Here is a 57,671-nt window from a genome sequence, read left to right as displayed (position 1 = left end):
TGGCACAATACATGAACTATTATCGCGCGCCTAATCCTATGAATGAAGAACGGCAGCAAGAACGCATTACATTATGGCAGGAGCGCAGAGCATTAGGACGTGGACCCTATCCCGGTGATCCGAGGGGATGGGAAGCCAAGAACTATGGGGCACCAGAACTGACACCGTTGGGACGGAAATTATTAGGGCTTGATTTGTGGGATTAATACGTCTTAATCATCGCCCAACTTGTGGCTAATTTCCCTTGTGGGTCCACACCGAGTGCTGCTTGCAATCCGTTGTCCATGATTGCCTCAATTTGGTCTTTAGTCAAATCTACGCTGAAGATAGCAACTTCATCGAACAGACCGAACATAAATTGGTGGTGCGCCAGAAAGTCCCCCATATTAACCTCTTGTGCCTCATCATTCGTATCCATCGCTTGATCGTTGCCTTCCTTGGACTGAAGTTTACCATCAACATAAAGATCGTGGTCTTTCACGGCATCCGAGCCTTTCGGAAAGACGACCGCCATGTGATGCCACTCTTTATCACAAACGTTGTCTGCGCCGAAATTTTGTCCGCCAGCGACTTCAATCCTCAAATTGCATTCGGCACCTCTCAGATGCGCTCGGACGTAATATTTTTCTCCAGTAAGATTTGGGCCCCATTTCACCCATGAATGCTCTCTTGTATCCCCGGCTTTAAACCAGAAGACCACCGTTCTGGGATCTGTGCCGCCGACTCCAGCGTATCCGGGAACAACCAGATTGTCGTCCTTGCCATCGTAATCCAGACACGTCCCAAACACACCTTTGACGTATCCTGCCCCAGATATATCGCCATCTCTACCATTCTCAGAAATATCTTTGGCAACGTTGCCTTTGCCTTCGTCGAAGAGATAGGCGACCTCAACAGTTTTCAAATCAATCGGCGCAGAACGGCTGATATTTGTCCATAACAACCCAAAAACGATAAAAATCAACCAAACGAACAAAAATCTACTTTGATTTTCAACTCTCATCTCTATTTTTCTCCTTGGTCGAAAACACTGCAAGATATCCAGTCCAAGATCCTATATTTCCAATGGGAGGACTCGGGCCTAAGGATGTGGGTCTAAGATTTTTAATGATATGCATTGTAGCAAAATCAATCAAAATAGGCAATTAAAAAGATAGGACAGAAATAGGAAATGTCCGCATTATAAAGGAGCGTTCTAATACGGATTTTTCTCAAAAGTGTAGATCCCGTGCTTATAGACAAGCAGGAGTTCACCGCGTATATCAAGTACCATGTTATATTTCGAGAACCCTTGACAGATACCGCGGACCGCGATGGCGTTGCGAAGCGTAATCGCGACTGCATCCCCGACAGCGACCCGCATATCCACCAACCGGCGTTCTGCTATTTTCTTCACGGCTTTCAACCCTAAATCTTTGACACCTTCGTGGATTTGCAGATACGGTGAAAAGCGTCTGGCGTTTTCCACCGAGAATACCAGCAGGACTTCCAATTTGGGCAGTGGCGACGCGCCAGCGAGCAAAAGATTGTACTGGGTAACTTTTCGTACTCGCTCATCGCGAATACCGTCATACGTTATCAATCTCACAAGCGACTGATCGGTTTGAAAGGTTCGCGTCAAAAGGTATTGTTCTGAATACGGGTTATGGATGCTCTGTTTTTCTGCCATGGATGTGAGTTGTTGTTGTGTTTTCATCGTTTTTGTGTCTTCTTAAAATAAAACAAAATCCTTGCAAGGTATTAACCTAATTTGTCATCTCAATATTATTGAAAGTCTGAATGTAATAATCATAGCAAGGTAGACGAAATAATTGAAGAGAAAATAACATTGTTTACGGAAAGCTCGTCTGAAAAACGCACGGGTGGAAAAATTTTTCAAAAAAAATTTGACAAAAGGAAAAACGTATGATATAATTAACAGTGTTAAGTTAAATAACTTTGTAAATAAAAGGTGAAGTAATGGGCATAAAAGAACGGAGAGTAAGGGAAAAAGAACAGTTGCAACAACAAATTCTTTCTGCGGCGCGAGAGTTGTTTGTCAATGAAGGCTATGAGAACGTCTCCATGCGAAAGATTGCCAACAAGATCGAATATTCACCAACGACGATCTATCTCTATTTTACGGACAAAGCAGATCTTTTAGATTCCGTTTGCAAGGAGACACTCCTGAACCTGCTAAACACGCTTGAGCAGCTAAAAAGTAATATAAGCGATCCGGTCGAGACGCTGAGAAAAAGTGGGCGAGCATACGTCGAGTTCGGTCTGAAATATCCACAAGATTATAAACTCACGTTTGTTATCCGTCCGCAGTTCCAGAAGGGGTTAGGTCTGGAAGAGGGATCGGTTGGCGAAAAAGTGTTTGATTATTTGCGTGAAATGGTTTCTGAATGCATTCGGCAGCAGGTATTTCGCCAAGTAGATGTCGAGACTACCGGTCAGGTCATGTGGTCAGCGGTTCACGGTGTCACACTGCTCCTAATTGATTTTCCCGATTTTCCTTGGACAGAGAAAGATAAATTAATTGACACGGTAATTCACACAACAATTGAGGGTTTAAAGGCATAGATTCAAAACTATTTGGTGAAAGCCAAATATATTTTTTCGTCTATAACTTAACACTGTAAACTTATTTATCTATGTTAACATACGGAAAACCCGAAAGGAGACTAAAATGAAAAAGCGAAACCTATCCAACAAACGCTTTCTTTCCGCAAAGCCAGGCTCAGTAGCCGGACGCATAGGGCAGTTCCGACGAAACCTGTTCTCTATACTGGTTTTTGGTGTCCTTCTATCCGGATACGCAGGTCTGCTTGGCGAAGCGGTCGAACAGACGATGCCTGCTACCGCGGAATTCACTTTCGAGCAGTATGAAGTCAAAATCGGTACTGCGAAACGCAAGACGGTTTTGACGGGATTCCTGCTTGATGGTGATTTCGCTGAACTTGCTGTCCTGCACATCGACGAGAACGACAACCAGCATTTGCGCATCTACGCGTTCGGCGACAACACTTGGGTACCGAAAGTCGACACAACGCTGCGTTCTGAAGTGTTGTTTGTTGATGTTGCAAACGTTGGTGGACGCGATCGTTTAATCACCTACAAGCAGGGTCGGTTGAACTGGTTTGATCCCGACTCGGCAACGGAACGCCCATTGGTGGTGGTTGCTTCCAACTTCAAGCCGCCTCGCAGCGGCGAAATCCCGCATGTGGACATCACTCGGGACGTGAATGGAGATGCTCGTGATGACTTGGTGGTGCCGGACTCTGATGGCTTCTGGGTGTTCATTCAGATGAGCGACGGTACGTTCGCCGAGAAGGTGAAGATTGGTCCATCCACCGAAATGGCGAGGATCCGCGGTGCAGATGGATATCGATACGACCCTTGGTCTCAGAGCCGTGTTCACGAAATTGACTACGACAGAAATGGTCGTACTGACTTGGCGTTCTGGAACGAGGACCACTTCAAGGTTCATCTCCAAAACGAGCGAGGCCTGTTTACCTCAAGGACCAAGACCTTCACGATCGATGTGGCATTCGACTCGGACCGGCTCTCCTTACTCGCCGCCGGAGATATGACAGGGAGGGTGCTGCACTCGTTGGCAGACCTGAACGGCGACGGTGTCGCCGACTTGGTGATTTTCAAACTTTCGGGCAAGAATATCTCCAACAAGCACTCCAGTTACGAAGTACATTTCGGCGCGCCAGCACCAAATGGCGGCATTGTGTTCGGACAAGATGTTAACATCGCGTTCGAGTCGGACGAAAGAATCCAGCTTGGGATGGACCGGCAGGACTTCAATGGCGATGGCAAGGTCGATCTGATGATCACAACCATTGATCTTGAGCACCTCCATGGTAGTCTCTGGAAGAGCATCAAGGGGTTCATGGGTGATGATGTCGGGCTGGGTCTCGAATTCTACCAAATGGAAGGAGACCGTTATCCCGACAGACCCAACACCACCCGCGGAATCGCGTTGGATGGTGTGCCGAGCCATCGCGAACCGGGGTGGGTGCCACTGGACATCGTGCTTCGCGGAGCGACGCACGAGAGCCGAAACACTGAAAAGAAGTACCCGCGCGCGTTCAACACGACTTTACGCATCGGGGATGTGACCGGCGACGGTCACTCAGACCTGCTCCTCGCGGATCACCCGCGGATCATGGTCGTCTTTGTCGGTGTGCCGGGACCGGAAATATTCGCTCAGCAGCCTCAGAGAGTGGCGATCGCTGCTCCCAACGATGAGGAGTACACCTGGTTGGTTGACCTCAACAAGGACGGGGTGCAGGATATCCTCATGCATCACCCATTCACGTTACGAGATGCTCACGGTGCCCCGAGAAAGCCTCCCGGAACTGAGCCGCATCGAGTGAGGATACTGATCGCCCAATAAATCTATTGCTTATTTTTTTGCTTGTATGTTAACACTGTTCATTTATTTATCTATGTTAATGTAATGAAAATTGGAAAGGAGGATAAACATGGAAAAGCGAAACGCATCCCGCAAACGCTGGATTTCCGCAGCTGAGTGCACACGACATTCTCGACGAAGTCTGCTCTCTATACTGGCTTTTAGTGTCTTTCTATCGGGATGCTCAGGTCTGTTTGGCAAAGGTGCTGCTCCGATACAGCACACTGCCACGGAATTTACTTTCGGGCAGCACGAGGTTGTCACCGGCACAGCGAAACACCAGACGGTTTTGACAGGGTTTTTTCTTGGTGGAGATTTCGCTGAACTTGCTGTGGTAAATATAGATAAAAATAAGAACCGACACTTGCACATTTACGCGTTCAGTGAGGGCACTTGGGTATCCGAACTTGACGCGCCGCTGCGTTCTAAAGTGTTGTTCGTTGATGTCGCAAACATCGGTGGGCGCGATCGCTTAATCACCTACGAGCAGGGTCGTCTGAACTGGTTTGATCCGGATTCGGCGGTGGAACGTGTATTGGTCAAAGTCACTACGAACTACAACGCGACGGGTGAAAGTGGGATCCCCTATGTTGACATCAGTCGAGACGTAAATCGTGACGGTCTTGACGACTTAGTAGTTCCAGACATTGATGGCTTCTGGATAGCCACGCAATTGCGCGATGGTTCATTCACTAACCCGATAAAACTCGGACCGCCCGACCCCTTTCTCGACGAGACTGCCTTGGACGATACTCGCAGTTACCGCGAGGTAGGGATAACGCCCTTAACTGTCCATTGGTATCTGAGTCGTATCCACCAGATAGACTACGACCAAGATGGACGCGGCGATCTCGTGTTCTGGAACGCGGATCATTTTGACGTTTACCGTCAGGATGCTCGCGGGATGTTTTCCTCGGCGGCGAAAACCTTCGCTGTTGACATCCCATTTGACACTGACGGTGCCTATTCGATCGCTTTTGATTTCAAGGACGAGAATATGTTCTCGCTCATGTTCGGCTTCAGAGAGAACACGAAGCGGCGGGTGCTGCACACGTTCCAAGATCTGAACGGCGACAATATTGCTGATTTGGTGATCCACGCGTTAGAAGGACGAAGTCTTGCGAAACAGCGTAGCCTGTACGAAGTGCATTTCGGCACGTCAACACCGGATGGAACGGTGTTCGCGCGGGATGTCAGTACGACAATTCGACCGCGAGGGACCGCTGGCGGGTTGCAGCCGTGGGGCTATTCGTCGCAGTGGTTCCAAGATTTTGATGGAGATGGTAAGACCGACATTCTTTTCAAGGACGTAAAGACTGGGCTTATTGGGATGAGCCGGGCGATGCTCGGCAAGTCGATTGCAATAGATCTCGAATTCTATCGCATCGGAGGCGATAGGCACTCCCACAAACCCGCTACTATTCGTAAAATCAGGCCGAACTTAGATCTCTTCGAGACAGATAAGGTCTTCTTTCCAGTCCTACTGCTTGGCGATGTGAACGGTGACGGACGCTCAGATTTATTGGTTGGAAAGAACTGGAAAGAGTTGCACGTCTTTCTCGGTGTACCGGGACCAGAACTGTTAGCACGGACACCTCAAAAGGTGGCAGTTGCTATGCCTAACAACGAACAAAACGCTCGACTGGTGGACCTCAATAAGGACAACAAGCAGGACCTCCTTATATATTATCCGTCCACTACTGATCCGCATCGGGTGGCACTGCTGATCGCTCAATGAACAAAATGGGTAGTTTATTTTTTCTAAAACTCGGTTTCCAGAACGGGGGCCAATTTATTCAAGGAGAAGACAATGAAACGCTTGACTTTTTATCTCACCAGTATCTTTTTCGGAATAACTTTAAGTTTCTCAGCGCAAGCACAAGGAACGGATCTCACGAAAAATTTCGGTATCGGACTCCAAGGCGCGACTCCGACATTTGGTGGAATTAGTTTCCGCTATACCGGACTGGCACCGGTATATCTTCAGACCGTTGGACGTTTTATCCTCAGTGATCAAGATAGCGATCACATGTTAGGTGCGGGCATTTCGTATGCCATCTTCGAGCATCAAAGCAGGTGGAACATATCTCGACTCTATTTCACCTTAGAGGGTGCGTGGCAGTACGAAAAAAGGAAGGATCTCCTCACGACGAGGTTAGGCGGTGGAATCGCCTTTGGCGGGGAGCTTGTATTTTCACTTGGTGGGATACCGCTCGGCTTGAACGTGGAAGTCGGTCAGGGGTTTGGTACGGAGGAAACCGACTCTGGATCCAAAGGTCTAGCTGGTGTCTACGTGGGGACGGGTATACATGCCTATTTCTAATGTAAACTTGATGTGAGGGCTTGCAAGATGGAAGGTTGGAAGATTGGAAGGTGGAAAGACCTTTTCCATCCTTCCAATCTTCCAGCCGCGGTTAAACGCTTCCACGCTTGCTTTCCTTTGTTTCCCGCGTGATCCTATTCAACCCGATCTACGCGCTTGCTGCGCCGAGACTTGTGTTTCCCATTCCTCCCAAGTCGGCTTGTGCCCTTCAGTGAGCACAACAAGTGGCACTCTACCACCTGTCAGTGCTTTGTCTTTCACGAATTCGGCAGCTTCACGCTGCTCGACAGTCAAATCAGCGCGATCGGGTGTGGGAAAGTAGCGGAAGTCGATACTCCATCGGGATTTCTGTGTTGTGTTCACTTTGCTGGTATGGACGCAAAGATTCGACATGAACAAGGCACCACCGGGTTCAAGCGGGATAGGCACGGGTGTACCACGCGCCTCGACATCTTCCTCCATTCGGACGTTTGAATCCGTGCCACGCGCACCGTCTAATAAACCCCAACGGTGACTGCCGGGAATAACCCAGCAACATCCATTTTCAACTGTCGCTTCGACCAGCGGTACCCACACCGTAACCATGTGGAGACCTGCGGTGTGTTTTTCCTTCTTTCCGATGGTTGATTGGTCGAGATATTGACTGTCTTGATGCCACGGAAACGAGGTAATCACGCTTCTGGGAAGTTTTGTCCGTAACGCTGGCGTACCGATATTCGAGACTTCAGAACCCAAGAGAAGGCGGAGCACATTGAGAACACCGGGGAGGTTGTAGAGGTCATAAAATTCGCGTCCGAACATACCAAAAGACCAGTTGCGAGGCAGGATATCTAACTCTTCACAGATCGCGGCATAGCGTCGTTCAAACGATTCGTCCTCGTAGCGCGACGATAGTTTACCTTCCGTATACAATTCATCGCTATAGGCATCAACTTTTGCCTTGATGAAGTCACGGATGGGATCTAAATCTCGGTTATCAATAATGTCTTTGACCACCACATACCCGTCACGCTCATAAGCGGTTTTGATTTCTTGGTCTGTCATTGGCTAATCTCCTTCCGTCGTTGTTGCACAATCTCAATATACATGTTATCATGAATGCTTAGCAGATGCAATATCTATTGAATTTCTCAACCGATAGACAAAGGAGAATAGGCGTGAAAATTACCGATGTGAAAGCGATGACGCTAAAGGGCTACAAACAGTGGAACTACGTCCAGATTGAAACCGACGCGGGATTGACAGGGATAGGTGAGGCACATCCTGGATCAGGAATCGCTGAGATTGTTCTGCAATTCAAGAACAGACTCGTCGGCGCAGATCCGAGAAACATAGAACCGCTCTACCACCGACTGATTGGTGCGGCGAGCAACCGATATGCAATGGGTCTATCGGCGATCGGCGGGATAGAGACTGCCCTGTGGGATCTGCTCGGCAAAAGTCTGGGTGTACCGGTCTATCAGCTGTTGGGTGGAAAATATCGGGATCGGATTCGACTTTATGCTGACGTTGGACATGGACGCGGAAACACACCAGAAGGTTGGGCACAGCGCGCTAAAGAAGGCGTTGCTGATGGCTACCAAGCAATTAAGTTTGACATTGACAACTCCGCAAACGAACTTAAACAGGATGCAGTCAACCGAGAACTGAGCACAGCAGAATTACAGAAAATGACAGCGTTGGTTGCCGCCGCACGCGAGGCAGTTGGCGATGGCATTGATATTAGCATCGACTGTCATAGTCTATTCAGTGTCCACTCGGCGATGAAACTCGCTGAACGTTTAGAGCCGTTTGATTTGATGTTCTTGGAAGACCCCGTGCCGAACGATAATGTCGAAGCGATGGCGAAGGTAAGTTCTGCAACGTCTGTCCCTATCTGTACGGGTGAATTCCTGTTTCGTCGAGACGGTTTCAGAGAACTGATCCAGACACAATCCTGTGATATGCTCCATGTTGATGTATCTGGCACAGGGGGGATACTTGAGGCGAAAAAGATTGCGGATCTGGCAGACTTGTATTATATGCCGTTTGCGGCGCATAATATCACATCGCCCATCGGGATGACAGCGACAGCACACGTTTGCGCTGCGGTGCGAAACTTCATCGTGATGGAACTTCCATATCACGCCGATCAGGTGGATTGGCGTTGGGATCTCGCAATCTCTGAGGAGCCGCTCATGCAAGATAACGCATTCGTGGTGCCGGAGCAGCCCGGATTGGGTGTCGAAATCAACGCAGATGTCGCGCGGGAACACTTGATGCCTGGATCCGACCACTTCGGTATATCTTAGTCTTTTGCTTTTATGGTTAACCCCTTGCTTTCCTCAGACTTGAGATAGGCATTCGGATCGTAAGACAGGGCGCCAGTTGGAAGCCATTTCCACAGTGCCCCGAGGTCTTGTTGTATTTGATTGATATAAAACTGTGGCAATTCTGTCGTTTCTTGTTCAAAGTAAGCTCGGAACTTGGTATCACTCTCAAATTGCTGAAGCATTTCTCTATTCATCTTCATTTTACCAACTCTCGCTTCCAGGCCTCTTATAACATTCGTCCACCGTGGAATCGGTTCCTTATTTACTCTGCAACGATTTGCAATCGATTTCCATGAGAATGCATGATTGTTTAAATCAATCATGTATGTGTAGAATTCGGTCCATGCGTAATTATTGGGTTTTACGTTCGTGCATAAATTGTTCATGAAATGAAATGGAATGGGTATGACACGATTGGCACGTTGGTAGTCGAGATTAAGGGATGCGGCTCTTCCATAAGCGGTAACGATATTGTAGGCTGGATATACGCCCGGTGTCATATCGACAAATCGTTTCGTCAATTCAAAAGGCTCTGCGCCTTGGTCGGTATCAAGTCCGAATACAAAGTTGGCTTGAACATAAGGGATATATCTCAAGATGGTGTTGACTTCATGAGAGATCTTTCGGACTTTCTCCATGCCTATCATTGACCCAGTTTTTGATTTGTTTCCGAGATCGAACCACGACTCAATACCGGGTAGGATTGCCTTAAATCCGTTCTTCTTGAGGCGTTTGAGATGGGGCTCGGATAAAAGCGACAAACTGCTTTCGGCGATGAAACGGATGCTATTTGGCGGTACCGCTTCTTCAATCGCGCCCATGTAGTCGTCGAATCGAACGCCGAAATTCGGGTCATGCCATGCGACTATAGGATGTTTGAGTTGATGCAAGAGAAAACGGAGATCGTCCTTGAGGACATTAAAATCGAGCGGTTGATACGGAATATTCGCGTCTATACAGAATGCACAAGTATACGGGCATCCAAGACTTCCTAACATCGAAACGCTTTTGAAAAGCCACGCTTTTTGCAATATCGGCTCAATAAAGGACCAACGCTCACGGACGCTCGGGAGTACCATCGGTTGTTGTTTCGCTGAGATGTAGGTGCCGATGGGGCGATATTTTGAACAATCAGATAGGACTTCTCGGATGACGGCTTTATCAGTAAAACCGAGGACGTAATCGAAATATTGCTGGGCATCCTCCGGATAGCATCGCGCGTGTGGACCCCCTAATACAGTGATAACACCTTGCGAGCGAAGGTGGTTGCTTAGAGCATAGGCAAGTTGAGCGCCGAGTGTGAAAGTCCCTATAATTGCAAGATCCAGATCGTCTGGCAAATCTTCAATCAAATCTTCACAACCGGTATAGCACATGAATGTAACATCATGCCCTTCTTCTCTACACCAGACCCCTATTGCTTGAGGCATGATACTTGCGAAGTTTGGATACATAACACGTCCGTATAAAGAACGACGGCTGTTGTTAGCGGCCAGGTCGATAATCGCAATTTTTTTTCGATTCATAGAATCTCCTCTGGAAAACCGTGAAGATTTTCGATAGATTGCTTCCGAAAAAATAGACATTAATAACGATTTGATTGTAAGTTTAGTTGGTTTATAATAAAATTACAAGAAATACTGTCTTGGAAACCGATGTTGGGTGGAAGTATCAAGATCGGATTCGACTTTATGCCGATGTTGGACATGGACGTGGAAACACGCCAGAGGGTTGGGCACAGCGCGCTAAAGGAGGCGTTGCTGATGGCTACCAAGCAATTAAGTTCGACACCGACAACTCCGCAAACGAACTTAAACAGGATGCAGTCAACTGGGAACTGAACACAGCAGAATTACAGAAAATGACAGCGTTGGTTGCCGCCGCACGCGAGGCAGTCGGCGATGGTATTGATATTAGCATCGACTGTCATAGCCTATTCAGTGTCCACTCGGCGATGAAACTTGCTGAGCGTTTAGAGCCGTTTGATTTGATGTTCTTGGAAGACCTCGTGCCGAACGATAATGTCGAAGCGATGGCGAAGGTAAATTCTGCTACATTTATCCCAATCTGTACGGGTGAGTTCCTATTTCGTCGAGACGATTTCAGAGAACTGATCCAGACGCAAACCTGTGATATGCTCCACGTTGATGTATCTGGAACGGGTGGAATACTGGAGGGGAAGAAAATTGCGGATTTGGCTGGTCTGTATTACATGCCGTTTGCGGTGCATAACATCACATCGCCCATCGGGATGACTGCAACGGCGCATGTCTGTGCTGCTGTGCGAAATTTCATTGTGATGGAACTTCCATATCATGCGGATCAGGTGGATTGGCGGTGGGATCTCGCAATTTCTAAGGAACCGCTCATGCAAGATAACGCATTTGTGGTTCCAGAGCAGCCTGGATTGGGTGTCGAAATTAATGCAGAAGTCGCGCAAGAACACCCAATGCCTGGATCCGACCACTTTGGTATATCTTAGATCCTTTGTGTCTATTTTTTAATTTTGAGAGTTCCCCACAGCGTTGACGACTTCCCTTTAGGAGAAATAGCTAAGGGTTTTGGGGACCAATTTGGAGTCAGTGCCAATTGTAAGTCCTCAGCAATGGCAAAACCGCCATTACCGTCAGCGTTGATCACGTATATACCGTAAAGACCGTCACGCTTTGATGAATAGGCGATCCGTTGACCGTCCGGCGACCACGTCGGATGTGTATCCTCGGATCTGCTATCCGTTAGATTCGTCTCCGCTTTGCCGTCCACATTTATTATGTAGATGTCCCAGATTTTGTTGCGCCAAGACGCAAAAGCGATCTGTGTGCCATCAGGAGACCACGCTGGATCTGTGTCCTGAAATCGTGAGGTAGTAACCCGTCTTATGTTCGTACCATCAGTGTTCATCACAAAGATGTCCGATCCAAAAACACGAGTGGATTCAAATGTAATCTGTTTTCCATCTGGAGACCACGCCGGATAGATATCCGCGCCTGGATGATCGGTGAGTCGTGTTAGGTTTGTACCGTCGGCGTTCATCGCATAAACTTCTGGATTCCCATCCCGAAATGATGAAAAAGCAATTCGTTTCCCATCCGGAGACCACGCGGGGCCACCGTCGTCAGATAGATGTTGGGTGAGGTTAATCGGTTCTTTTCCGTATGCTCCAGAAAAGAAACTAAGTTCGCTTTAAAACACAATTTGGTATTAACGGCTTTTCACACGAATCCCTTCAAATGTTCCTATAGGTAGATATCTTGACAGGACTTTCCGAACAGTTGCTTCTGAGAGTTGCTGTGGCGTAATTAAAACACATTTATTTCGTGAACTCGTCCAATCTCTCTCGAAATTCTTGTAACTTACACGACGCTCACCAAAATTAGCAAGGTGTTGAAGTGACACCTCTCCAGATCGGTCATCGTAACGAGACATCGGCAAAATTTCCGGTCTCCGTCCTTGCAATTGAACCATTACAATAGGTGCCCAACCTTTCGCGACAAATGCCTTTAGGACATCAAACGAACAGTTGGAGACAATAGCAACATGTTGTGCTTTCCCGCGCGTCGTCAAGTAGAAATCGTCAAGTCCACCTCTACTAATGTCCGGAATCTCTTTAAAAACATTCCTGACGTAAGGCAACTCGCGTAAATTGACAGCAGCAGCTTTTGGCAAACTACTATCGGTGTTCCTTGAATCTGTTGGCATCGCCTTCGCAGCAGTAGTAGCTGCCATTTCAGGGACGTAGTACTGTGTTTTGGACGGCGAACCGCAATTAATTGTCAAAACCACGAAAACCAACAATACAATACAGACAGGCACAGTTGAATATGAAAAACCCGCAATCAAGGGACGGCGAACATTTTTTGAAGAAAACTTATTGCGTTGCATAATTTTATCCCCCTTTTAAAATTAATGACACAATTTTTGGGGGATGACGTGCATAATTCTTAAAAAAAACGAAAAATGCAGGTCGCATTTGGGGTTTTTGCAAACGCTAAAATCCAATGCGAAGAAAGTGTTTCTTCAAGTACGCCGCAAAACTGAATATTCGTATGATTTTAATTGAATAAAAAACGAAAATCAACCGGGTAATGCGCCTTGATAATTTACACCGGTAAATATCCCGATCACCATCCAAAACCCGACGATGCCGAATTCACCGATGATCAATCCCATGAAGAGTGGTCGGAACCGCCGATAGTATCCGATGCCGCCTGATTTTAGTGCCAGATACTTCAAAAACCAGCCGACACACATACAAGACCAAAGAAAATAGGATGAATAGACCGCACCCATCACATATCCAATTGGGTGAAGTTGCCACCACATAAATTGACGCTGCATAATCAGCAGAAAGCCGGTGATGCCAGCACCCAAGAGCATGCTATATGCCTCGCCCAATTTTGGATCTTTCGGATACTGAATCAGGGAAACCATATGATTGAAGTATCTTGGCGATCCGACGAATGGACCCCTTTGCAGATTCAGACCACCTTTTTCATAAATCAAGGGTAACGATGCAGCGTAAGAAACACCGATAGCGACAACAATAGCAAGTACCATCGCTCCGAGAATGCTTCTTCGATTTAATCGAAGTGGGTCTGCCGCTTTGAATCCGTGTAGAACGCTCGGCATTAAAATACCGCCCCAGTCGCGCATCATTACCCGCTGAAACCCTAAGAGTGCCAAACTGTTTGCGTTAATGATTCTTGAGCCAGCAATAATCTCGAAGTATTCCACGGGGTACATCGGTGCTTGGATCAATAACATTCCGCCGTTGACCACCATCCATGTCAGCGCAGTAGAAGCAATCAAGAACAGTGCTATAATACTGCAAGCGACCCAAAGCGACATGCCAGCATAGACACAGAGACCCGCAAGTAGTAGAAAACTAAGAATTGTTCCGAGAACTGCCCATCTATAGGGTAACACCTCGTCTGAATCGTCAATCGTTGTGGCGGCGGCGGACTCCAGAAATGTACGTTTCAAAAGGTCTTTTATATGAGATCGGCTGTTAAGCAAGAAGGCGAGAACCATGACGACATAGGCAGCCATTGTCTGGCCTCTCGCGGAGATCCACGGACTAATAGGAATCGCAAAAGCGTTAATGATGATGTACTGTAACTTGAAGAATAGAAAGAAGAACCAGCAGCTAAACGATACCTCCATAGCGAGAAAATAGGTTATACCGATAACGGAAAAATAGAGGAAGAACCGAAATTGGGGCCACCACCCCATCACAATCCACGGACGTTCTGTGAAAGGGGTATATAGGTCATACCGGTTCGGAATAGACGGGAGTGCGGGAACATACTCATGCAATCCGTTGAGTAGATGAAATGCGGCAGCGATCGCAAACCCGACCCATACAAGTGGGTTCCTGAAAAAGCCATCCAGAGGACGATGCGTTGAGGCTTGTTGAACCATTTCTACGGGCACCGTAACGAGCGGAAATATGAATCGTTCGCGTTCAATCCACTGTTTCCGTATCACAATTGATACACAGATAATCAGGCAGTAGAGTAAGAGGATGAAAACTGTCCAGACGATGAGCGGTTTTATCCAGAGTACCCAAGGAACAGACGACTCCCCTTCATAGAAATCGGTAACGGCGTGCATATCCCACACAATTAACCATTCCGGAAAGTGCGGGTGAAGCGTTTCCGCCCATTCGTTTTCAGGTGTAGCAAAATAGACGGGTGCCGCCAAATACGGTAGTAAGTACCCGATCATCCCTTTCGACGGAATCGCTGAAGCTACGCCCATCATCACCCATACGACCATCAACTCCGCCGGACTTAGCACCGCCCGAGGAAATGCTTTTTTTATAATGGGGTTGACGACTAAGGTGAGAAAAATGAGCGTAAATACTGCCCCCAAAGGAAAGTGGTTTCCAGAAATATCGGTCCCTTGGAGATAGTAGTCATTATAAGGGGTAATTGCCGTTTGGACGATGACGAGTACCAAACCGATCAGAATCGCTCTCACGCTCATCTACTTTCTCACCTTCTTATGGATAAAACACTAATGCTTTGTGCATCCAAGTCTTGTGGTACGGGGGTGCGAGTTGGAACTCGCTCCTACAGGAAGAAACGTTGCTGTGAGTAACAAGGTTCACTATTTAAAAAATTTACTCACAATTTGAAAGTAGATAAAGCATTAGTGTGAAGCGACCCGGGGTATCATTTGAGGATGTGCATAGACGGTCGCATCGAAACTCTTTTGCATCAGTTCCCACTTGACAGTTTGGTAATCGGCATGGTCGGAAAGGTCGTTGTGTTCCCACGGGTCATTATCAAGGTCGTAGAGTTCACAAACTCCTTTCTGATGGTAGACGACGAGTTTCCAGCGTCGATCTCGATACATCGTGGCATGGGTCTGATCGGGCATTGAGATTGCATCGAAAAATTCGCAACGAACCGCCTCTCGATGATCATCAGCAGGGACATCACCACGCAAGAGTGGCGCGAGCGATTTACCTTGTACGTAGTAAGGGATGTCTGCACCCAGCACATCGTACAGTGTCGGGACAATATCAAGCAGTTCCACGAGTGCATCACTCTGAGCATCCTGCAAGAAATGATTTTGCCAAGAAATAATGAGTGGCACCCGCACCGATCCTTCGTAAAAACGACATCCTTTGTATACCAACCCGTGGTCACCGAGTGCCTCTCCGTGGTCGGACGTGAAGATGATGATAGTATCTTCACGGAGTCCTTCGGCATCAAGATAGTCAAGGATGCGTCCGAATTCGTGGTCGAGTTGTTCAATCATGGCATAATAAGACGCTTGCATCCGCTTGTCGTCCCACTCTGAAGGTGGTTTCGCCTGAGATTGGAAATCAATGCCTGCCTCTGTCAATTTCGACTGAAAGGCGATGTCGCTTTCCTGAAAGTGGGGACCTGGTAGTGTTTCTGGATCGTATCGCCGGTAATACTCCCAAGGGGCATCAAAGGGTGGGTGTGGATCAAACGGATTGAGGCTAAGCAGCCACGGCTGATTTTCTCGACGATTTTTCTCGATAAATTCGATCGTTTTTTCGGTACACCAATAGGTCTGGTGGAGATGCGGGGGAACGTTATCGAGATCGGAAGTCGGTGCATTCACGCGTCCTGTCCTGTTTGGATACTTTTGCGCTATTGCCTTCCCCGCAATTAACGCTTCAGGATCAACACCTTGTCCACGTTGCCAATCTGCGTATTCGTGCCCCAATGCATTCGGCTTTCCGTGGTCGTGGCTATATTGGAAGTAGCGATAACCATCGTTGACGCGGTTTTCTTGTGCTTCATAAGCACTTGCGAGATGGAGCTTACCAATCAACCCGCAGTCGTAGCCATCCCGTGCGAGGGCATGGGTAATCAACCGGTCTTCATAATATTCGGGGAAAACTGGGTTGCCATTGCCGGTAACGCTCACGGCTGACGGATACATACCGGTCATGAAACTTGCGCGGGAAGGAGTGCAAATAGGAGATTGACAATAAGCGTGGGTGAATGTGACCGATTGACCCATAAATTCGTCGAGTCTCGGTGTATTAATATGTGGGTTTCCTAACGCTCCGATGGTGTCGAAACGTTGTTGGTCTGTACAATACCATAGGATATTTGGACGTTTTGACATTTTTACTCCTTTAATGAATCAAGGGCAATGTGCGTGGCATTCATTGAGATTGGACGGGGCATCAAAAATCGAGAATCAAGTTGTTCGTGTTGAAACTATAGGAATCTTGAAGCTGCTTGAGGCGTGAAACTCAACACATCACTGTCCGCTACCACGCGTACGCTTCTGGGGCTTCACCACCCGGGCCGGTCCAAATCTCATCGAGTCTTGCGAGTACTTCATTGTCCAATTCCAATTCCAAGACAGATAAGTTATCCGCAAGCTGTTCGACCGTCCGCGGTCCGATGATCGGTGCTGTGATGTCTGAATTACTGAGGACCCATGCCAAGGCGACGTTAGCCGGGGGTTGCCCTATTGATGCGCAGAGTTCCTCATACGCTTCCAGCTGCGATCGGTGCCTCTCAATCGTTTGTCTAAGTGATTCCCTGCCTCGCCGTCCAGTGGTTGGGTCGTCGAGTACACCGCAGAGCAATCCACCGCCCATCGGACTATATGGAATGACTCCCAAACCGAGTTCGCGACAACATGGGAGCACCTCAAGCTCAATTGTCCGACTCCGGAGATTATACACGCTCTGTTCTGAGACAAGCCCAAGAAAATTGCGCTGGGCAGCAATACCCTGTGCGCGAGCAATGTCCCACGCAGCGAAGTTACTACTACCAACGTACAGGATTTTACCTTCACGTACCAATTGCTCCACCCCTTGCCAAATCTCATCCCACGGTGTGCGGCGATCAACATGATGCATCTGGTAGATATCTATGTGATCGGTCTGCAGACGGCGTAGACTGTCTTCGCAGGCTCGACGGATATGATACGCCGACAGACGACCATCATTCGGACCCTCACCCGTCTTGCCATACAGTTTGGTCGCCAGAACAATCTGATCGCGCCGACTTTTATCCGCTGCCAACCAATTTCCAACAATTGTTTCCGTTAAACCTTCGTTATAGATGTTAGCGGTATCGAAAAAGTTAATTCCCGCTTGCAGAGCCCGACTCATCACGGAAAGTGCGTCCTTTTCGGACGCGTGTCTGCCGAAATTGACGGTGCCGAGACAGAGACGACTCACCCGTAGCCCAATTCGGCCGAGGTAGGTATATTCCATAGCGATTTCTCCTATGACTAGCTGTATGGATGTTGGTAACCTTGAAATCTGGCAGCGAAGCACTTCTATCAACTATTCTATCAAATCTCGGCTTTTTGATTAACAAAAATCTGGTGGTTAGTTATCAGTTGTCAGTGATCAGCCATCAGCAGTCAAGAATTTCTGCTTGTCACGCTGACAAAGATGTGGTATATTTGTTTCACAATTTACAGCGAAGAGAGGCAGCCCATGCGAATTGCAGTCGGTTGTATCGGACACGAAACCAATACATTTTCACCTGTCGCGACACCCCTTGATAACTTTAAAAATGGGAGTTACCACCGCGGGGACGAGATTATCACCGCATTCCGAGGGACCCGAACAATTACCGGTGGTTTCCTCGATGTTGCTGAACAACTCAGTTTACAACCTGTCCCGCTGCTGTGGACGTTTGCGACACCGTCCGGCATAGTAGAGCATACTGCTTATCAGACACTCAAGATGGAGTTCTTAGAGCTTTTGCAGAACGCCGGAGAACTTGACGGGGTGCTCCTCGACTTACACGGTGCGATGGTAACAGATGAACTTGAGGATGCAGAAGGGGACTTGATTCAGGCGGTACGTGAGATCGTAGGCGCAACGCGGATCGTCACGACGCTCGACCTACACGCGAATATTACCCCCAAAATGGTAGATTACTCCGACGTTATCATCGGATTCGATACCTATCCGCACGTAGATTGCTACGAACGCGGGTTTGAAGCCGGACAACTGCTCTTTGGTATAAATGAGGGCAAGATTCAACCGACGATGGCATATCGCCAACTTCCACTACTCACCGCGCCCCCGGCGCAATGCACAATGAAAGCACCGATGACAGAAGTCATCAAGGCACTCCACGCGCTTGAAACCCAGCGAGGCGTTGTGACAGCCACACTTTCCATGGGCTTCCCGTTCGCTGATATAACGGATGCAGGCATTTCAATACTCGTTACCACCAACGGCGATATGGCACTCGCGGAGGTTTGTGCTGATCAGTTTGCGTCCGATATCTGGGAGATGCGCGAACAATTCACGTTTAATCTACATACTGTTGAAGCCGCAATTGAAATCGCCAATCAGGCAGATGGCAAGCCGATTGTACTCGCCGATGGCGCGGATAACCCCGGTGGTGGCGGTCCCTGTGACGGTACGACGATTCTGCAGAAGTTTATAGAAACAGACGTTCAAGATGCCGTGATCGCGGTGATCGCAGATCCTGAATCGGTTGCCCAGGCAGTTGAGGCAGGTGTCGGAAACCGTGTCCAACTGAATGTTGGTGGGAAAACGGACACACAACACGGGGCACCTGTTGCGCTTACAGGATATGTCAAAGTGCTTTCTGACGGCAAATTTGTTCTCAAGGGGCCGATGGGACGTGGCACCACCGGGAACATGGGTAGGACAGCTGTCATTCAAGTTGGCGGTGTTGAGGTTATCTTGACCGAGAGGCGGATTCAACCTTACGATGCCGAGGTGCTTCGGAGTGTTGGAATTGAACCGCGGACACGTAAACTTATCGCCCTCAAATCTGCTGTGCATTTCCGAGCGGATTACACACCGATCGCACATCAGATTTTGGAAGTGGATACCCCTGGTGTTCATAGCCCAAATCTCTTCAACTACGATTACCAGAAGTTAAGGAGGCCGGTCTATCCACTGGATTCAAATGTCTCTTATGGTAAATCCGAGTCAACTTAAAAGGATAGAAATGTGGTAGAAAAACGCGTCACTGGGAACTATGAAATGAATCTGGTGTTGACCGGGGAATCGGGCACTAAGGAGAGTAAAGTCTTTTTCTCTGGAGACACGGCATTAGGGAAGAGGGCGTACCTTGCGATCTCTGTGGATGGATTTAAGGTTGTTCGAGAAACCCGTACGAACACGCGAATCTGGAAGACATATAATAACCTTGGAATGCCACCGTGGAGTGTCAGGGTTCTGAAGAAGGGAAATTTTTTCAGGTTCTGGGTCAACGGGATAACTGGTTGGATTCGGGGGCCGTTGGGTGAATGGGAAAACGTTTACGAACCGATGGATAACTGTCTCTGCGTTGAAACGCCAGCAGGTATTAATCTTCAATCATGGACAGTGACAATTCTTCCGTGGCTCCAAGAGATTACCAAACCGATCATATCCCGTGGTCCAAAAGGTTCCTTTTATGAAAAACAGGTTATCCCGGGCGTGATTATTGAATACGAAGGCTTGTACTACATGTATGTTATGGCAGGAATGGTTGGTGATGAGGAAGGGTCTTCAAGAAGAACGATCGGCGTGGCTATGAGTCCAGACCTAAAGCGGTGGAAGGGGCATCTTGAACCCCTTATCTCCTATCTTGATACGCCATACGACAATCTGTATGTCAGCGGTGCTGTCGTCACAGATGAGGGACGCGTCGCGATTATGTTCTCTGCACAGAAGTTTCCAGAATGGCAGGGATTCATGTTAACTATAGCGGACCATCCGATGGGTCCATTTTTTCAGTATACGGACAACCCTGTCTACAAACATCCGACGCATGCGCACGAGTTTGATCTTATTCGCGCTGAGGGGCTATCGCATCGTTATCTCCTTTTCTACGCTGGATTTACGCCGGAGCCTCAGCGGGGACCCGCAGGAGACCGAGGATATTTACTCTATAGCGACGATCTGATAAACTGGCACCCCGATGAACGGAATCCTGTCTTCGCGCCTGAAACGCTGGACAACTGGGACGCTGTTCATGTTCGACCGAGATCCCTGAATCGGATCGGTGAAATGTGGTATTTGTGGTATGAAGGTTGTAATACTTGGAAGCCTGAAGGTAACCTATCACATCACGGTTGGTGGGATACGGTGGGACTTGCTCGCTCGAAAGATCTCGTTAATTGGGAATACTATCCGAGAAATCCGGCTTTACCCGGTCTCGGCATCAATGCAGACCAATTTGATAGCAATTGGGTCGGTTGGCCTCGTATGTACATTAAAGATGGTGTTGGCTACGTCTTTTATACGGGAAACGCCCAAGTCGGTTTGCGGACGATTCCGATAGATCGTCTCACTAACTGGGCGACAGAGGGTGGAGAAACAGTTGATCTAAGGGGAGATCATACATCGCAGAAGCTTTATAATTAAACGTGAGTTTGAAAATAAGATTGAAATTCCCGTAGGTTGGGTTGAGCGGTAAAGACCAAGAACTCACACGTTGATACAGAAGTAGCCGATTTTCAACCGCCCATTTTTGTAGATACAAATAGCGAAACCCAACACCCCAAACGCTCTGGGTGCGAGAATGCGTTGGGTTTCTCTCGGTTTGTGGCGGTTTCAGGTTTCTTGATGAACTCAAAAGTCATCTGCTCTATGCAATTTTTAGTAGGTCTGCGTTCAACCCAACCTACAAAATTCAAAATCTGTTATCAAACTCACGTTTGTAATTAACGGAAATACTGCGTTAATCGGGCTGTTCGTTATTTATCACAGTCCTTTTTCTGCGTGATGATTGTTAACGCTTTATGGACTGTCCTCGGACGCGGGTTCTTTTGCTGGACGGATGTTCCATTTTTCAAAGGCAGTCTTGAAGGATTTCGCCTTCTCTCCAAAGTACAGATATTCGATGCTGCTCACGGGTACTGATACTTCTCCGTAGACCGATGAACGTCCTATCAGTTTACCATCTTTAGCTTCAAGCGGCTCGAAAATCAGCATTGAACCGTCGGTCAATGTGACGCGAACCTCAGTTTGAGTGGTTGATACCTGATGGAAACCATCACCACTGACATCAACGACCCGTGCCACACGATCTATCGGGACGGAAAACTTCCGCAATCTTGAATCAAACTGAATTGTTTGCCCTTGAAAGTCTAAGAATTTTCCACGTTTCATATCGCCTGTCTTCGCGACTAATATATGATTCGGTGGGTTATCTCGGTTGAAGCGCGGGACGGTTAAGGCGCGTTTCAATTTCAGAACCGACTTATCCTTTTCGGGGTTGGACGGTGTGGCCATGAGTCCGATCCACGCATCGCTTTCCATCCATTCTCGTCCGGGATTCACTTCTTTTACTTTTACTGTCCGTACCAGTTGTCCTTCGTCCAGTTTCTTCGCGTCGTCGGCATTTATTCTAAATACTAGTCGTTTTCCATCTTTATCCTGCCTAACCAGTTGCATTTTAACCACCCCATTTTCCTTATACTTAACCCTCAAGGAATCAAAGTCGGTTTCAGGTTGTGTTCTATCAATGCCCGGCGCGCGTGTTCTATTGGAGAACTCAAGTGCTTTCATATTTGCCGAATTTAAGTGCTGCGCCCTGATAAACGGCGATTGAAAATTGATGGACTTTCCATCATAAGCGGTGATCTGACACGGAAAGATCTCTCCGGTCTGCAGATGTAAGGTGTGAGGGAACTGAGCAGTGTCAAGATGTCGGGATACTTTTGATGTAGGTTGTAAAAACCGTCTGATATGTACTGCTCGGTTGTTTGCTAACCGCACGGGTTTCAATGCCCCCAGAGGCTCCCATTGTATGGACAATATACCCCGGTTTTCACGAAATAAAACGCGTCCGCGTAGATTTCCGGTGGCATGAAACAACATGTCCGTATTTTGAACCGTCCCGTTGGTTTTGCGATTTATATCAAAATGAAGTCGTGATGCACCCGCGAGCGAACAAGTTACTGGATCGTCAGCGAAAGCCGTCTGGAGGATCACACGCTCTGAGTTCACTTGTGTAACCTTGCCGTGCAAAACAACCTCATCAGGATATTTTATGTAGGGACTGGGTAACCCAGTCGCTACGTCCAATGCTGTTGATGGAGTCCCCGGTTGAACGACATGACTGATCTGCTGTAGATCAATATCTTGCTGGGTTCCATCTGTATCAAGCACGTAGGTGCTGTCTTTCTGGACAAATAGTTCGCCTTGAACGACTTTTCCATTCATCATATAGACGCGTGGTTTAGAAAAATCTACTTGTTGTGCTGTTGGCTCGGCAGTCGATTGAGGGTACACCTTTAACACTCGCACCGTCAGACCTTTGCCCCGATTCTGAATATAGAGACCTGATTCTTTGACCGTCGGCTTGACTCCTTCTAACCTTAGCAGCAAATTGCCATTGAAATCAAACACCCTTAGCACACCAGCCCCTTCGTCATAAGTCAGTCGCAAATGGAGATCGTGTTGTTCTGGCTGAATTGTTAACACAGGTTGAAACAGTGTGCCTTGAACAGCCACGAGTTTGTTGCTCCAGACTTCCAACCGTAGTGCCTGATATAGGTCCTTGCCGAATGCGAAAACAAATCTCGGAGGATGTCCGGTAAATGCCAATTCTAAGTCAATCTCAAAGTGTTTGGGCCACTTGAACGCGTGGAAGAGTTTTGCTTTATTTCGACTTGTCTGTGGATGACCTTCATTATCCCGATGCCAGTCATAGCTTGGCTCATGGAAAACCAGAGGTATAAGATCATCTATATCTTTCTTAGACTTGAATGATTTCCAATTTGTTAGTTGGGAACCGTCAAAAAGAAGGTTAGAGTAGTTTCGATGTTCAAGGCTACGAACTGCCGTACGCTTTACTCGAAATTGACCGTGCCGCTTGCTGGAGAAGAGAAAGGTGTTGTCATCGGAACCGATGAGGTCTGCTATCCAGACATCGTCGGATAGAGTGCTGACGCGAAAGGTCTCCGTTGCGGGGTTAGACGTTTTCGGGAAAACCACTGAATTCAATACATTGATATCAACCACCAGATCGTCCAAAAAGTATGGTGATGCCCAACGGATTGTTCCTGAACTGCTTTCCTGTAGTTGACCGGGAAGGCTTCCGCCATTTTTCCAGCGTAACAGCGTCTTTGTTTCTTCAGCCTGTACCGTTGGAAACCATAACACTATTACAACTAAAACCGCGAGCAGTATTTTGTTTACGTTTCGCCCCATTGTCATTCTCCTAAAAATTGTCACCGGTCTTTGATTCTTGGGGTTTGGCTTGGTGAAGGCTTGTCTTCGTACTCTGGTTCTTTCGCGGGACGGACGACCCATTCTTCATACGCAGATTTGAACGATTTTGCTTTTTCGCCGAAGTGGAGATACTGGATGCTCTCTATAGGCACCGATACTTTGCCGTAGATTGATGAGCGTCCCAATAGTTTACCCTCTTTGACTTCGAGCGGTTCAAAGATTAAAATTGGGTTGTCAGTCAGCGTAACACGTATCTCAGGGGAATAGTTTTGGCCAGGAAATCGCGCCTTAGCAAAAGTATTTGTAGACGAGTTCTTGGTCAAAGTTGTCGGTTTTCGGTTTTCAGTTAAAGAAGGATTTGATGAACCGACAACCTCTTGTGACTGACTACCGATTGCTGACAACTGAGGACTATTCACGCTGACATCAACGACCCGTGCGACACGGTCTATCGGAACGGAGAATTTCCGCAGCTTTGAATCAAATTGGATTTTTTGTCCGTTGATGCCTAAGAGTTCGCCTCGCTTTAAATCACCGTTACTCGCGACAAGAATGTGATTGGGTGGATTATCACGGTTGAAGCGCGGAATGGTTAACGCCCGTTCCAATTTCGCATCAAGTTTCCGACTTCTTGTTTCAAGCGGATCAAAGATGAGTTCAACGCCACGCTTAAGAGCGACGGCATCGTTTACAGCAAAGTCCCCTTCGACCTTCACCCACTTCGGTTGTTCCTCTTTTTTGTCCGAAAGTATGATGATTTCAACTTTACCGTCTTTAGCTCTACGCGTTACAGCATTCAAGATTCGACCATCTTCGAGTATAACGCGATGTTTACCTTTCCCACCTGTGATAGTAATAGGATTTCGATTTTCTGTTCTTGATTGTGTTTTTTTACCAGAGAACTCAATACCTTTCACGTGTTCCGAATCGATGTGCTGGGCACTGATAAACGGCGATTGAAAACCGATGCTCGTTTCATCATAAGATAAAACTTGACATGGAATGACTTCTCCATTCTTCAGGTGCAACAGATGCGGAAACTGTGCTATATCAAAAGGTTTCCGCTTTGATACACGTTGCAAAGCCCGTTCTACACGGATGCCTCGGACGTTCGCCAACCGCACGGACTCAGATGCGCCTGCAGGCTGCCATCGAAGGTTGGCAACATCTTTGCTGTCGAATAGCATATGACCTCGGAGGCTCCCCGACTCATAAAACAGTTTATCGTAATCTTCAGTGGGTGTTTGCGTTTTGGGTGTTGGCTCAAATTTAAGCAGTGAAGCACCTGCAAGTGAGCATGTTATTAGCTCGTCCACGAATGCGGTCTGTAGTTGCACGCTATCGGAATTCAATTGTGTGATCTGCCCACGCAGAACAGTTCCGTCAATATATGTCAACATCGTAGATTGATCGGTTGGCTTCAACGTGATACCGGGTTGAACGACGCGATCAATCTGCTGCAAATCAATATCCCGTCGCGTTCCATCTGTATCAAGAACGTAACTTCGGTTTTTCTCAACAAATAGTTTGCCCGGAACGATCTCTCCACTCATCATGTAGACACGGGGTTTAGAAGCATCGATTTGCCGGTTTGTAATCTCAGTAGGTTGCCGATAGACCCTCAACCGCCGCACGGTTAGATCCTGCCCTCGGTTATAAATGTAGATTCCAGATGCCTCGAGGGTCGGTTTGACACCATCTAATTTCAACAGCACATTGCCATTCAAATCAAGCACCTTCAAGACCCCGCTGTTTTCATCACCCGTATTTTCATGATAGGCGATCCGTAAACGGAAGTTTCGGCGATCAGGCTGAATCGTCAACACAGGCTCAAACAGTGTGCCTTGAACGACGACGAGTTCGTTGACCCAGGTTTCCAACCGTACTGTCTCGTACAGGTTTTTGCCGAGTGCGAAAACAAAGCTCGGGGGCCGCGCGGTAGATGCTAACTCCAGATCAATCTCAAAACGCTTGGGCCAGTCGAACGCGTAGAAGATGTTTGCCTTGGCGGTGTTTGTCTGCGGACGACCACCGCGATCCGCATGCCAACTCGGTTGAACCTCTTGTGAGAGTAGAACTGCTCCATCGTCTTTATCTTGCTCACGGAGTTTCCAGGCTGAGAGTTGGGAGCCGTCAAAGAGAAGGTTGGAATGCTCTCGACTCTCAAGCGTATAAATCATCTCTCGATTCACCCGAAACTCGCCGTGCCGTTTGCTGGAAAAGAGGAGCGTGTTATCATCCGAACTGATGAGGTTAGCCATCCAGATATCACCGGATACCGTGCCGACGCGAAAAGTCTCTGTTACTGGCACCGATTGTTTCGGAAAAACGATTGCGTCCAATACATTGATCTTGACAATCATATCATCGGAAAAGTGGGGTGATGACCAGTGGATTTCCCCCGACTTGCTTTCCAATAGTTGACCAGGAAGGCTATCCCCGTTTTTCCAATGCAATACGGTTTCTGTTTCTTCAGCCTGTGTCAAAGGAAGCCACAATATTGATAGTGCTGCTATTGCGACAAGTGTCTTTTTTCGATGCCACTGCATTGTTTTTCTCCATTTTCATCAGTTGTCAGTTCTCAGTACGGTTTTCTACGAAAACCTTTCAGTTGTCAGTTAAAGAGGTTTGTTGTTGCTTGGGTGTTTCCCATGATTTAATCACAACGGTCTTGTAACTGGCAACTGGTAACTATTCTTCTGATCGCTATCTACCTCTCGTAAATTGGCAATAGGCGATAATTCAGTGCCAAAGTGAGAACAGCCATTCCGGTCGCGTAGGCACTCCCGTAGCTACTCGTGAAGCTGCCATCTTCTTGCTGCATCCCTTGAAGCCGCTCAATGATCCGTTGATTCCAAGCTTGCCATGCCTTGAAGTCGCTTTGGAAGAGTGCCTGCGCCATATAGTAGAGATTGTAGAAGGTGTACCGACTGCGTACACTTTGATCCATTCTGCGCTTGATAAACTCGGAGGCGGATTTGTATTCTGGGGTATCCTTCCTTTTTCCGATTGCGTAAACGAGTGTTCCAATGGCTGTCCGAGTGAGTCCGTCGCCATGACTGCTCATGGGTTGGTAAGAGACACCGCCACCTCGCATGGTGCAAGTTTGAAAAAAAGTTAATGCCTTATCAACAGCTTCGTTAGGGACCTCAATTCCAGCGTTTCGTGCGCCGAGTATGCCCATCAACACGGTGCCAGCGACGGTTGTGTCGGCATCTTGGGATCCTGGTGAATACCGCCAAGCACCCCACGGATTTTTTTCTTGCGCGGTTAACGCACACCGTACTGCAAGTTCCAGAGCCTCGCCGATGGTACGTCGCCGATTGGCGGGTGTATCACTCCCTTTCCAGAGGAGTTCTTCATTTACTGCACCATACGCCTCGGAGAGTGCTAACATCGCAAAACCGTGGTGGTACATTGATCCATGCCCGTACCCTGTCATGTACCCGGTTTTCGGATTCTGATTTATGATCATATTGCGCAAGGCTTTACGGATATGCGTGGCATAAGGTCCGTAATCCGGATCCTCGCCACTCGCCATAAATGCCATGACACAAATCCCGGTGATTCCTGCCCCATTCTGTCCGCCTGGCCAGCTGCCGTCTTCGAGTTGCGTGTTAGCAAGATACCGCAAGCTCCGGTCGTTGATGCTTCTAACCGCTGGTGGTACCCCTGTACCGTAGCGGATCGTGGGATCTTGCGCGTGGGTTTCCAATATGCTGAGCAACATCAGGAAACTGGAAAACCCGATAATGAATCTGTGTTTTTTCTTCATCTTTTCTGATTCTCCTTACGATTATTCTTTCTCTACTGGTGGACCGAACAGTTGTCCAAATTCGCGCCGCTGCCAAGAACTCAGTATCTTGAGGTCTGTTTGTTGAGAAAATTGCATGAATAGTGCCATGACTGCTTCCTCATTTGAGGAGGGGAGCGTCACTTGTGCTGCTACAGTTTCTAAGTGGTTCCGCTGTGTTTCGTCCAAGAGGAGCTGGTTATCTATAAGTGCTACCAACCTATCGCGTAGCACCTGTTGCCGCAAGTTGTCTCTTTCGGTTTGGTGGGCGCGATATAGTTTAAAGGCATCTTCGGAGAGTACATCCTTGATGGCTTGTTGATAGAGTGGGTGATCTGTAATATCAACCCCTTCCCTTAAGGTTTTGAGTTTCTCTGCAGCTTCTTTGGGAGTGATTTCGCCAGCCTGCTTGGGTTTCGCATCGGTTTCCGGTTTTGTTGCTTCAGGCGTTTTGCCATGAATTTCGAGGTATTGTTGAACGATCCCTTTGGCGGCTACTCGTAGATGTCGAGAGGCACGCTCATCGAGTGGTTGTAACAGTTCAGTATGTGCTGCCAACTTGGCTTCCATGAGCTGCCGCATCTGCTCTATACGCTCTTGAGATTCTGGTGTGTTACCTTTATCGGCGGTCTGTTTATTGAGCTGCTCAAGTATCGCGTCAGCCTCTTTTTCTTGCACTTTGCCAGCATCGACCGCACCCTTTATTACAACTTCGGGTATGGGTGCGGCAATTTCGTGTAGTTCCTCCAAATCTGCGCTAACGAGTCCATGCCAAATTTTGGATTGTGTCTGGCTCAATATCTCGTCCAGAGAGAGTTTTAACTTATAGTGCACCAGATGGGCTGCGTTCAGTGAATTAAGCATTATGATCATTGAGTTTGGGAAGGTATCACTGTCCTTCGTGTCAAGTAGTAATTGTTCAATTTTTTGGCGTTGATCGGTCGTTAGGGAGAGTTCTCGGTCAAGCATCACGACTATTTGACGTGCGATTGCTTGTTGGTATAGCTGCCATCTATTTTGGTTGAGTTTCAGATACTCCTGAAGTTGCGTCTCGGTCAGGTGTTTAGCAAATATTGCCTTGGTGTGTGGATGTGACAAAAAGAATTCAAGTAGTGCTATGTTGCCCCCTTCCAATGCCTTCGCGAAGGCACGCAGACTCTCGTTCTGCGTTAGCACAATCTTATTTGAATTGTAAATTGACTGACGAAGTGATTTGGTAGCTGCCTCATTGAGATTGTAACGCTTACCGATACTTTCACCGACGCGCGCAAGTAAAGATTCGATTTGCTTGTCAAGGTTAGGATCCAAATTTACGCCTTGCGTTTTAGAGGACAACCCAATATTGCCCTTTTCAGTCATTTTGAGCGGGACAAAATGATCTCCACCGTTAACGATTGTAACGGGTTTTCCGCGGCGGTCATTGTATCCTTCCTTGTGGATACTGATGGTATAGCGTCCTGCGGGGATACCTGCTTTTTTATAATCGCCGTTGGCATCTGTTTTTGTTGTATGCTCTGTGCCGTCTTGGGCGACAATTTTGACCTCAACACCTTCAATCGGATTTTGTTCTGGGGTTGTGTCGGTAATCATGCCACGAATAGTACCACCATTTATAGCGTTGTCCTGGGCAAGGGCAATGCCAGTAAACATTCCGACCCAAGCAGTAACTATTAACACAAAACTAAAACGAGTCATCTATTTGCTCCTTTTCATAGTCATCTCCGCCACATCATTGGACCGAACACGCGTTTAAATTCGTCCTGCTGCCAATGTGTCAGGATCTCAAAGTTTACTGTCTGTGGGAAAAGTTGGAAAAACATGAACTCCGCGGATTTCTTTTCCTTAAGTGGACTGGGTACCAATTGCGATGCTGCTGTTTCTAACGTTTCCCGCTGTGTGTCGTCCAAAAGCAGCTGCGTGTCTATGCACGCCACTATCACATCACGCAGCACCTGTTGATGCCAAACTTCTCTTTCCGCTTGGGACGCGCTATACTGCGCGAACGCCTCTTCAGAAAGTACATCTTTAATAGCTCGTTGATACATCGGATGATCCGTAATGTCAACGTTTGTACTTCCATCTCCCCACAATTCCTCCCTCGCTTCGGGAGTTTCGTCTTGGGCTTCAATGTACTGTTGTGCCACGCCTTTGGCAGCAAGTGCCAAACGCCGAGTGGCACGCTCGTCGAGGGAACCTAACAATTCGGTATGCGCTGTGAGTTTGGCTTCGGCGATCTCCATCATTTGTTCTTGAGATGCTGCTGTCCCTGCGTTAAATTCAATCCAAGGTTGTAGTCTCTCCGGCGGGTCAATCGCTACTTCATTAATCACTACTTTAACTTCGTTCTCTATCTTGACAGGCTTGGCTGCTTCCTTGCGGATAAACGGACGCTTTTTGTTTCGATCCACAATTTTACCCGCATCTACCTTTTTATCCGCGATGCCAACCTGAACCTCGACTTCGGGCATGAGGACAGCGAGATGCTCTCTGTTCGCATTTGTGTTAACCAACGCATGCCAAACCTTGGATTGCGCTTCGCTCAAGGTATTATCCAGAGAGATTTTCAATCTATGATGCACCAGATGCACTGCTTTCTGCGAACTGATCCGTAGGGTGTTCATTGAACTTGCGAAACCACTATTCCTCCACGCAGCACCACGCAGCAACTTCACAACTTTTTCGCGTTGATCTGCCGTCAAACTGAGTTCTCTGTCAAGTGCAGCGGTTATTCGACGAGCGACCGCCTCTCGATCTCGCTGCTGTCGTGCTGCTGTGAAGTCCAAATAATCCTGAAGCTGCGCCTCGCTCAAGTGTTCAGCAAACGCTGCCTTGCAATCGGGCTGTGCCAATAACATTTTGAACGCTATACTTGCATTCGCGAAGGTACTCAGACCACCAATCTGCGCCAGTAGCCCCTCAATAGAATTAACCATTGACTGATAAAGTGATTTGACAACTGCTTCGTCCAGCTTGTAACGCTCGCCCATACTTTCAGCAACACCTTGGAGTAACGACTTAGTTTGCTGCTTGATTCGCTGTTTAATGACCATCCTGTCTATTTTGCCTGGTTGCACCTCAAACAGATTGACCTTACCTTTCTCAGCCATTTTGAGTGGAACGAAGTGGTCGCCACCATCAACAATGGTAACAGATTTCCCAACGCGCTTGTCGTATCCGTCCTTAGATATGCTAATCAGGTAGCGTCCGGCGGGGAGCTCAGCGTGTTTGTAATTGCCATCTGCATCTGTCTTTATTGTCCATTCCTTGCCGCTATCTTGTGCAACAATCTTGACCTCAACGTCCTCAATAGGGTTCTGCGCTGGCGTTACGTCAGTAATCTGTCCGCGGAGGGTCCCACCGCTCATCGCGGCACCCTGAGCAAAGACAATATCAGTAAACATACTGACACAAGCGGCTAATATCAACATGAAAATAAAACGAGCCATCTGTTCCAGACCTCCTTGTGATTATTTTCTCCTCGTTCTTGCATTGAACGGACGTTTTGTTCATAACTTTCAGTGTGAATTTGGTGTAAATTATTGAACGTTCCAACATCTAATCTTCTCGAATTGTAGCTAAACCGGTCTGCCATTCTTGTCCTTTTTTCCCAGCGTAGAGCATGGCATAGGTATCACCGATTTCGAGGATTTGCCCCGTTAACACGCTGTCGCAATCGAATGCTTCAGGGGTGTCCGATGGTGTAAATATAGGATTGTAAGGGTTCGGTTCAAAGGTCTGAAAATCGCGAGTCCGGACATGTCCCATCCGCCAGACTTCGCCATCGAAACCGCCATAGATAATATGGAAGTACTGTGGTCCTTTGAACAATTCGGTTTCACGAACGGATTTGCTATCCCATGTTTCCCCACTTCCTGTGAAAACCGGATTGGCAGGATTTTTTGTGACCGCTGCTGGATCGCTCGTCGGTGCGGTGGCGTGACACATTGTGAGTCCCTCGCCGAAAGATCGTGTCGCCTTGCCGGTATAAACGATGTGAATTGTGTCGCCTTCTACTGCTACCGAAGGGTGTGTTGATCCGTGCCGTTCGTGTTCGGTATCTGCGGGAATAACAGGCGTATGCTGAACGCGCTGCCACTCGCCTAAGTCTCCATCGCTCACAAGCAGACCTGTCTGTTCGGGTGTTGTTTCTCCTTTGCCCCGATAGTACATATAATACTTCCCATCAGCAGGATTTAGGAACGGAAAAGGGTACTCGACGGCTGCGTTATCAAAACCGTCCGTTGAGGGTTCAATAATAGGGTTCCGTGCGTCCTGCGTGATGTCCGTGAGATCATCAATAGGAGCCGTGGCGTGCATTATCAACCAGCGAACGCCAAGATCCCGTTTACACCAGATGTAGTGTACCGTCCTGTCAACAATGATCGCATGTGTTGCTGCTGCCCAGAGTGGTGGCGGCAACGCGATGATCGGATTACCTGTTTCTATCCGCTTGAAACTGGCGAACAACTCAAACGGAATAGCATCTTTTCTTTCATTGATTTCCATCGGTCTATCCTCTGTTTAACAGTATACCGTGTATCTACTATCTTCCTTCTAAAACGTTAAAATAAGCGTCCAGTCCCTGACGAAATTCCTCTGGTAACACGCGCCCTGTTTTGCCTGTCGCTTGTCTGGGTGAACGGTTCTCAAGAAAGGCTGTGCCGGTGTCGTCCCCAATCCCCGTGAGCCTCAAGGCGGCAGCAGTTGCCGGTGGTGCTGTCATTACCATCGGCGTATTTGGAATCCGGCATGTTTGGAGCAGAATTTCGATGACTTCCGTTATCGCTGCAATCGCCTTGGGACCCGTATCCGGTTCCGCGAGGATGTCTTCTACCTCATCCATAACGTCTGCGGCTGCCGTCACCTTCGCGAGTTGCTGTTGAATGAGGCGTTCCTGAGCGTTAGGTAAAAGGCTAATTTGCGCTGCGACTTCGCGAGTATCCTCGGTGAGCGTAATCTGTGTATCGTATAAAGTGATACTACGCTCTGCGTATTCGTCGGATGTAATTGCTTTTTTCGCCTGTTCAAGTTCGCGCGTCTCCTCCCGCAACTGGATCTCGCGATCGATAATGCGCAACACTTCCAAGACGATTTCTGGCGGTAGGTTTGGCAATTCTATCATGCCGCCCTCTGGGGGTGGTCGATTGGGCGGATCTACCAATTGTTCTGCCCATCGATCCAGGGTATCCGCCCAAAATTCCGCCTCAATGGTAGATTGTCCGACGAAATTTTTGTTAATCGTCTTTGCTATGTCTTGCATCTGATTTGAGACAAGCGCGTCCTGCATCTCCGAAAGCACGCGCAAGTAGTTTGGAGAAGGGCGGCGATCGGAATAAGCCACCATGTCTTGTATGATAGTAGATACAGTTTCAGACTCGTTGGTTTCTCGTTCCGCCAAACGTTCCCGATCAGATTGGTTATTTAGAGCGGCGGTGCGGTCAAGACCGAAACTATCAAGATTGTTCAGGTCTACTGCGATATCGATCTGTTTTCGCGAGGCGGCTTTCAATCGTTTCACAAACGTGCTGTTTTCAAAGCTGACGAGCAGCCTGCTCATCTCGTCTGCTAATTTGGCAAAAGCATCCAGCAGTTCCTGCTGCTCTTCGACGGCTTCAAGGACGAGATCCGCTGCTTGAGGTGCCGGTGTCTCTTCGTCTTCTGACTTTTCATTGTCCCTTCCGCTGCCTTTGAGCATGGTTGTAGGAATACGGAGCCCCCCCACGATCTGCGGTGCCTGTCCTTCCGCTGCGTCTTCACCTTTGTTGAACCCTGACTCAACGTCGGAGACAGTAGGCGTTGGATTGGCGGGAGTAAAACCGGGTTTACCACCTTGTGGCTGTTTGCTCCGGTCTACGCTGACCCCCTTGCCGGGTTTGTTCGGATCCTCTGGAATTTCATCTAAACCTTCAGGTGGCAGGATATTGTCAGGTCCATACTTCTCCACCTTTTCTGAGTCATTCGGTTCACCGCCAGAAGACGACCGTTGTGCTTGGGCTGCCGGCTGTCCTTGTTCTCCAGCATTCGTGGTAGATTTACCAGCAGAAGCCGTTTCAGCAGGGCTTCCGGGTGCCTCAGCGGCACGCGAAAGTAGGTCTGCGACAGAAGGCATTCTCTGTCCAGCGATCTCATCTAACTGCTCAATTATATCTCCCCATGCCTCCAGTTGTTTTGCATCAAATTCTTCATTCTTCGCTGCTTCTTGAACCAACTCTGTGCCGGTTTCGACCAGACTGTCAAGTCTTGCTGCGTTGGCGCGTTCTGCGGCAGCTTGTTCTTGGATCCGCTTGCGCTGCGCGGGATCGTCAAGGGTTTCCGGGGGTAGGTCGCGTAGTTCGCGGTTGATTTGGTGCAGTTGTAGTTCCTTGTCGTGAACATCCTTTGCAGCACCCGTCCAGAGCTGCATCTGTCCGACTAACCACTTGAAGTGTTCTGATGGCGTGAGTACGTGGAGGACAAGAGGCGACGAATAGACGCGATCGCGGTTAGGTAGGTAGTCCTCCGCATAGGCACGCAAGCGGAGACTCTGTGGTTTCACACTCTCACGCTTCGGGGAAAATGTGGCAGCGACGGTCACGGTGTCCGCTGTCGGTGTCCCTGCGGATACTATTTTCTCGCCGCTGGTGGGTTCGGGGTTGTGAATTGGATTGGCGATACCCGTCCATTCTAAGCCGATCCGTTTTACACCGAAATCGTCCGATGCCTGAATCTCAAAAGCAAGCACTTCATTAGAAATGACGACCTGATTATTCTTTAATTTGTTGAGAGCAACTGTTGGTGATTCATCATCGAGTGCCTCAAACCGTAGCACTTGTGGTTCACGGGCGGCGAGACCGAACCGATCCCGCCATGTCAGGTGCATTTCTGTCGTCGTTTCTACCGCTATTGGTTCGGTTGTCACGCGCACACCATCCACCTTTTGGGGACGATTGTTCAGAGTTGCTTCCGACAGTTCACGTGTCGTGGTGGCTTCTAAGGTGGCGGTACTACCCTTCACTAAGTTCACAATTCCGCCGCGGATATCATCTATGCGTGGTTCTTGGCGTTGTAGATAGTCCGGTAATTGGACTTTAGCAGTGAGATTTTTTAGTGCGGGACGCAACTTGGGTTCAACGGGAATAGAACGTCGTGCGTCTCCGACGCGGAGTGCGACGCTTCCGTCCTTGGTTTGCGGCGGTAATTGGAATTTGTAGGTTGCCCCGTCGCGTTCAGCAACTATAGGGGTCTGTTCTGCGTATTGTGCCTCGCCCGACTCAGGTTTCCATGGTGAATCCTCTTTGAGGCGGGCTTCGACATCAAAGGATTCCGCGTATGCCACAACGCGCCGATCAGCGTTACCTTCCAACTGTGCGAAGGTATACCGTTCCACGTTTCGCCACGGGGTCAGCCATCGAGCGAGCGTGTTCCGACTCGTTGCGGGAATCACAATGCTCCCGATGACAACCAGTATTATCGGAATGCCTGCCGCATAAGCCCAGCGGCGGTGTCGAGGATTTGGGACAGCATTTGCGAGGTTATGCTTTGCGACCTCGGCATCAACCTGACGCATCGCTGCTTCAACTAACGCGGGGCTTGCCGATTGATCTGTCCGACTGGATGCGAGTTCCACGATACCGAGCACGTGATCGCCAAAACGTGGAAACTTATGCTGCAACAGTCGAGCGATACCTTCCAAACTCCGGTGTCGCCACACCCAATTATAGTACTTTAGGGGCAAAAAGAGCACCATTCCCACCATACCCATCAGTAGGATAAGTACCCGCAAGAGCGTAGGTGTATCAAACATGCGGTCTAAGCCAAACACGACAAGATATGAAATCATAATGCCGAAGAGTGCTGCCAGTGTCCCTTCAGCGAGTTTGACTATCCATACGCGTTTTTGGTACTGTTCAAGTGCTGCCTTCATGCGCGGCGGTAAGTTGACTGCATCCTTTTGTGAGCGCGTTTTTGCTTGTGTTTGGTGCATGGAAATCTCCTCGTATTGGTTATTAGTTGTCAGTCATCAGTTTTCAGTAATTAGCAGTCAGTCGTCAACTATCAGTGGGAGGGGTGCAACCCCGCCAGCAACTATACCCAACCGTCATCAACCATCAATGTCAATGGCGACTCCATCTCTTCAAGGGGTAGATGAATCCGCTGTCGTTTCCGAGACGATTCATAAATTGCCATAAGGAGTTCTAAGGAAGCGTATCCCTGATAACCGCTTGAGCGGTGTTCTCTGTCTTCCTCAATGGCTGCGATTATGTCTTGTACGGGATCAGTTTCCGATGGCAATTCTGGCGTTACCCATGCTCCATCAGATTGCTGGTTGCGGATACGGAGTCCGGGTCCACCCGGCGCAGCCAGTTCAATTTCGCCTTCTGTCCCGTAGCAGTAGATATGGTGATAACCGGGGGCGGTATCGTTACCAGATTCAATGATACCCCGGACATTGTTTTCAAATTTGAAATACCCGATCGCGAAATTCTCGGAGTGCAGATCATATTTGGTCGGCGTGCCGATCCGTTCGATTTGACCTATCACCCAACTGACGGGACGGTCGCCGTAAATAAATCGCATCAGATCAACGGTGTGTGTAGCGTTGTCTTTCAGGTCACCGCCGCCACAGATGCCGTGAATTCGGAAGAGTTCACCAATCTGACCGTCGGCAATTATCTGTTTCGCGGCAGCATACGGCGCGGAAAACCGTACTTGATGGTCAATCGCTAATTTCACACCGTGCTGTGAACATGTCTCAAGCATCTCTCGCGCCTGTCCGAGGTTTTCCGCCATCGGTTTTTCAGAAAGAATTGCTTTCACGCCCCGTTTTGCGACTTCAATCACGATCGGTGCGTGCAGTTTCGGGCGCGTACACACCGAAACAATATCAATATCTTCTGTTTCGAGCATCTCAATATAATCGGTATACTGCTTTTCAACGCCGTACTGCTCACTATAAGCTTTAGCGCGTTCTTCATCAATGTCGGCAATCGCTGTTAGTATCGCTCTCGGTTCTTTTACATACCATCCAGCGTGCATGTGAGAAATTCCACCGCAACCGACTATTGCAACTTTATAGTTATTAGGCATTATAAATTCCTTCTGTGGCTTTCTTACTCCAGTTGTTGGTTATCGGTTTGGTTCCCGTATTCACTCCTTGATGGTATATTATACCATGTTCGATTGAACGTGTCTATTTGCTTTTAGATCAACCCCAGGGTCATTCAATTTTAAGAAATTATTGGATTGGATGTCTTTTTTTTCAGGATCCGCTGCGAAATGCTGCGAAAATTTCTGCGTTTTGTTTTAAAACATAACATATATAAAGTATTAACACCTGCGAAAAGGACAACGCCAAAAACCAAAAATCTACAATTGAATGGCTCTGAGATCAACCCTATTACACTGCACCGTTCATTTTTCTTGCGACCCAGAACGCCCCAAGTAGAAAGACTAAAACGCCCGCCCAGATAGGGTGTGCCCAGAGCCGCGTCCGGTGGACAGTCGGTGCTGGCTCCGGCAAGGCTGCGAGATGCTCCAATAGACTCGGCACTTCGGAAACCGGTACCAACTTACCCTCGGTAATCTTAGCGATCTCATCTAATACATCAAAACGCGCCAAACGTCCTTGTTGTTCACGATTTAAGCCTTGTACCGATAGATCCGTCTGAACAGAGGCACCGGTTTCACTGCTACTCGCAATAAGGCGATAGTTACCGGGTTCTTTCGGCACAAACGAACCGACGAATAAGCCCGCCAGATCCTCTGTGCCCGGTTGAAGTCGAATTGTCTGCGTTTTGCCCGATGGTGAAATTGCTTGTACAACAACTGAACCCCTATCTAAAGGCCCCCCTACATTGTCAATAGCGTTGGCATTCAACGTCAACACGTCATCGACGTTGGGTCGATCAGGTGCGTAAAACAAGCGTATTGCTTCGCTTTGTGCCATCTGTCGGCGGTATGCCATCCACCGCGCGACTTGACTCCAGAAGCGATAGTGGTATTTATCTTCAACACCGTGCCGCCAACGCCAAGCACTATCTGTTCCCATAAAAAGGACTTTACCGGTGCCATAGGTCTTGGTCACGATTAATGGTACGCGTCCGGAAGCAGTCGCGACTTGATCGTGTACTGCCAGTGTCTCAGTGCCAGCCTTGGCGCGCTTGACTCCGGTATACCAGAAAAATCCTGGCAACTTACGCCATACTTCGCCGTTATCTTGGTCGGTATCTCCAAGACGTGTGAGCAAACTTCGCTGCCCTGACGCAGTGAGTGCGAAATACCCTTGTATATTCGAGCCGACACCTTGAGGTGTTGCTGGATCCAAGACCACGGGATAGAGGTCGGCGAGCGGACCGGGAATTAACGTGTCATGAGATCCTGAGCGTCCCGGCATAAAGACGATCCCTGAAGCTTGGGCACTGACTAACTTCCGTAATTCCTGGACTTGTTCAGTCGTTAATTGGTCTTCTTTCACACCGACATCGCCAAGGAACACTACGTCATAACGACTGAGTTCCCTTGCGTCAGGAAAACGTTTAATATAAGTGCGACCGCCGCCGACTTGTGGCAACTCAGGATGAAAAAGAAGGCATGTTACTTCAACGCCTTGATCCCGCTCTAAAGCATTTCGTAGGTATCGGTACTCCCACCGCGGAAACGATTCGATGACAAGGACTCTCAATTGTTCCTCACGTATTGATATCGGTGCGGATATCTCATTATTTTCCGGGATCAATTCCTCGGCATCCTGTGCGATACGGAGGTTTAACGTGTAATTCTCTGTCGCTGGGGGTGTCCAGACGATATTATCTTGCGCCTGACTCATGGCAGGGACACCGACAACCTTGGTAACCTTTGCCTCGTTATTGACGCTGAGTGTGACACTCACATCCCGGTCCTGCCCTAAAGTGCTGCGAACAACAAAGGGGATACGGAGCTGCTTATTTGTTACTCCAAAAGTCGGCGCGTCCATCCTGACTAACTCAAGGTCCGGTAGTGGTACCTTACTGCCGACCCCTACTGCAAAGACGGGAATCCCTTTCATCCGAAACCGTGTAGCTGCCTCCACGGGGGAGTTACCGACATTCCAATCACCGTCCGATAGAAGCACCACGCCGCGAAGGTTTGTGTGGTTGTCGAGCACGTGTGACAGTCCAGCATTCAAATCTGTTGCTTCTTCTGCAGGGTCCAACTGTGAAGAGAACGGCTCGAACACCACGTTAATATCCGTCGTATCCGACGGTTTCCAGACTGCCTCGGACATCAGCGGTTGAATTGTCTCAGCGCGGCTCTTGCGTTCGCCGGAGAGGTCTTGGTCGTCAAAGACATCCCGCGTCTCCATACTTTTGGATTGGTCCCAGAGCACCGCGAGCGTTGAACGTCGATCTGGCGGTTGTATCTTCAACCATTCGGGCTGATTTAGTGTGGTGACCACTAAGCAGACCAGGACAAAACGCAGCAACTCAAGCCATCCGGTTCGCATGCGATAACCGCTACGATGCCATGCCAACCAGCACAGGACACCGGTCACAGCCACGATAAACAGTCCCAAGGCCATGATGGAGCTGCTTGAGAGAAATTCGAGGCTTCCCTGTTGTTCTTGCATTTTTTCCCTTTCTGGCTATCGGTGCTGATATTTTTCAATAAAGAGGTTAACATCCGGCTGATAGCCAATAGCTACTCCGTGCTTCCCTCTGCAACTGTGAGATCAATTAAAGGAGTGGTTTCCGTTTTCCTGCTTGGCAAACTCAGCACTGCCTCCAAAATGAGTGCCAACGCCATTGCGATGAGGAAGATACGCCAGAGTTCACTCGCTAAGGCAGATGTGTCCCCAACATCAACATCAATTCTTCGGTACGACAGTCCATCGAAGAGGGCATCCACCGTCTCAACAGGCGATGCCTTGGCACTGTCCTCAGTTTGGCTGCGGTTCACGGCTACCCAATATTCGTCTTCACGATAAACGCCAGCATGCAATTCACGTTGTGAGAGGGACACGGTGTTCTCTGCGGAAGCCACTGATTTCCACTGATCTCGGTCTGCAAGCACACCAACGCCAGCATCGCGTTGTGCCGCGGCAGCCAATGCGAGACAACCTTCAGTCAACGCCCGCTGTAGCATGACATAAAACACTATACCGTCGCGTTCGAGGGAAGAGAATTGTGCTGTAGGCAGCGTGCTGCAGAAATAGATTGCGCCGTGATCAGTAGACACACGGGTTAGTAGGGGGGCATCGTTGCCAAACCTTGCTAACGGCGTTCCAGTACCCTCAAGGGTTCGGTAGCGATAGGTGCGGAGTCCGTTCAAAGGCAAGGCATCTCCGCTCTCCACATGTGCCAGTAGATCGGCATCGCCGCGCCACCATGCGACTTTGGAAACCTGTCCACCATCAGAGGACTGCCAGTCGCTCCAGTGTGAGTCGAATAGTTGTTCACCAGCGTTCTGCGCCGGTGGAAAGAACATAACTACACGTCCGCTGTTGACGAAATGCGCGATCTGTTCCGCTACCAACCCGCTTGGTAGTGGGCCTTGCCAAATCAGCAATCCGGTATTTTCCCAGTCGATTTCCGCGACTCGGTTCACGGGAATCACATCTGCGTTGTGTTGCAGTCGGGCATCCAGCGGAACAGCGAGTGCCCGACGGAACGCTTCGCCGATCCTTTTATCATCACTGACGACAACTGCTTTTCGGACTGGCGGTTCTGAAAAGACAAAGAAAAACCGATTATCCAGGGGGTTCGCATCGCCCGGTAGACTCACGGACCCCCAACCTGAGCTGAGTTTGGCATCAATAGGGATACGGTGTCCTTGTAAAGAGGCGCCGAGTGTGTCAAGTTCCATTTCAACCACAGACTGTACGTTATTGACTTCAAACTCAATCGGTACGCGTCGCGTGCCACTGCTGTCACCGCCCGTACGCACCATCACATCAAGAATGAGTTCTGCATCATTGCCACGTTTCCACCGTTGGACGTTTTCCACTCTTACCGACAAGTTTCCAGAAGGTGGATCGGTGTATGCCAGTAGGAAGTGATGCACACCGTCTAATTGGGCAAACGCCTCGCGTATCGCGTTCCACCGACCGCTGTGAATATCCCAATCGTTCTCGTTCAGGTCCGAACAGATCCATATTTCGGCGCGGCCGGACTCGTTTGCCTTGAGATAGGCTAACGCCGTTTCAAGCATACTTGGGATATTCGCACTGGTGGCACTCGCGCCGGTCATAGGTAGATTCAATAGAGCCTTCGGTGAATCCACTTCCTGCATCTGAGTGCTGGCACTATCAATCAGAAGTAGATGTGTTCCGTAATCACCTTGCTCCAGCAATTGTGCAAGTCTTTTCAGTGCCGTGGATCTCTTTGACTCACCCGCTTGTAGGTCTTGCATTTCCATACTGGCGGAGCGATCGAGGAGAATCAGTGTGGCATCAGGCTTACTCAATCCGACGCTTCCTAACCATCCGCCGGAGAGTGGTCGGCTAATGGCGAAAATCAAAGCCCCGATGGCAAGGACGCGCATCAGTAGGATCAGAAGATGCCGGAGGCGCGCCATACCTCTGCTCATACGCTTTGCACTCATGAGGAACATCATCGCTGCCCAAGGGATCGTCCGGTGCCGCTGCTGATTGATTAAATGGATAATGATCGGCAGTGCCATCAACGGAAGCGCGATTAATGCTAACGGTTGTAAAAAACTCATAATTTTTATTAGTTTTCAGTTATCGGAGAAATGGTTATCAGTTTTCAGTACGGTTTTCTCTCACTGCGAGGCATGAAAAACCTTTCAGTTTTCAGAAAGAGACTTTGGAACTATCCACAACCTTTTTTAACTGACAACTGATAACTGACAACTATTCCTCACTTCTGTCTTTTGGGTGTCCGTCCCAATAAGAATCGTGCCAATACATCCCCATAGTTTTCGTGTATACAGATACGGTGATAGTCAACCTCGGTGTCGCGAATCACCTCGTCCATACTTTCGAGGTACATTTCCATTGCGCGTCGGTACTGCGCACCGATGACAGTCGGATCTGCAAGTATAGGTTCTCCACCTTCCATATCAGCGAATCGCATTGGGCGATCGAACTCAAAATCGAGTTCGTTCTGCTCCATGAGATGAAATACAGCGACATCGTGTTTACGGAACCGCAGGTGTTCAAAACAATTCCGCACCGTTTCAGGTTCCATGAATAGATCTGAAATGACGACGATGAGTGCTCTCTGTGGGATACGTTCAGCGGTTTCGTGGAGAATGTCAGCCAACCCGGTTTCGCCTGACGCCTCCATTGTTCCTAATTCATCAAGGACAACGCTAAGATGGGTAGCACTCCGCTTTGGTGGAATTTCTATGTGAAATGCTTCACCTGCACAGTAGAGTCCAACGGCATCACCTTGTAGGGCGGCTATATAGGCTAAGGTGCCTGCCACCCGACGTGCGTAGTCAAGTTTACTCAAACCGGGTTCCCCGCCGGTTCCTGCGGGGTTTTCGTTGTATTCAAAATCCATTGAACCGCTGGTATCAACAATTAAGCACATCCGTAGGTTCGTATCGGCTTCAAACTCCTTGATGTAGTAGCGATCATTGCGGGCATAGGCACGCCAATCGAGTCGGCGTGTGTCATCGCCTGGAACGTACTTACGGTACTCGGCAAACTCAAGACTGGAACCGCGAATAGGGCTCCGATGTTTACCGGATACATTTCCTACCATGGGGAGTCGGGCGTGCAATTGAAGCGTGGAGAGACGTTCCAAGACCTTCTGGTTAAGGTAATCCCGTTTGAGTTGCAGTGCCATTTTTTTAAATTACCTTGCGGATAAGTTTCATTGGTTGGTGACTTAACGGTTTTTGTGATCGAGTCGTCCCTTCATTTCATTATGGGACTTGGTTTCTGGCGTTTACCGGAAACCCGATTTGGACATCGGACACATCGGAGCAGAAACCTCATATTTATGAAAGTTCTTCAACGAGACGGTTGACGATGTCTTGGCTGGTGATGTTCTCGGATTCTGCCGCGAACGATGTGATAACGCGGTGCGTCAGCACAGGATCCGCCACTGCGACGACATCCTCAAGTCGCGCCATGTAGCTGCCGCTAAGTGCTGCGCGTGCCTTCGCCCCTAAGATCAAGTATTGAACTGCCCGTGGACCGGCACCCCAAGCAACAAGCGGCTTCAGCCAGTCAGGTGATGCCTCACTTTTTGGGCGGGTGCTACGTACTAAATCAACAGCGAATTCGTAGATATGCTCTGCTACGGGCACACGTCGCACAAGGTCTTGAAAGGCAAGTACCCGTTCACCTGTCAGGACGTGTTCAAGTGTTGGCAGTGCCACACCGGTTGTGGTACGGGCAATCTCTATCTCCTCAGCGCGTTGTGGGTAGTCTACTTCAATCCTGAACATGAAACGATCCAGTTGCGCCTCCGGCAACGGATATGTCCCTTCCTGCTCTATGGGGTTCTGGGTCGCCAATACGAAGAACGGCGGTGTCAGTTGGTATGTTCTGCCGATGACCGTGATTTTGTATTCCTGCATCGCCTCAAGCATCGCGGCTTGTGTTTTTGAGGGGGCACGGTTAATCTCGTCCGCCAGAATGAGATTGGCAAACAAGGGGCCCTTTACGAACTCGAACTCCCGCCTACCGCCAGGTACCTCCTGAAGGATGTCGGTTCCGGTGATGTCCATCGGCATTAGATCGGGTGTGAACTGGATTCGACTGAACTGCAATGCCATCGTCTCAGCGAACCTGCTCACTAACAACGTTTTCGCCAAACCGGGAACGCCCATCAAGAGTGCATGTCCTTGAGAAAACAGACAGATCGCTAAGTGTTCGATAACTTGCTCCTGACCGACGATGATCTTAGCAAGTGTTTGCTTTAGTTGGTCGTAGACGTTACGCAGTTCGTCAATTGCTGCAACATCGTCGGCATGCATTGTGTCAGTGTTTGGTGTCGTTGTCATTAGGTTCCTTCTGTATTGTTGTTATGAAGTTGTAATGTAAAAGAAAGACAAATTTTGCCTTAATATTACGGTAGCAAATTCGGTGCCAATCTGAACACTCCCGTATTAATCGGATGCTTTATGAAATGTTCAGAAATAACCGCACAAAATGGGGCAAAATTTGTGGCTAATAGCACGAAATCGGGCAAAAATTTGTTCAGTGCATAAGTAAACTAAGGTTTCAATTATTAATGACGCAATTTGTGGGCGAAAAAGGTGCATAATTTGGAAAATAGTAAACAATTGTCGGTTAGGAGTTTTATCGGAAACGTCTTAGTCTCCCGGTGCTAAAAATAGATGAACGTGGTGATGCGATATGCTCATCCATCCATTTCAACCGATCCTGTAACCATTTTTTCATCTGTTGGACCTCCTGTTGATATGTAGGTAGACCCCGTGTAGGATTACCGAAGGCACGGCGACCCAGCACGGGCCATCTCTGGAAATTCCGTTTCTGTGCTTCGGATAGATACTCGGCAGTTCGATTAATCTCATCAAGGAGTTTAGAAGTGGCGAGTACATCTCTCCGAAGCGTCTGCCATCGCTTGACGAGTTTTTGCCTGAAATTTGCGTCTTGTAGGAGTCGATCCCACCAAAAGGGGACATGGTTTGTATAAATCAGCCAGCCATCCGTTTTCCATCCCTGATTGAAACTTGAATTGCCCATTGATAAGTTGAAATCCCAGACGGGTCCCATTGTCAGTTTACCGTCTCTTTCTTTGTACATATATGTGCTGTTCCGAAATCCGTCTATGTTCCTGAAAAGTTCATTGATGATGAAATGGTCGATAAAAGCATCTATATCAATGTACTTAGCATATCCGCGTTCTGGGTCCTTAAAGTCCTTTCCGGCTAATGCCGCTTCAAATTCGCCCATATAGTTCTGAATCCACGCTTTTTGGTCGAAGGACATCTCGTGTCCTTTCGGATATACATGAAACAACCGTGTGCCGGTACGGGTAAAGAAATAAGTTTCATACCTGTCAGTTTTATCGATTTTTAGGATATAACCGCCGGTGATGTCCGCGGGTTTCAGCGGTTTAATATCAACACGATCTTTTCCGCGCTTAATCTTTTCTATGAGTAGATAGACCCCAACGTAATGTTTGTTTTCGGTTATTGTGTCACCGCTCTCATTGAGAAACAATTCAACGAACTTTGTTCTGCTTGCGTATCTGCCGATGCGATTGCTGAACTCGTACGCCAAATGATTTCGCATGAGGGTTTTATCCGAATAGGGTCCGTTTAAAACCCAATCCGACTCGGCTGGCAGTTGCAATAACGATGCATCTTTGTCGTTGCCTTCATCGTCCTGAATTTCTACGCCGTACTGATTTTTCGGGAATCCGAGCGAAGTTTTTCCTCTCAATTCTATGCCGATTTTCCCCTCGAAATCAATATGCTGACTATTTAGGGTGTTTCTACCGCTGGATTCATCGTAAATAATCTTCATTTGTGCCTCGATTTTCGGTTCGTCGCGAATCCAGTTTCCAGATGTATCAATAATAATGATCGGTAGATTTGATGTAAACGCCTTAGTGCGCTCCAGTTTCCGGTCTGTATCGGTACGCTTCAAGTTCGATATTTTTGAAGGTTGATTAGGTTGTTTGGTAGTATCAGTGATGCAGCCTGTTGCTATGGCTAAAATGATACTACCCAGAAACGTCAATATAATTTTCTTCTTGAAGTACATTGTCTATAACCTGTTAAGGTGCTGGGAATTTTGCTTGCGATATTCCATCTCAGTAGCGCATTATGTTTTTACTGTGTGTGCGCTATAGGTGAAATATGGTGCACTCGGACATTTTTAAAATTGGCGTTGCCTGAGTTACTCTCGGTTTCTGTGTTGCTTGCAACCGCACCCCCACCGTTGGCAAGGAAACAATTTTGAACAGTGATGTTATCGGACGAAGATACTTGTCCATCAAATTTTATTGCGGTACCACCGCCGATAGGTCGCCCGTACTCGCGTTGCCCTGTGTCAATGCGACAGTCGCTAACTGTCACGTTACGGCATTCAGAGAGGTTGAGTCCATCCTGATTTGTTCGGATGTTGATGTTGTCTACCATCACTCCATCGCAATCCGTCGCAAAGATGGCAGCATTGCCTCCATTATGGACGTTCAAGTTTCGGATCTTTACGTTTTTGCAGTGTCGTAGCGTAATAGCATTGTTGCCTATTCCGTTGAGAGTGCCGGGACCGTAGATGTTCACGTTTTCTAAGTTTTCTCCGATAAGCAGAACGGCATCCGCATCAGGCAAAGCTTTGAGTGTAGCCCCTGCATCAAGTGCGAGCGTGACATTGTTTTTCAGATGGATAATGCCAGTGGCATAGACCCCAGACGGGACAAATACCGTGCCACCGTCAGCAGTGTTGCAGGCAGCAATGGCTCGGTTAATTGAATCCGCATCGTTCGATTTGCCATCGGCTACGGCACCGAAATGCCGCACATTGTATGTACCAACCTCAGCGAGTGCCTCAGCAGTCAATCCAGCAAGCGTGTCCAGGCGTGTCCTACCTGTATGTGCCTCAAAATTTGTCACCCATTTCTTAAGGGTGCGGCTGCGTTCGGATGCGGCATAGTCCACCAGCATTTTCAACGTGTATTCGTATCTGTGCGGATCTACCTTGCCTTCAAGCGTTTTCCACAACTCGGCTGCCTGTTCAGCCATCTCAACGCCTTCTTCGATGTTGGCATAGATGTCCTGTATGAGGGTTCTGCCAATAGAGAGTCGCTGATCGTGTTCTGTGAAGTGGAAGGCAGTGAGGTGTACTTCTCCGCGTAACTGGTCTCCATATATCTCACGAAGCCCTGGCGCGTATTGCGCTAACACACGCTCACGCAACGCCGGTGTTATAGTGCCTGCCCCTTCCCTATTAACTATATAGGGGGTCTTGACTTGTGCCATGCCGGGGTCGGAGGAATCAAGCCATATACCGCGGTAACCACGATAGTTGTAGGTCTTACGCGTCACTTCCTCAAGCATCATCAGAATGGTCTTGATCGTTCTAAGGACCTCTGGATCATCGCCGAATGTCTGTTGAATCCATTCTGTGTAGATTTCATCCACTGTTAAGTCTGGATTCCAAGTGAGTCGTCCCAACCCATAATAGTTGACGGCGTTCAATGGAGATTTTGTCCATGCGGGTGCAGGTGAGATCATAGACACACCCATGATACAATCAACATTGAATTTATTCAGGCTTCCTGGTCCGTTGCGATAGGTATCCTGTTCAAACCACCACTTCCACTTCTTGACCCAAGAGACCGGCCAGCTTTTGTCAATGACAAGTTCACTTCCATATAAGTTTTTCTGAATTGCACCATCAAGGGCGGGAATGGGTGCCGCGAGGTCCCAGTCCAGAGGGCTACCCTTAGGAACTATAATGACGTTATCTCGAAAGTTTCCGTCCTCGTGTGCGAATAGGTCGTACGGAATCAAGTTGCGGTATGGCTCTGGGGTGTATCGAAGATTACCATAAACGAACGCACGCACAAGCACCTTTCCATCGTACGGTTTCAGTGTGTCCGCAATGCGGTTCACCATTGGCGGGCGTGGATCACCGTTCTGTTTCTCCGAACCAAGTTTCATCATGTATCCACCGAAGTCAGGGACTCTGCTGTAGAGTGCATCGGCGGTTTTTGGGTCGAGTGCAAGGAGGTAATTCGGACTCCAATAGAGTTTGATGCCGTAGTCTCGGCAGATGTCGCCAAGTTTCTCTACTTCGTCAAGATGTTCCAGAAAATTGTTTCGATAATGCCAGTTAATTTCACTCGGACAGAGTGCGTTCCAACCGCACGATGCCAGCATACGCACCCAGTCTCGAATAAGTTTGGTGTCGCCGGTGCGCAGTTCTTCCCAACTGAAAATTGAGTTATCTCTGCCACCACCGCGCCATCTGTCTCCGAAAAGTCCACGGAAGTAAGACCAATGTGCCACCATACGGATAGGTACCTGTGGATTCTCTAACGCATCAAGTTCAAGCGGATCCTGCCCGATTTGAATGCGACGGATCAGATCGAAGGTGCCAAAAACAACCCCTGCTGGGATTTTCCCCGCAACGATAATTGCAACATCTGTGCCCTCTTTCAAGGTCTTGATAACGAACCCATCTCTCTCAATTCGATCTAGTTGTAGGTCTTCAGCACGATCGCGGATCCAGCTGGAAGTTTCGGCTGTTCCGAGAATAACCTTTGGTCCAGTGACAGTGGCAGTCTCCGAAACAGAAGGCTTGAAACCGAACATAGACTCTATTGCTTGCGCCAATTCAGAACTTGCTGTTTGAACAGTTGAATTTGTGCCTTCAGCCACGATGTTTTTGAACAAGTTCTTATCGTATTGTTTCGTAGGGGGCTTGAACTGTAGCCACGCCTTGTAGAGCGTCCTGTCTATTTCTTGGTATTTGTAAGTATTCTGCCTTCTTTTAACCAGATTCGTATCCCGTCTTCCTGCATAGATGTCCTTGGTCGCGTCGTAAATCTGCTTAACTTCAGCGTCGGTCAGCGGCTTGTTATAGATACGGAGATCATCGAGATAGCCGACAAAGCGTTCATCGGTGTGAATCTCCGTTAAACCCTCTCGGCGGAGTGGTTCCATGTCCGCCGTTGATAAATCGATTGTTGCAATCTGTTCCCCATCACGCCACCCTACGATTTGCTTGGCTTTGTCGTCATAAGCAACCGCGAACAGATGCCATTCGGAATCGCCGATGGAGGCTTTCACATGTGGATAAAACGCCCATTCTCGCATGTCGTATTTGGGCCAGTCGTAGTCAAGGATCCCTTCCCAATATTGAAAATCCTTCTCACCTTGGAAACGCACCTGAAAACAGCCACGATAGGTGTTAAGTTCGACAGCATCGTTGTTATACCTGAGAATATTGGCCCTATCCGATATCGTATTTAGCCAAAAACAGATTGTCCCACGCGACATCGCAAGCGGAGAGTTTTCAGGCACCGGAATTCGCATCGGTTCTGCCTTAGGCATCGTTTCAATACAAGCATGTCCTTCACCGAGTGAATAAATCTTTGTTCCACCAAGCACGGCGTGGTTCCCGTTTCCAGAGGTGTCGGTGCCTGTTCCGTCGTCAAAATTCCAACGACCCACCAGCCCTTCGGGTTCAGCTGCCATCGCATTACTGAGTTCACTGGTCAATATCAGTGCAACGACTGCCAAAACAGTAATGAATACTTGATATTCCATGTGTATCCTCCAATATATTCAAGGGTACTTGAAGACATATAATACTGTCCTCTGTTCAGTGCGTTACTGACAATATCCAGTCTCGAATTAAGTCCAATACCATCGGTGAAAGCGTCTCTTCAATGGCACCGTACTCGTTTACCAAACCTGTACGCGCGCGTTGGAAGAGGTGGTTGTGTTCCGGCAGGCGATGCACAGTAACTTTGTGATTACCGCCTTTTTCGAGAGCTGCGACGATAGCCGTGAGGTTTTGTTCGGCATCAACCTGTACATCCAGTTCACCGTTCAGCGCGAGGACAGGCACTCGGATTTTCTCAAACGCAGGGCGTGGATCAAAAGTCAAGAAATAGCGCATCCATGGGGTAAGTGACTGTTCCGCGAGTGCCCGTACGTACGTCTCGTCCTGTTGTGCTTGCGGAACACCGTTAATTTCAAGCTGCTTGCGTACAATTTCATTGACCCCTTGTTGCCGTTCGTCTTCCGCGATATCTTCTGAAGTCAAGATTGTAAACAACTGATCGAGGAGCGTTAGTAAATTCTGTTTACGCTCACCCGCTATTCCCGCTGCATCAAAAATACGTTCGTTCTGTTTACGCAACAACTCGGCACCAGGAACACCGGGACCTGCCATCAGTACAATAAAGCCGACATCATTGCTGCGACTGGCGACGATGGCTGCGATGAGACCGCCTTCGCTGTGACCGATCAATCCGATACGATTAATACGGTCATCTTTCTTAAGGAATGCCACGCCTGCTTCTACGTCCGTTGCGAAGTCCGCTGTCGTTGGCGGTTTCGGATGCGGCGTTGACTGACCGATACCGGGATCGTCTACACGGAGTACAGCGATACTTGCACGGCTCAGATGGTCGGCAAGCACCCAAAACGGTTTGTGACCAACCAACGTCTCGTCTCGATCCTGCAAGCCACTACCGGAGATGAGGAGCACGGCAGGAAACGGACCGTCACCTTGTGGTAACGTCAAAGTCCCCGCAAGGTTGACTGTACCGTTTTGAAAGGCTACCTCTTCGATTTTATAAGGGAACGGCGGTTTTGGTTCTTGTGGTCTTGCGGGATCCTTGACGACAATATCACGGGAGAGACGGAATCCGAATGTAGCACCACTTTGGCTGAATGTACCACTGATGGCACCGTCTTGCAGTTTCCCGTCAAAGGTTGGATTCCCCGGCACGCCGCGAATTGAGAATTTGACGCGCAGACCACTATCTTCTTCCACAACAAGGATATCAGACAGTGGTAATCCCTTCGCGCCTTGTGCTGGAATGTCGATAGTTCCACTCCAGCCACTGTCGTTGATAGTGAGATCAATTTTTACGGCGATGGGTTGACCGGGAATCTCAATCTGTCCCTCCCAGTGTCCGGCAACCGGGTCTGCTGCATCGGAAATCGAAAACCCCACCACCATTGCCACGATGACAAGGATTGTTTTAAGTAAATCGGATTCTATCTGATGAAAGTTGCTTTGCACTTAGTCTGATCCTTATGGACTGGTTTTTATATTTCCCCATGTTATGGCTAATTTGCCGGCGGGATAAACCGCCAACGCGGATTTGAGACCTGTTGTCATGATGGTTTTAATATCAGCCTCAGTCAGGGCGACAGTGAAAAACGCGATATCGTCAAAGACACCGGCATAATATTGTCCCCATTGATGCAAAAAAGTTGCGCCGATACTGATATCCGTAAAAACATAGGTATCGGCAACTGTGTTCCCTTCTTTGCCGTTGTAATAGCCCGTCGCGTTTCCCTCGTCATCCAATACAAACGCATAGTGTCCCCACTTGTTGTCATCAAATTTTGGGATGACGGGTTTCCATGCCTTACCCCAAATGTCAACTGCGCCATTTTGGAACCGAATTGCGAAAGCCGGATTTGTCGGTCCACTGACATTCGATATTAACCGATCATCATTGGCGGCATCACTCGGTTTTGCCCACAAAACCAATGTAACCGCCCCAGATAGGCCTAAATTTCCGACGACAACATGTCCTTTACTCTCATTCCCATTAAACTCAAGCGCGGCTCCGAATTTACCGTTCTTTATCCATTTCGGAGCGTTCACAATTTCCCCGTCTTTACCATTTTCAGAGGAATCTACTGCTGTATCCCCCTTGCCCTCATCAAAGAGCCACATCCCAACAACCGTTTTCGGATCAAATTCGGCATTGCCGATGCTGGTAAACATTAGACTCAGGACAATTACACTAACACACACAAGAATTAAATTTGCCATTACGATCTTCATCTATCATAACCTCCCTTTATTGGATTTGTTAAAATTCGGTGAATCTTGGATATTGGAGTATTTTTTTTAACTCGCCAGTATCAACATCCCATAGGCGGCGAGTGTCTTCTCTTCCTCGCCAGTGTTTGTATCCCAGAGGCGGAGGGTGCCGTCCGGCCCTGTACTTGCAAGGATTTCGTCATCAGGACTGAACCAAAGGCTTCTCACCTCTGCTGCATGACCTGTGAGTGTGGTCTTGTGTTCTCCAGTGTTTACATCCCAGAAGCGGATGTTCCCGTTCAGACTGCCACTTGCAAGCGTTGCGCTATCGGGACTAAATGCGAGGCTCGTGATACTCTCCGCATGCCCTATAAGTGCTTTTTTGGGTTTTCCAGTAGCAATATCCCATAGGCGGACTGTCTTGTCCGCACTCCCACTCACGAGGGTTCTGCCATCCGGACTGAACGATATGTTACGAACACTGTCCTCACCTTTCCTGAGCAAGGCAAGTTCTTGAAAGGTCTCCGCGTCGTAGAGCCAAATACCGACAGAACCCGCGACTGCTAATATAGCACCGTCTGGGGAATATTGCATATCATTGATACTGCCCTTACCAATGCGGGTTTTGGCACCGTCGGGTAAACTCCATTGCGTGTAATCTTGGGCGGAACTGATCGGTAGGTATAGTGTTGAAAAGGTAAATAGCGTTAAAAGGATGAAAAATGAGGTGAGTTTCATGCGATCAGGTTCCTCTTAGGGAATTGGGTGCTATCTGTGAGGGATGGCGAACGATTTCTGCGCTCTTTTTTAAGTATACCACAACAACTACAAAATGTGCCGTAAAAAAAAATAACAGTATGAAAACCGAGTCATAGGATATAGAAAGGAGACGCAATAAGGTATTATGCTTCGGTTTCAGTTTCTACTTCATTATCGTGCATAATTTCTTGCAAACCGGTAGCGATGCGGAAGCCGGCGATAGAGATGCCGATTGAAATGGCGAACAACCACCGATAACCGATATGCGGTGCGAGAATTCCACCTAACACTGGGGCGAAACCTACAGGCATGAGTAATGTGTTCATAAAGCCGATGTAAGTCGGACGGTTCCGTGGTGGTGCGATATTCAGCATGTATGCCATAAAACCCACCATCATGCCGTTCCCCAAAATACCACCGACTATGAAAATCAGCAAAAAGGCTGGCATTTGTAACGACACTGGCAATACACCCGAAGAAAAGGCGATTGCGGCAGGAATACCCATCAACCCTGCCGTAATAATCAGGAGCCATCGTACCCCATACTTCTCGCCGACATATCCCCATATTGTGTTTGAAATCACACCGCTCAACGCGGAACAGACAATAAAAAAGCCTATCGTTGCCTCAGAAAGTCCGAGTTCGTTCAGTGCATAAGGGATGTAGAAAGGGGATGCCATTCCAGAGAAATGCCCAAAGACGCGAAAGAGAATAAAGCGTCGGTAATTTGCGTCTGTTCGGAGGAAGTGCGGTCCCTGTTTTAGATGTTGTGAAATGGGTTGCCGTGTTCGTTGAACAGGGTGGATCGGTTCACGCACGCCTAAAAAACTGATAAATGAAAGAAACGCTGCAGTCACCGAACAGATAAAGAGAAAGGCGTAGTTATAGGGAAAACCGAGGTCCGTTTCCACATTACAGATGGTGCCGATAAAGTACATCGTGAACGTCTTGAAAATCTGTGTAATCCGTCCCAAAATGCCCGTAAATTCGGCTTCATTTCCGAGAACAGCCCGCACGAGGAATCCGACCCAGATGGCGAAAAACCCACCGTACAGTTGTCGCAGACTAAAAAAACGGGCGCGCCGCTGCGGTTCTATAGATTTGGAGACGATGTCCATGTAAGGGAGCGTTGAAACACCCATGGCGGAGGAGGATAAGAAGTAGAATCCGAGAAAGCAGGCGGCGAGCAACATTGGGTTTTGCTCACCTATTGTGATGGTGCAGAAAAAGACGGCGAGCCATGCCAAAACGCGGACGCTCATACCGAGGGCATAAAACGGCATTTTGCGTGGACGGTGTTCCAGTAGATTGGACATTAGCAGTTGTGGCCACATCCACCCTACTGTCATCATTGAACCGGTTAAACCTACCAGAAGGTCGGAACCGCTTAATTTATGGATAAAAGCAGGAAGCACTGTCGCGGAATCCGCAAATGCGAGGTTGATTCGCATGAAAGTGCCTTGCAGGAGTGCAAATCGGAAGTTCCGCCGTTGGTCACCTACTTGTTTAGACATTCTTTTTTGTGTACCATCCAAATTCTGTGTGTTATAACCGCAGCAATCAGAAATTCTGCGCTTTATCTTTTGACTCGATTTTCGTAATTAGGTTGAATAGAAAATTCCATCGTTCGTTTGGCATTAGCACAAAAATTTCCTTTACAGTCCGCTAAGGTTGTGCTAAATTGCATACAAATTTTTTTAACAGTTGTCGGTTACTTTGTGGTTTACCAACATCTTTTTATCACGTCGCGATTCAATGGTGGTTGAAAGATTAACACAAGATGTTCAACAATCGCAACCCGGACTGAAAACTGATAACCGATAACTGATAACCACTAAAGGAAACAGATATGGAACCTCTTCGGATAGGATTTCTCGGTGCTGGCGGTTTCGCACGGCACACTATTTATCCCGCGTTACATCTCGCACCCGTCGCGTTGCAAGCGGTTTGCGATGCAGACGAAAATCGTGCTAAGGATGCCGCTGGCAAATTCGGCACAGGTAGATATTACACGGATCGGCACGAAATGTTTGAAAAAGAAGACTTGGAAGCAGTGATTATTTCTATGGGACCTGACCCAAGGCAGCCGCTTGTGCTTGAAACGCTCGCGGCGGGATATCATGTATTTACACCAAAACCGCCTGCGCCATCTCTCGAAGAAACGATTGCTTTGGCAGAAACCGCAGAGAAACACGATAAGACACTCATGGTGAACTTCCAACGGCGGTTCAGTCTCGGTGTGCGAGAGGCAAGGCGGATTATGCAGACTGAATCCTTCGGCACACTTACCCAACTCTTCTGCTCGTTCTGTAGCGGGAAATACCCGACAGTCAAAAGTTATCTGCTTGATTTCGCGATCCATCACTTTGATCTGGCGCGGCATATCGCTGGTGCGGATGTGAAGGAACTCAGCGTTTTTCACAATGAAGTTGATGGACAAGGTGCATTTGCTGTCGGTGTAGAATATACAAATGGCGCGGTCGGAAGTTTGCAGCTGAGCAGCCAACGCTTATGGCAGCGCAATTATGACTACATCGAAATTACCGGTCAGCATGAATATATCGTTTTAGACGGGTTGTGGGGTGCTCAACACTTCACCGAATCTGGGAACAGCTTCACCTCAAACTTTTCTGATCAGCGAAATGGCGAATTGACTGGCGATGGCATTAGCCTTACCGAATTTGTCAATGCTATTCGTGAGGGTCGGGAACCGGTATCGAGTATCCAAGACTGCGTTGGTACAATGCGGTTCTATGATGCCGTGCTTCAACGGAAAAAAGGGGTTATTAGCCTTTAGCGATCAGTTATCAGTCGTCAGTACGATTTTTTTCTGCGAAAAAATCTTTCAGTTATCAGTATTCACGTTGGGATTATCAAAAATCTCTTGTAACTGATAACTGATAACCAGTCCTCTGATAGTTGACTGCTGATGGCTGATGGCTACTCTGCATTAATACTCTCCAAAACCCCAAGACACGTCTCCCCATTAACCAACCGATGATAATAGCCTGCGACGCGCTCGGTAAAATCCTGATTCTCATGCAAGCCACGCAACGGTGTCCCACTGGCAGGGGACCATAATGTCGTATTTGAGAAAATAGACGCAATCCGTCCTTGCACATCTATTTGACTTGCACCAAATGCCCCCCTTAGAACATCCTGTATTGTTCGGTCAGGGTCTCGGATTTCATACGCTGTACCGGTGTCGGTAATACCCCTGTAGTCATCAAGAGACGAGATTGCGTTTGGCGTTAGAAATCGGAGTACCGTCGCGAAGGAATAGGCAAAATCGGATTTAAAAAGTTCGGTGCTGGCATCGTAGTTCGGTGAGCGAACAATATCCGCAGCGCGTTCGCGGAGTTTCACGGTTTCAATGATGTTAATCCGAGCGTTGTCGTCTTTGACTCGGCGGATGCGATCTACAAACTCCAGTGTGTAGGCATGTGCACTTTTATCTGCTATCGGGATGTCTGCTGCTACGATCTCGGCATATCCATTCATCAGACGTTCGAGGTGTGGTGCAAACGTTGGGTGTGACGCTGCTTCGTTGACGTATTCAATGCCGGAGAGTGCCCCTTTGTGCGTAATCCCCGGTACATGTACAGAATTCACCAAGAGCAGTTTCCAATCGTGATAAGGCTCGATGTTCTCTTGACTGACAATGACGCCGTAGTCCTGAAGTTCACCGAACGGCACGCGTAGCATGTCGCCTAAATCTTCCAGAATAAGCGGCGTTGCGGGTAATGCCTCCGCATAAGTTATTAATTCATCTTTTCCCTCGATCTGTGCCCTTGCAGCTGCCTGAATCTCGTCAGGAACAGCATAGACCTGTGGCACAAGCCGGTCGCCCATTTCGTTCAGAAAACCGACGTTTGTCTCTAACCATACCGCGTAATCATCGCTCCGTTTTGGATACTCGTTGCAGAGAATATCACGGATCACATCGCCGTTATTTCGGAGGTTATCAGTGTTGATGACGCAGAGTGTTGCGCCTGCGCCGTGACGACAGAAATAGCGGTAAAGGGTCTCATCGAGCACATCCATTGCGAGTTCGCCTTTAGCGATCCCTGCTTCGGTTACGCCGATAAGGATAAGGTCAAGCGGGTTTTCCGTCTGTGCATAGAACTGCTCACGACCGGTTTCTGTAGCGAGTGTTGTTGCCCCAACAACGCTTGAAACCTGTTGGATGTCGTGGATACCACTTAAGTCAAACGTGACGACGTGGTATGTCCCGTTCTGTCGGTTAAAGGCATCGGCTTTCTCGGTACCGCGCGGCTGTCCGACAAAAATACCGCCGTTGTAGAGATTTCGCTGATTGAGGATATGAACGAATTCATGGGTTAAGGCGCGTTGTAAGCCGCCTGCCCCGATCGCAAGGACCTTGATTGGGTACATGTTTTTATTTTTCTCCTTTGGCTAAAATATCAGCATAGAGGCTTAAATAAGCGTTTGCGATGTTTTTCCAATCGTATGGTTTGACGCGTTCAATACTCGCTTTGCCCATTTCAATGCGCCCTTCATTGGCATTAATCAGTTTGACAAGGCAGTGCGCAAGTCCATCAACATCGCCGGGATCGAACAGCGCACCGTTAACCCCATCGCCCACAAGTTCATCGATACCTTGAACGCGACTGGCAATGATCGGAAGTCCTGTTCCCATCGCCTCCAAGACGACAAGCGGCATTCCTTCTGCGAGTGAAGGTAAAATTAAGAGGTCGGCATCACTATATTTTTCTGGCAATTTCGGATATGGGACTGAACCTGCAAAGTGGAGATGTGATGCTACACCGAGATTTTCTGCTAATTTCAGGAGTTCTCCGTGATACGGTCCATCGCCGACGATCTCTATTTCAAAGTTATGTGAGACCTTTTCAAGGACTTGGGGAAGCGCGCGGATTAGAAATTGGAACCCTTTGCGAGGGATAAGCCTCCCAATTGTGAGAACCCGTACCTTTTCTGGATAGGCGTCGCGTTGGACGGGTGTAAAAGTTTCCAAATCCACAGCATCGGGGATCACATCCATTTTTACATCCGAATCCGTCTCTCGCGCAAGTTCGCGCAAGCCTTCGCTACAAGCGACGACCGCTGATGCGTTTCCCCAAATCGCTCGGATGACGGGTTTCAGTAACAGATATAACCACCGATAATAAGGTGGATCAGGATTACGGCTCGGCACATCGCGCCCGCCCAGAAATATGACATACGGCACGTTGCGCCGTTTTTGTAGAAGATAAGCACCGCCACCGGCGGGAATGCCGAAAAAGACTTGGACGATATCCGGTTGAAACTGCTTGGCAAACCGTAATCCATGGAGACTTGAACTTACGGCATAAGTCAGCATCTCGTGTACGGCACATACATCAGGGTTTTTCCGAAGCGCGCGTACGCGATGCACATGAAAGCCTTCCACCTCCTCGTCTTTCGGGCAATCACGAAATTGCGAAGTAATCAGATGCACATCGTGTCCTGCCGCCGCGAAGTGTTTGCCTAAGAAATAACTCACCCAACCGCCACCGCCGCCGATCGGTGGGAATTCATGATTGAACATTAAGATCTTTTTCGGGGTATCATCCATACAGGCAACTGTATCCTTTCGTAGCGCAGCGTTAGTTTGCATCATCGGTTTTGTGTAAACTTCGCTGCGAATTCGATGATCACAGCTGCGATATTAATCCCTGTGACCGTTTCCAGTTCCTCAAACCCCGGTGATGGATTGACTTCTAAGACGACGGGTCCTTGGTTTGTTTGGAGTAGATCGACACCGGCTATCTCCAGTTCCAGTGCGGCGGCGGCTTTGATAGCGGTGTTGATATAGTTTTCTGGTAGCGTAACCACCTCCCCAACGCCACCTTTGTGGATATTTGCTCGGAATTCGCCGGGAGGCGCGCTTCTTTTCATCACAGCGATTGCTTCGCCTCCAACGACGAGGACGCGGATGTCCACCCCGCCTGCCTCTACAATAAAAGGTTGGATTACGTAATCA

At 48.4% G+C, this 57,671-nt stretch carries 40 protein-coding genes (2 of these 40 cut by a window edge); 10 read left to right on the top strand and 30 right to left on the bottom strand.

Annotated elements, in window-relative coordinates; translation table 11 throughout:
* On the top strand, positions 1 to 206 hold the 3' portion of the coding sequence (locus OXH00_14725) for a phytanoyl-CoA dioxygenase family protein (GenBank protein ID MCY3742267.1). 628 nt of this gene lie to the left of the window's left edge; 206 of the gene's 834 nt are visible here — the last part of the coding sequence; its start codon lies beyond the left edge, outside the window; it ends in the stop codon at positions 204 to 206.
* On the opposite strand, the gene OXH00_14720 is transcribed toward OXH00_14725, so the two are convergent.
* Complete coding sequence (locus OXH00_14720) at positions 203 to 1,003, bottom strand: hypothetical protein (GenBank protein MCY3742266.1); 801 nt, start codon at positions 1,001 to 1,003, stop codon at positions 203 to 205. The genes OXH00_14725 and OXH00_14720 overlap by 4 nt on opposite strands.
* A 192-nt stretch (positions 1,004 to 1,195) precedes the next feature.
* Entirely contained in the window at positions 1,196 to 1,696 is a 501-nt protein-coding gene (locus tag OXH00_14715; GenBank protein ID MCY3742265.1) for an RNA chaperone Hfq, read from the bottom strand.
* 302 nt (positions 1,697 to 1,998) lie between these two features.
* Here OXH00_14715 and OXH00_14710 point away from each other — a divergent pair, with 302 nt between their 5' ends.
* The 4 genes from OXH00_14710 to OXH00_14695 all read left to right on the top strand — a co-directional run bounded on the left by OXH00_14710 (position 1,999) and on the right by OXH00_14695 (position 6,731).
* Positions 1,999 to 2,565: a TetR/AcrR family transcriptional regulator gene (locus OXH00_14710; GenBank protein ID MCY3742264.1), complete on the top strand. Its 567-nt coding sequence runs from the start codon at positions 1,999 to 2,001 to the stop codon at positions 2,563 to 2,565.
* A 106-nt stretch (positions 2,566 to 2,671) separates the two neighbouring features.
* The gene (locus OXH00_14705) at positions 2,672 to 4,390 is read left to right on the top strand and encodes a VCBS repeat-containing protein (protein MCY3742263.1); all 1,719 of its coding nucleotides are present in this window, start codon (positions 2,672 to 2,674) and stop codon (positions 4,388 to 4,390) included.
* Positions 4,391 to 4,478: 88 nt separating this feature from the next.
* Complete coding sequence (locus OXH00_14700; protein ID MCY3742262.1) at positions 4,479 to 6,146, top strand: VCBS repeat-containing protein; 1,668 nt, start codon at positions 4,479 to 4,481, stop codon at positions 6,144 to 6,146.
* Positions 6,147 to 6,218: 72 nt separating this feature from the next.
* Positions 6,219 to 6,731: a hypothetical protein gene (locus OXH00_14695; protein MCY3742261.1), complete on the top strand. Its 513-nt coding sequence runs from the start codon at positions 6,219 to 6,221 to the stop codon at positions 6,729 to 6,731.
* Positions 6,732 to 6,869: 138 nt separating this feature from the next.
* On the opposite strand, the gene OXH00_14690 is transcribed toward OXH00_14695, so the two are convergent.
* Positions 6,870 to 7,775 (bottom strand): phytanoyl-CoA dioxygenase family protein, encoded by a 906-nt coding sequence (locus OXH00_14690; protein ID MCY3742260.1) that lies wholly within the window; start codon positions 7,773 to 7,775, stop codon positions 6,870 to 6,872.
* A 113-nt stretch (positions 7,776 to 7,888) separates the two neighbouring features.
* Here OXH00_14690 and OXH00_14685 point away from each other — a divergent pair, with 113 nt between their 5' ends.
* Positions 7,889 to 9,022 carry a mandelate racemase/muconate lactonizing enzyme family protein gene (locus tag OXH00_14685; protein MCY3742259.1) on the top strand — a complete coding sequence of 378 codons (1,134 nt, stop codon included), beginning with the start codon at positions 7,889 to 7,891 and terminating at the stop codon, positions 9,020 to 9,022.
* Here OXH00_14685 and OXH00_14680 read toward each other — a convergent pair.
* Positions 9,019 to 10,569 carry a radical SAM protein gene (locus OXH00_14680; GenBank protein ID MCY3742258.1) on the bottom strand — a complete coding sequence of 517 codons (1,551 nt, stop codon included), beginning with the start codon at positions 10,567 to 10,569 and terminating at the stop codon, positions 9,019 to 9,021. The two genes, OXH00_14685 and OXH00_14680, sit on opposite strands and share 4 nt — an antisense overlap.
* A 119-nt stretch (positions 10,570 to 10,688) precedes the next feature.
* Here OXH00_14680 and OXH00_14675 point away from each other — a divergent pair, with 119 nt between their 5' ends.
* Positions 10,689 to 11,525 carry a mandelate racemase/muconate lactonizing enzyme family protein gene (locus OXH00_14675; GenBank protein MCY3742257.1) on the top strand — a complete coding sequence of 279 codons (837 nt, stop codon included), beginning with the start codon at positions 10,689 to 10,691 and terminating at the stop codon, positions 11,523 to 11,525.
* An 11-nt stretch (positions 11,526 to 11,536) separates the two neighbouring features.
* On the opposite strand, the gene OXH00_14670 is transcribed toward OXH00_14675, so the two are convergent.
* The 5 genes from OXH00_14670 to OXH00_14650 all read right to left on the bottom strand — a co-directional run bounded on the left by OXH00_14670 (position 11,537) and on the right by OXH00_14650 (position 17,765).
* A complete protein-coding gene (locus OXH00_14670; protein MCY3742256.1) occupies positions 11,537 to 12,076 on the bottom strand; it encodes a hypothetical protein in 540 nt (179 codons plus the stop codon).
* Positions 12,077 to 12,244: 168 nt separating this feature from the next.
* Positions 12,245 to 12,925, bottom strand: a complete 681-nt coding sequence (locus tag OXH00_14665; protein ID MCY3742255.1) for a hypothetical protein — start codon at positions 12,923 to 12,925, stop codon at positions 12,245 to 12,247.
* Positions 12,926 to 13,117: 192 nt separating this feature from the next.
* A complete protein-coding gene (locus OXH00_14660) occupies positions 13,118 to 15,031 on the bottom strand; it encodes a hypothetical protein (GenBank protein ID MCY3742254.1) in 1,914 nt (637 codons plus the stop codon).
* A gap of 165 nt (positions 15,032 to 15,196) precedes the next feature.
* The gene (locus tag OXH00_14655) at positions 15,197 to 16,657 is read right to left on the bottom strand and encodes a sulfatase-like hydrolase/transferase (GenBank protein ID MCY3742253.1); all 1,461 of its coding nucleotides are present in this window, start codon (positions 16,655 to 16,657) and stop codon (positions 15,197 to 15,199) included.
* Positions 16,658 to 16,805: 148 nt separating this feature from the next.
* Complete coding sequence (locus OXH00_14650; GenBank protein ID MCY3742252.1) at positions 16,806 to 17,765, bottom strand: aldo/keto reductase; 960 nt, start codon at positions 17,763 to 17,765, stop codon at positions 16,806 to 16,808.
* Between the two features lie 228 nt (positions 17,766 to 17,993).
* Here OXH00_14650 and OXH00_14645 point away from each other — a divergent pair, with 228 nt between their 5' ends.
* Complete coding sequence (locus OXH00_14645; GenBank protein MCY3742251.1) at positions 17,994 to 19,484, top strand: M81 family metallopeptidase; 1,491 nt, start codon at positions 17,994 to 17,996, stop codon at positions 19,482 to 19,484.
* 12 nt (positions 19,485 to 19,496) lie between these two features.
* Complete coding sequence (locus OXH00_14640; protein MCY3742250.1) at positions 19,497 to 20,897, top strand: hypothetical protein; 1,401 nt, start codon at positions 19,497 to 19,499, stop codon at positions 20,895 to 20,897.
* A 375-nt stretch (positions 20,898 to 21,272) separates the two neighbouring features.
* On the opposite strand, the gene OXH00_14635 is transcribed toward OXH00_14640, so the two are convergent.
* The 18 genes from OXH00_14635 to OXH00_14550 form a co-directional block, all read right to left on the bottom strand.
* Positions 21,273 to 23,690 carry a hypothetical protein gene (locus OXH00_14635; protein ID MCY3742249.1) on the bottom strand — a complete coding sequence of 806 codons (2,418 nt, stop codon included), beginning with the start codon at positions 23,688 to 23,690 and terminating at the stop codon, positions 21,273 to 21,275.
* Positions 23,691 to 23,710: 20 nt separating this feature from the next.
* A complete protein-coding gene (locus OXH00_14630) occupies positions 23,711 to 26,260 on the bottom strand; it encodes a hypothetical protein (GenBank protein MCY3742248.1) in 2,550 nt (849 codons plus the stop codon).
* 161 nt (positions 26,261 to 26,421) lie between these two features.
* Entirely contained in the window at positions 26,422 to 27,486 is a 1,065-nt protein-coding gene (locus OXH00_14625) for a terpene cyclase/mutase family protein (GenBank protein MCY3742247.1), read from the bottom strand.
* 21 nt (positions 27,487 to 27,507) lie between these two features.
* Positions 27,508 to 29,199 (bottom strand): carboxypeptidase-like regulatory domain-containing protein, encoded by a 1,692-nt coding sequence (locus tag OXH00_14620; GenBank protein MCY3742246.1) that lies wholly within the window; start codon positions 29,197 to 29,199, stop codon positions 27,508 to 27,510.
* A gap of 20 nt (positions 29,200 to 29,219) precedes the next feature.
* Entirely contained in the window at positions 29,220 to 30,950 is a 1,731-nt protein-coding gene (locus OXH00_14615) for a carboxypeptidase-like regulatory domain-containing protein (protein MCY3742245.1), read from the bottom strand.
* 109 nt (positions 30,951 to 31,059) lie between these two features.
* Positions 31,060 to 32,010 carry a hypothetical protein gene (locus OXH00_14610; GenBank protein MCY3742244.1) on the bottom strand — a complete coding sequence of 317 codons (951 nt, stop codon included), beginning with the start codon at positions 32,008 to 32,010 and terminating at the stop codon, positions 31,060 to 31,062.
* 37 nt (positions 32,011 to 32,047) lie between these two features.
* Positions 32,048 to 35,467 carry a hypothetical protein gene (locus tag OXH00_14605; protein MCY3742243.1) on the bottom strand — a complete coding sequence of 1,140 codons (3,420 nt, stop codon included), beginning with the start codon at positions 35,465 to 35,467 and terminating at the stop codon, positions 32,048 to 32,050.
* A 101-nt stretch (positions 35,468 to 35,568) separates the two neighbouring features.
* Positions 35,569 to 36,570 (bottom strand): Gfo/Idh/MocA family oxidoreductase, encoded by a 1,002-nt coding sequence (locus OXH00_14600; GenBank protein ID MCY3742242.1) that lies wholly within the window; start codon positions 36,568 to 36,570, stop codon positions 35,569 to 35,571.
* Positions 36,571 to 36,880: 310 nt separating this feature from the next.
* Complete coding sequence (locus OXH00_14595) at positions 36,881 to 39,088, bottom strand: hypothetical protein (protein MCY3742241.1); 2,208 nt, start codon at positions 39,086 to 39,088, stop codon at positions 36,881 to 36,883.
* 71 nt (positions 39,089 to 39,159) lie between these two features.
* Positions 39,160 to 41,181 (bottom strand): BatA domain-containing protein, encoded by a 2,022-nt coding sequence (locus OXH00_14590; protein MCY3742240.1) that lies wholly within the window; start codon positions 41,179 to 41,181, stop codon positions 39,160 to 39,162.
* Positions 41,182 to 41,339: 158 nt separating this feature from the next.
* Positions 41,340 to 42,275, bottom strand: coding sequence for a DUF58 domain-containing protein (locus OXH00_14585; protein MCY3742239.1), 936 nt, complete (start codon positions 42,273 to 42,275; stop codon positions 41,340 to 41,342).
* 154 nt (positions 42,276 to 42,429) lie between these two features.
* Positions 42,430 to 43,440 carry a MoxR family ATPase gene (locus OXH00_14580; GenBank protein MCY3742238.1) on the bottom strand — a complete coding sequence of 337 codons (1,011 nt, stop codon included), beginning with the start codon at positions 43,438 to 43,440 and terminating at the stop codon, positions 42,430 to 42,432.
* Positions 43,441 to 43,738: 298 nt separating this feature from the next.
* A complete protein-coding gene (locus OXH00_14575) occupies positions 43,739 to 45,172 on the bottom strand; it encodes a CotH kinase family protein (protein MCY3742237.1) in 1,434 nt (477 codons plus the stop codon).
* A 68-nt stretch (positions 45,173 to 45,240) separates the two neighbouring features.
* Positions 45,241 to 48,684, bottom strand: coding sequence for an alpha-glucuronidase family glycosyl hydrolase (locus OXH00_14570; protein ID MCY3742236.1), 3,444 nt, complete (start codon positions 48,682 to 48,684; stop codon positions 45,241 to 45,243).
* Positions 48,685 to 48,739: 55 nt separating this feature from the next.
* Complete coding sequence (locus tag OXH00_14565; GenBank protein MCY3742235.1) at positions 48,740 to 50,173, bottom strand: alpha/beta fold hydrolase; 1,434 nt, start codon at positions 50,171 to 50,173, stop codon at positions 48,740 to 48,742.
* Positions 50,174 to 50,185: 12 nt separating this feature from the next.
* Entirely contained in the window at positions 50,186 to 50,938 is a 753-nt protein-coding gene (locus tag OXH00_14560; GenBank protein MCY3742234.1) for a hypothetical protein, read from the bottom strand.
* A 78-nt stretch (positions 50,939 to 51,016) separates the two neighbouring features.
* Entirely contained in the window at positions 51,017 to 51,667 is a 651-nt protein-coding gene (locus OXH00_14555) for a WD40 repeat domain-containing protein (GenBank protein ID MCY3742233.1), read from the bottom strand.
* 164 nt (positions 51,668 to 51,831) lie between these two features.
* Positions 51,832 to 53,202 carry an MFS transporter gene (locus OXH00_14550; GenBank protein ID MCY3742232.1) on the bottom strand — a complete coding sequence of 457 codons (1,371 nt, stop codon included), beginning with the start codon at positions 53,200 to 53,202 and terminating at the stop codon, positions 51,832 to 51,834.
* A 335-nt stretch (positions 53,203 to 53,537) separates the two neighbouring features.
* On the opposite strand from OXH00_14550, the gene OXH00_14545 reads away from it, so the two are divergent.
* Positions 53,538 to 54,485 (top strand): Gfo/Idh/MocA family oxidoreductase, encoded by a 948-nt coding sequence (locus OXH00_14545; protein ID MCY3742231.1) that lies wholly within the window; start codon positions 53,538 to 53,540, stop codon positions 54,483 to 54,485.
* A 143-nt stretch (positions 54,486 to 54,628) separates the two neighbouring features.
* Here OXH00_14545 and OXH00_14540 read toward each other — a convergent pair whose 3' ends face one another.
* The 3 genes in view from OXH00_14540 to OXH00_14530 are tightly spaced (at most 4 nt apart) and all read right to left on the bottom strand, a layout consistent with a single transcriptional unit that may run on beyond the window.
* On the bottom strand, positions 54,629 to 56,083 hold the full coding sequence (locus OXH00_14540) for a hypothetical protein (protein MCY3742230.1): 1,455 nt from the start codon (positions 56,081 to 56,083) through the stop codon (positions 54,629 to 54,631).
* Between the two features lie 4 nt (positions 56,084 to 56,087).
* Positions 56,088 to 57,308, bottom strand: a complete 1,221-nt coding sequence (locus OXH00_14535; GenBank protein ID MCY3742229.1) for a glycosyltransferase family 4 protein — start codon at positions 57,306 to 57,308, stop codon at positions 56,088 to 56,090.
* On the bottom strand, positions 57,305 to 57,671 hold the end of the coding sequence (locus OXH00_14530; GenBank protein ID MCY3742228.1) for a RimK family alpha-L-glutamate ligase. 515 nt of this gene lie beyond the right edge of the window; only the last 367 of its 882 coding nucleotides appear in the window; its start codon lies beyond the right edge, outside the window; its stop codon occupies positions 57,305 to 57,307. Before OXH00_14530 ends, OXH00_14535 begins: the two co-directional genes overlap by 4 nt.

The sequence above is a fragment of the Candidatus Poribacteria bacterium genome (assembly GCA_026706025.1).
GTDB lineage: Bacteria > Poribacteria > WGA-4E > WGA-4E > WGA-3G > WGA-3G.
This window is presented reverse-complemented; position numbering and strand designations above follow the sequence as displayed.

Coding starts and splice junctions, on each gene's coding strand:
- OXH00_14720 (MCY3742266.1), bottom strand. CDS start 1,003: ATGAGAGTTGAAAATCAAAGTAGATTTTTGTTCGTTTGGTTGATTTTT.
- OXH00_14715 (MCY3742265.1), bottom strand. CDS start 1,696: ATGAAAACACAACAACAACTCACATCCATGGCAGAAAAACAGAGCATC.
- OXH00_14705 (MCY3742263.1), top strand. CDS start 2,672: ATGAAAAAGCGAAACCTATCCAACAAACGCTTTCTTTCCGCAAAGCCA.
- OXH00_14700 (MCY3742262.1), top strand. CDS start 4,479: ATGGAAAAGCGAAACGCATCCCGCAAACGCTGGATTTCCGCAGCTGAG.
- OXH00_14695 (MCY3742261.1), top strand. CDS start 6,219: ATGAAACGCTTGACTTTTTATCTCACCAGTATCTTTTTCGGAATAACT.
- OXH00_14690 (MCY3742260.1), bottom strand. CDS start 7,775: ATGACAGACCAAGAAATCAAAACCGCTTATGAGCGTGACGGGTATGTG.
- OXH00_14680 (MCY3742258.1), bottom strand. CDS start 10,569: ATGAATCGAAAAAAAATTGCGATTATCGACCTGGCCGCTAACAACAGC.
- OXH00_14670 (MCY3742256.1), bottom strand. CDS start 12,076: ATGAACGCCGACGGTACAAACCTAACACGACTCACCGATCATCCAGGC.
- OXH00_14665 (MCY3742255.1), bottom strand. CDS start 12,925: ATGCAACGCAATAAGTTTTCTTCAAAAAATGTTCGCCGTCCCTTGATT.
- OXH00_14660 (MCY3742254.1), bottom strand. CDS start 15,031: ATGAGCGTGAGAGCGATTCTGATCGGTTTGGTACTCGTCATCGTCCAA.
- OXH00_14655 (MCY3742253.1), bottom strand. CDS start 16,657: ATGTCAAAACGTCCAAATATCCTATGGTATTGTACAGACCAACAACGT.
- OXH00_14650 (MCY3742252.1), bottom strand. CDS start 17,765: ATGGAATATACCTACCTCGGCCGAATTGGGCTACGGGTGAGTCGTCTC.
- OXH00_14645 (MCY3742251.1), top strand. CDS start 17,994: ATGCGAATTGCAGTCGGTTGTATCGGACACGAAACCAATACATTTTCA.
- OXH00_14635 (MCY3742249.1), bottom strand. CDS start 23,690: ATGGGGCGAAACGTAAACAAAATACTGCTCGCGGTTTTAGTTGTAATA.
- OXH00_14630 (MCY3742248.1), bottom strand. CDS start 26,260: ATGCAGTGGCATCGAAAAAAGACACTTGTCGCAATAGCAGCACTATCA.
- OXH00_14625 (MCY3742247.1), bottom strand. CDS start 27,486: ATGAAGAAAAAACACAGATTCATTATCGGGTTTTCCAGTTTCCTGATG.
- OXH00_14620 (MCY3742246.1), bottom strand. CDS start 29,199: ATGACTCGTTTTAGTTTTGTGTTAATAGTTACTGCTTGGGTCGGAATG.
- OXH00_14615 (MCY3742245.1), bottom strand. CDS start 30,950: ATGGCTCGTTTTATTTTCATGTTGATATTAGCCGCTTGTGTCAGTATG.
- OXH00_14610 (MCY3742244.1), bottom strand. CDS start 32,010: ATGGAAATCAATGAAAGAAAAGATGCTATTCCGTTTGAGTTGTTCGCC.
- OXH00_14605 (MCY3742243.1), bottom strand. CDS start 35,467: ATGCACCAAACACAAGCAAAAACGCGCTCACAAAAGGATGCAGTCAAC.
- OXH00_14600 (MCY3742242.1), bottom strand. CDS start 36,570: ATGCCTAATAACTATAAAGTTGCAATAGTCGGTTGCGGTGGAATTTCT.
- OXH00_14595 (MCY3742241.1), bottom strand. CDS start 39,088: ATGCAAGAACAACAGGGAAGCCTCGAATTTCTCTCAAGCAGCTCCATC.
- OXH00_14590 (MCY3742240.1), bottom strand. CDS start 41,181: ATGAGTTTTTTACAACCGTTAGCATTAATCGCGCTTCCGTTGATGGCA.
- OXH00_14585 (MCY3742239.1), bottom strand. CDS start 42,275: ATGGCACTGCAACTCAAACGGGATTACCTTAACCAGAAGGTCTTGGAA.
- OXH00_14580 (MCY3742238.1), bottom strand. CDS start 43,440: ATGACAACGACACCAAACACTGACACAATGCATGCCGACGATGTTGCA.
- OXH00_14575 (MCY3742237.1), bottom strand. CDS start 45,172: ATGTACTTCAAGAAGAAAATTATATTGACGTTTCTGGGTAGTATCATT.
- OXH00_14570 (MCY3742236.1), bottom strand. CDS start 48,684: ATGGAATATCAAGTATTCATTACTGTTTTGGCAGTCGTTGCACTGATA.
- OXH00_14560 (MCY3742234.1), bottom strand. CDS start 50,938: ATGGCAAATTTAATTCTTGTGTGTGTTAGTGTAATTGTCCTGAGTCTA.
- OXH00_14555 (MCY3742233.1), bottom strand. CDS start 51,667: ATGAAACTCACCTCATTTTTCATCCTTTTAACGCTATTTACCTTTTCA.
- OXH00_14550 (MCY3742232.1), bottom strand. CDS start 53,202: ATGTCTAAACAAGTAGGTGACCAACGGCGGAACTTCCGATTTGCACTC.
- OXH00_14545 (MCY3742231.1), top strand. CDS start 53,538: ATGGAACCTCTTCGGATAGGATTTCTCGGTGCTGGCGGTTTCGCACGG.
- OXH00_14540 (MCY3742230.1), bottom strand. CDS start 56,083: ATGTACCCAATCAAGGTCCTTGCGATCGGGGCAGGCGGCTTACAACGC.
- OXH00_14535 (MCY3742229.1), bottom strand. CDS start 57,308: ATGATGCAAACTAACGCTGCGCTACGAAAGGATACAGTTGCCTGTATG.